This is a genomic window from Eubacterium sp. AM05-23 (genome assembly GCF_003477535.1).
In the GTDB taxonomy this organism is placed as follows: Bacteria; Bacillota; Clostridia; order Eubacteriales; family Eubacteriaceae; genus Eubacterium; species Eubacterium maltosivorans.
Map to the genome: position 1 here is coordinate 1 of NZ_QUDF01000020.1, position 52,899 is coordinate 52,899.

Genomic DNA, 52,899 nt, shown 5'->3' on the forward strand with positions numbered 1-52,899 from the left:
AAGTCCTTAGCAGGCTGCTAAGCTACTTGCCGCAAATTTATTGTAACAGGAGAAAAAATAATGGCCAAAATACCTTACCGTTTCTATTTAAGTGAAGAGGATCTGCCGAAGCAGTGGTATAATCTGCGGGCAGATATGAAGGAGCAGCCAGATCCTCTGATTAACCCAGGCACCATGCAGCCAGCGGTGGAGTCCGACCTGTATCCTGTATTTTGTGAAAAGCTGGCGCACCAGGAAATGGATGGTGAGACCCGGTATTTCGACATTCCAGAACCTGTTCAGGAAATGTATCGAATCTATCGCCCATCTCCGCTGATCCGGGCCTACAATCTGGAGAAAGCTCTGGATACCCCGGCCAAAATCTACTACAAATTTGAAGGCAACAATACCTCTGGCAGCCACAAGCTCAATTCGGCCATTGCCCAGGTGTATTACGCCAAAGAACAGGGCCTGACCAGTCTGACAACAGAGACTGGAGCTGGCCAGTGGGGAACAGCTCTCTCAGAGGCATGCTCTTATTTCGATATCCCGCTGACCGTGTATATGGTGAAGGTTTCCTATGAACAGAAGCCCTTCAGGAAGGCTGTGATGCAGGTGTTTGACGGAAAGGTAGTGCCGAGCCCCAGTGAAACCACAGACATTGGCCGAAAGATTTTAGCAGAAAACCCGGGAACGACCGGGAGTCTTGGCTGCGCCATTTCCGAAGCCGTAGAAACCGCAGTCAAAACCGAAGGCTGCCGCTACGTTCTGGGCTCTGTTCTCAATCAGGTGCTGCTGCATCAGTCTATTATCGGTCTCGAAAGCAAAAAGGCAATGGAGATCCTGGGAGAATATCCCGATATTGTCATTGGCTGCGCTGGCGGCGGTTCGAACCTCGGCGGTCTCATAGCGCCGTTTATGCAGGACAAGCTCACTGGAAAAGCAGACCCGAGAATCATGGCTGTCGAGCCGGCCTCCTGCCCGTCGCTGACCCGTGGCCGTTACGCCTACGATTTCTGCGACACCGGCAAGATCACCCCGATGGCCAAAATGTACACTCTGGGCAGCGGCTTTATCCCATCTGCCAACCACGCAGGCGGCCTGCGCTACCACGGGATGTCCCCGATTTTATCCAAGCTGTACCACGACGGCTATATGGAAGCCACCTCTGTAGAGCAGACCCGAGTGTTTGAAGCAGCGGTTTATTTTGCAAAAAAAGAAACCATTCTGCCAGCGCCCGAATCTGCCCACGCCATCCGTGCCGCCATGGATGAAGCCCTGCGCTGCAAGGAAACCGGCGAAGCCAAGACCATTCTCTTCGGCCTGACCGGCACCGGCTATTTTGATATGACCGCCTACTCAGCCTACCTTGAAGGCAGAATGAACGACTATATCCCAAGCGATGAGGACCTGCAGAAAGGCTTTGACAGCCTGCCGAAAATCCCGGGGATTGAAGAGTAAAGCAAGAAAAAAACAGAGACTGAAATCAGCCTCTGTTTTTTCTTATTCTGCTTCGCGCAGACGTTCCACAATACTCTGTTTGATGGTGCTCCGGTAAGAAATAACCGGAATCAGCACAGATAAGGCTAAAAGGATGGGGTAGGTGATGAGCAGCGGTGTAATGATAAAGTGGTAGGAGAAAAACCACAGGGACGCAGTAACTCCACGAAGGATAATGGCAGAGAAGAAAATGCCAAGAACCAGAGAGAACAGAATGGTTCCAAGGGCATAGTAAAGCCCCTCCAGACAGAGCATTTTCGTCAGCTGCCTTCCAGTCATACCAATGCTCTGAAGCATGGCGAACTCCCGCCGTCTGGTAATAATACTGGTCAGAATGGAATTGACAAAGTTCAGGATACCAATGAGACCAATGATAAAAGTCAGAATACCGCCGATGACCAGAATCATCTGCCGCATACTCTCAAATTCGTTGATAATGAGCTCGCGGGATTCGTAGTCCATTGTGGGCTCGCTCTTTTCAGTATAATTTTTCAGGAAGGCTTCCATTTCACCCTCCAGGCTGTCAGACACGTCAAAGGTGTACTCCATCAGAGGCTGGTCGGGGTCAAGACTGCTGTACACCTCGGATGGGAGATAAAAGTTGTAGCCCCAGCTGCTTCGGTCCGATGCCACGTTCAGGTTTACTTTGGATTTTGCCAGCACCTCGTAAGTATGCGGCGTACCATTCTTGTCATACAGGGTAACGGACTGGCCAAGGCTGAAAGGAGCACTGTAAGGATAGGGATTGCCGTAATCGTCACACTCATAAGCGGCAATGATGTAGTTTCCGCTAGCAAGCTTTTCAGCGTCTGCAGTTCCCTCTAAGACCGTGAGTTTATCCAGCACGAAAGGGTCCACACCGTATACAGAGGCGAAGACCTGCTCACCATTTTTGCTGTATTCGGTTTCTCCGGGAGGATTGTCCATTTTGATGTTCTGACTTTTTCCGCCAAAGACCCGCCCGCCCGCTTCAAAGCCTGGCTGAGATTCGACCAATTGGATAAAGCTGTCAGACAGAGTGTTCTCAGGGCCTGTATAGTCATAATTAAAATAATCAGCGTGGGCAATAACAAAGTCTGTGTTGGCCCATCGGCTTACGTATTTTTCCATGTCCAGCCCTCTGGACAGCGTGAACACCGTGTTCAGGAGCACGAGGCTCAGAGACAGTGAAATGATTACAAGGATCGTTCTACCCCGGCTGCGGCCGAGATTGGACAAGGCCATGCGGTAAAGCCTGCCGCCGTCTGTTGATTTTTTCTGTTTTTTTCGTTCTTTTCCACCTTCGGTATAACGAACCGCCTCAATGGGGGATACTCTGGAGGCAACACGCCCAGGCTTGCGCGTGCTGATGAAAACTGTCACAATGGCAAACAGGGCAGAGCCGACAAAAATCAGCGGGTTCAGTGAGACATAAACACCGTTATCCGCGCTGTAGTTACTGGCCGATAAAAGAATGGGAATCAGTGCTTTCCCGGTGAAAAAGCCAATAATCAGACCAATGGGAATACCGATGGCTGAAAGCAGAACAGCCTGCCGGTTAAGGATATGCCGAATCTGCCGCCCAGTCGTTCCAATGGTTTTTAACAGGCCATAAAAACGAATATCCTGGATAACGGATATCTGAAAAATATTGTAAATAATCAGATAGCCTGTGAACACAATGAGGATAATGGCAGATGAAGCTGCCAGAACAGTGGCAGGGCTTAATGAGAAGTTTGAGGACAGGTAAGCCCAGTTGACATTGGAGGCAATGTAGTCAGGCGCTTCGGAATCCGAAGCGTTGAAGCCACTCTCGGTGATCACCTGATGAAGCTTGGCATCGAGATTAAAGCTGTTTCTAAACAGGATATAGGCATTTACCACTCCGGCCATCTGGCCGTCTCCCGGGTCAGCCTGGCTGAGAATATCAGCATTTTCAGAGACAAAAGCCTGAGAGACATAAATCTGCCCGACATTAAAAACCGGGTCGCTTTCCCAGTAGCCAGAAAGAATAAAGTTATGGGTAAAAATCTGGTCCTGGATGGTGTAAGTCAGGGGAACAGTGGCGCCAATCTCGTGAGGCAGGCCCAGCATGTCGAGGGTTTTAGTATCAGTGATGATCTCGTTGGCAGACTGGGGCTTCTGTCCTTCTGTCAGGCGGATACCTGCGAATTTTAAGCCTGTATCGTCTTTATACCATATCTCAGACCGACGTTTCAGCAGTTCTGGGTTGTCTACTGAGTCTGCCATCAGGCGGTCGTAGCTGATCTCCTTAATCAGAGGATGTTTTTTGATTTTGTCAAATTCTTCATCGTTCAGGTACTTTAAAACCGCGTGCCCGTCCCCGCCGGCCTGGCGGATGGTCTGTTGCTGAAAGGTTTCCACTACACCGGTGCCCATGGTGAAAAGCGTGGTGAACAGAATGGTGGTCAGGGCAATAGCCACAATGGCGATGAGGTTGCGGAGCTTATTGGCTTTAAAGCTCTTGAGGGCAATCCTGCCCACGGCTTTTTTATTTTTGACCTTAAGCATAGCGGCCACCACCTGTGATCTGACCATCCTCGATGTGGATGATCCGGTCTGCCATCTGAGCGATTTCCTCATTGTGGGTGATCATCACAATGGTCTGATGAAAGTGCTCGCTGGTGATTTTTAAAAGACCCAGAACATCCAGACTGGTTTTGGAATCCAGATTACCGGTGGGTTCGTCGGCCAGGATAATGGCCGGCTTAGAGGCAAGGGCCCGGGCAATGGCGACGCGCTGCTGCTGGCCGCCGGAAAGATGGCTCGGAAGGCTGTAAAGCTTGCTTTTAAGCCCGAGGATATCAATGATTCTGCTTACGTATTTTTTGTCAACTGCATGGCCGTCCAGCTCGATGGGCAGGACGATATTTTCATAAACATTGAGGACTGGCACCAGGTTGTAGTTTTGAAACACAAATCCAATTTTGCGGCGTCTGAAAATGGTCAGGGCGTCATCCTTCAAATCAAAGATGTTTTTGCCATCCACCATTACGGAGCCTGATGTAGGGCGGTCCAGTCCGCCGAGCATATGTAAAAGTGTGGATTTTCCACTGCCTGAGGTGCCCACAATGGCTGAAAATGAGCCTTCTTCTATCTCAAGGGACACATTGTCAAGAGCCTTTACAGTGGTTTCACCTGTACCGTAATATTTTTTTAGCTGTTTTGTCTGTAGAATGATCATAATGACCTCCATAATTGATAGTCTGTACGGAGTAAGAACTCCATAAACAAACTATAACAAAAACTTCTTTCCATGTTCTTTCCGGAATCTTACAGTTTTGACAGATTTCATTTAAAAGGCAGAAGTTTCTTCCTTTTTTTGAAAAGAGCGTGGCAGAAAAACAGAGAAGCAGGAGCCTTTACCGGGTTCGGAGGAAACCTTGATATAACCGCCCTGCAAGGTGATAATCTCCCGGGAGAGGTAAAGGCCAATGCCAACGCCTTCTTCCTGGCTGACTGCGAAGGAACGGTAGAAGCGGCTGAAAATCTTGGGTATTTCGTCTTCAGAAATACCAATTCCAGTGTCTGAGACATCGATTCGGCAGAATAATTCATAGGCCTGCGCGGTGACGTGGATTTCTCCGCCCGGCGGGGTGTATTTGAGTGCGTTGTCCAGAATATTATAAAGAGCCTCCGCTGTCCATTTGAGATCAAAACAGGCGGACAGGTTTTGCGGAACATCCATAATAAGCGTGACAGAACGATTTTGAGCTTTTTTTAATACGCCCAGCGCGGCGCTTTCTAAAAGCACATCCATGGCGGAAGTCTCGGGTGAAACCTGAACAATGCCGTTTTCAAGCCGGGAGGCCTTGATCAGTGACTGGATCAGAAAATCAAGCTTTACGCTTTGCCGGCCAATCTCATCTGCCAGCATCTGAGCAGATTCTGGCAGGCCTGACTGTTCTGCCAGCAAGTCAGAATAAATCCTCAGGTTGGCAATGGGCGTTTTGGTCTGGTGGGAAATATCGCCGATAAGGGTCTGGACCTGATCCCGCTCAGATACAGTGCGGCTGCTGCGGGCACGGCTGGCGCTCAAAAAATGATGAAGCTTGGTTTCAAGGGCTGAGAGGCGGCTTTCGTCAAAAGCATTTTCTTCAAAGGTGTTCTCAAGAGCGTTGTCAAGCATTTGGTCCAGACGGGTAAGCGTCCGGCTTAAGCGGAACAGGCAAAGGATAAAGAAGCCACCGAGAAGAATGACCGATATTGAAATAAGGATAACGGCTGCGTTCATTTTACTTCACCGCCCAGGTATACCCCAGGCCATAGACTGTCTGAATATACACAGGCTTTGAGGAATTGTCCTCGAGCTTGCTGCGTAGACGGCGTATGGTCACAGAGAGGGCGTTTTCATCCACAAAGTCCATGCTGTCTCCCCAGACCTTTTCCAGCAGCAGCTCTCTGGTGACTGTGCTGCCGCGGTTTGCCAGTAGCAGCTTTAACAGCTTCTGCTCCGTTTTGCTGAGCGTCAGCTCATCTTCGCCTTTTAAAAAAACCATTTGGTCAAAATCAAAAGTAAAGGCGTCGATTTTTATGCAGTTTTGCCGTTCCTTCTGGCTTCGGCGAAGCAGCGCGGCGATGCGGGCACGCAGAATCGCCAGGCTGAAGGGCTTCGTGATATAGTCGTCTCCGCCGCTTTCAAGGCCGATGACCACGTCCATTTCTATATCGTTGGCGGTCAGAAAAATAATGGGAACAGCGGAACGGCGCCGTATCTCCTGGCACAGCTCCAGCCCATTGCCGTCAGGCAGATTTACATCCAGAACGATCAGGTCAAAGGTATTGTCTGTCAGTTTTTCTCTGGCCTCCTTAATGGAAAAGGCGGAAAGTGTGGTATAAGAATCGTTTTTTAAGGACAGTACAAGCCCCTGGTTCAGGGCGCGATCATCCTCAACGATGAGTATTTTTGATGGTTCGTCAGTCATAGGTACCTCCTTGTACGCAGTTCAGTATAACCAGAAAAGCAGCAAAATGCAAGAAGAAGCGCTGCTGTTCAAATATGACACGACCTGTCAGATTCTGTCTGGTATAATAGAGACAGAAAGAAAAAGGAGATATCAATGGAAACAATACCGGCCAAAATACTGGTCACCAAGAATAAAAATACCGCGTGGTTTGGAACAGAATACAGCATGAATATTTACAGGGGCTGCTGCCACGGCTGCATTTATTGTGACAGCCGCAGCGAATGCTACCAGAATACAGATTTTGACACGGTAAAGAAAAAGCAGGACGCCCTCAGGCTCATCGCCCGTGACCTTAAAAGTAAAAAGAAAAAAGGTGTAGTAGGAACTGGCGCCATGAGCGATCCCTACAATCCCTTTGAGAGAAAAGAGCGCCTGACCAGGGAAGCGCTCAAGCTCATTGACCATTATGGCTTTGGCGTGGCCATCGCGACCAAGGGGAGCCTGGTCACACGGGATATTGATCTGCTGTCGCGTATACAGAGCCACTCCCCGGTTATCTGTAAGGTCACGATCACAGCGGCGGACGATGCATTGAGCGGTATTGTCGAGCCTGGGGCCCCGCCAAGCAGCAAACGGTTTGAGGCAGTAAAAGCCCTCTCAGATGCGGGCATCTATACCGGCATTTTGCTGATGCCGATTCTTCCCTTTATTGAGGACAACACAGACAATATCCAGTCGATTGTGGAGCAGGGGGCAAAGTGCGGCGCACATTTCATTTATCCCGGTTTTGGTGTTACCCTTAGAGATGTCCAGAGAGATTATTATTTTAGTCAGCTGGACCAGCATTTTCCAGGACTCCGGCAAAAGTATATGCGGCGATACGGCAATGATTATAGCTGCGGAGCTTCCAGAGCACATGAACTTTACACGTTTTTAGAAAATGTCTGCGGTCAGGCGGGCCTCAATTTCAGGATGAAAGATATTATCAAAGATTACAAAGGCCGGTATCAATGTGAACAGCTGTCATTTCTGAGATGACACGGCGTTTCGCGGCCTTCCCTTTTTTATTTTTTGTTCTTTTTTTCAGCGGAAGATGTTAGAATGAAAAGATAATCATGGACAAAAGGAGAACAAAATGAAAAATAGAATTATAATCATTGACGATGATCCTAAGCTGTGCGCCTTACTCGAAAAATGTGTCACCTGCGATGGCTTTGAAGCGGCCTGCGCCAGTGACGGCCGTGAAGGGCTTGAAAAGTTGGAGGAGGGCAGCCCGGTGCTCGTGGTGTTGGATGTAATGATGCCCGGTCTGGACGGCTTTGAAGTGCTCAGGAAAATCCGTGAAACCAGTGCGGTACCAGTATTGATGCTGACAGCCCGGGACGATAATATCGACAAGGTATACGGGCTCCGGCTCGGGGCGGATGATTATCTCACAAAGCCCTTTGATATTAATGAGTTCAGCGCCAGGGTTCATTCGTTGGTGAGGCGCTACACCATTCTCAACGGAAGCGGGGAGGAAATCTTTGGCAGGCTGAGCTTTAAAAATCTTGAAATCGACCCGGACAGGCGGCTGGTTACAGTTTGCGGCAGAGGGATTGAGCTTCAGGCAAAGGAGTTTGATATTTTGTATTATCTGGCCAAAAACAAAGGGCGCGCCCTAACAAAGAAGCAGATCTATGAGGAGGTCTGGAAGGAAGAATACCTGTATGATGACAGCAATATCATGGCGCATATCAGCAAAATACGCAGACTTATTGAGCCGGATTCCAAAAAACCGACCTATATTCAGACCATCAAGAGTGTAGGTTACCGTTTTAACTCGGAGGTGTGATCATGGAAGGATTGGAAATACTGCTGTCAGCGTTTTTGTTCCTTGCCGGCAGCGCGGTTCTTGTTTTGGCAGGGAAACTCTATCAGGCACGCAAAAGCGTCCGGGATATGAATGAGGCACTTGAAGATATCCGAAACGGCAATCTGAACCGCCGTATGCTTGCAGTGCCGGATAATATTGTGGCGCCCTTTTTTTATAAAATCAACGCTATTATGGAGGGGTATCGCGATACAATCGCGGAGCTCAATGAGCGCGATCGGGCCAACCGGCAGATGATGACCAGCCTTTCCCACGACGTCCGGACGCCGCTCACCACCCTGATCGGCTATCTGGACGCTGTCCACAGCCATCTGGTTGAGGGAGCGGAGCGGGAAGAATACATCGAGACAGCCCGGGAAAAGGCCCACAGCCTCCAGATGTATGTGGATGATCTTTTTGAATGGTTTAAGCTGAATTCCAACGAGCGGGTGCTGGAAATCGCTCCGGTGAATGTGACGGAAATGACCCAGACCGTTCTGAGTGACTGGCTTCCGGTTTTTGAGCAAAATGAAATGAATTATGCTTTTTTTATCCCGGAAAAACGCATGACTGTCTCTCTGGACACAGCGGCTTACAGAAGGATTTTAAATAATCTGATACAAAACGCAGTGAGCCACAGCGGCGCTTCTGCGATTTCTGTTGGTGTAGAGGAAAAGAAAGACAGTGTGGAGATATGGGTAAAGGATAATGGAAGGGGGATACCAGCGGAGGAGCTGGACCATATTTTTGATCGTCTTTATAAATGTGACCCTGCCAGAATGGGCAAGGGCAGCGGCCTTGGGCTCTCCATTGTGGAGCAGCTGGTCCGGCTGCAGAACGGCGATATCCGTGTAATGAGCGAAGTGGGAAAGGGGACGCGTTTTCTCCTGGATTTTAAGCTGGTTTGATGAAAGACAAGGTTAAAGCAAGGTTGAGGCAAGGTTGGGGCAGGACACAGGTGGTATCATGGCAGTATCAACAGAGGAGGAACTGAACTATGAAGGAAAAATATGTTATCGCTACAAAAAATCTGACAAAGGTTTATGGCGATCAGGTCAGCGTTTCGTCTCTTGATCTGCATGTGCGCAGGGGAAAGATATATGGCCTGCTGGGCCGCAACGGCGCAGGAAAAACCACCACCATGCGAATGCTCCTGGGATTAACTGAGCCCACTCAGGGCACTATCCGTATTTTTGGGAAAGACCCGCTTAAGGACGGTAAGGCCCTGTACCCGAGAATTGGAAGCCTGATCGAGTCGCCGGGCTTTTATCCCAACCTGACGGGAACAGAGAATTTGAGTGTTTTTGCCACGCTTCGTGGCATTCCGAGGAAGGATGCAGTCAAAGAATCCCTTGAGCTTGTGGGGCTTCCATACAAGGATAAAAAGCTTTTTTCCAAGTATTCGCTGGGTATGAAACAGCGCCTGGCCATTGCCTTGGCTGTCATGCACGACCCCGAGCTTTTAATTCTGGATGAGCCCATCAATGGCCTGGACCCCATCGGCATCGCAGAGATCCGTGATCTGCTCAAAGCCTTTGCGAAAAAGGGAAAAACCATTCTGGTATCCAGCCACATTCTTTCAGAAATTGAGCTTTTGGCCGATGATGTGGGCATTATTAATAACGGCGCGCTCTTGGAGGAGGAGCGTATGTCTGTGCTCAGGGATAAAAATCAGATGTATATTCGTTTTGTTTTATCCGATACGGCTAAAGCAGCGCGGATTCTGGAAAAGGTCTTTAAAACCAATGATTTCAGTATTGACGACGGACACACGCTGCGGCTCTTTGACACCAGCCTGCGGGTCGGTACGCTGACCAAGTGCTTTGTGGAGAATGAGCTGGTGGTAGACGACGCCCACACCTGTGAGGATACCCTGGAGGATTATTTCAAAAAGGTTACGGGGGGTGTCGGCATTGCTTAAGCTTGTGCGCTGTGAGTTCTTAAAGCTGAAACGCAAAAAATTTGTGATTTTTATCGTTTTGGCGGCCTGTATCATGCCTATTCCGCTTACGGCCATTGTCCTGAAAACCGGCATCGGGCAGAGCGCGGACAATGTGATGCCGCCCGCGGAAATGTACGACGGCCTGTTTGGTATGATTGTGGGCTTTGGAAATTTTATCTCCATGCCCTGCATTATCGGGGTCGTGGCAACCATGCTGTTTTACATGGAAAGGGATAACGACACGCTAAAAAATCTGCGAACTATTCCCTTAAGCAGTAATCAGATTATCGCGGCCAAGATCATTACATTGTTCATATTAGGCATTTTTTATTCCGTTGCGCTCATGGCCTCATCCATGGTGGGCGGACTGATCGGCGGCGGTATCAATGGGGTGGGCTATAAGCTGTGGATCAGCATTATGACAGGTATTCTCCTGACCGCCGGAACCCTGCCGGTGGTCATTGCCATTGTCTTTTTCAATCGGAGCTATATTTTTTCGATTCTTCTGTCCCTGGTTTATGCGGTGAGGGGCTTTGGTGTCGCGAGTACCAGCTTTACAAGCGGCAACTTCACCAATCCGCTGCTCACCATTCTGCCTGTACCGCTCATCTGGCGCTGGCAGGTGCTGGCCATCCAGGGCGACGCGGCCGCGGCGGCGGTCAAAGAAACGGCGGTTTCCCTGCCTTTGGCGGCCGGGGTTGTCGGTCTGATCGCGGTGCTGTCCATCGTGGGTATTCTGTTTATCTACGGAAAACGTGAAAGCTGAGGTGCGCTGTGAGAAAACTAAAGTGGATTTTGTGTGTTGCGGCGGTTTTTATTTTTATTTATTTGACCGGCGGGAGGGAGAAGAAAAATGCTGAAATTGATTAAGACAGAATTACTGAAGCTCAAGCGCTACCCCATTGTCTGGGTGGCGGCAGCCGCCATGCTCTGCGGCCCGCTGCTTTCCTGGTTTACCATCTCCATGGATACCAGCGGAACCTATGCCTTTCCGGATTTCTCAGACAATGTTATCTGGACAAATTTTGACGCGGTCAATCCTCTGGTTTTTACGCTGTTGGCAGGTTATATCATCTCCAGAGAGTGGGCAGATGATACCCTTAAAAACCTACTGACCATACCCGTTCCCTTCAGTAAGCTGCTGACCGCTAAGCTTTTGGTTATCGCGGCTCTGGTGGCGCTGTCGGGAATCGGCAGCTTCCTGGCAACCGTACTGTTTGCCGGAATATCTGAGCTGGAAGGCTTTACGGCAAATCTGGCAGTGCAGTCGCTTGTGCAGATGGTGGTCATGAACCTGTGCGTGTATATTGCGGTACTGCCCATCATTGTTTTTACCAGTAAAAAGCCGGGCGGCTTTGTCGCGGGCGTGGGCTTTGCCTTCTTTTACGGGGTTTGCGGGGGTCTTGTGGCAGGCCACGGACTTGGAAATGTGTATCCGCTCACAGCGGGCTTTGCCCTTATCAATTACAGAATTGATCCAGGCGCCTTTTCAGAAGGCTTTGCCTATAACCTGCCCCTGTGCTGTACGGTGCTGGCGCTGACACTGGTTCTATCCATTGTGCTGGTGCTGAGAACTGATAAGTATGTGCAGAAAAACGGTCATCGGCAGAGGGCTGCTGCTGCGGCAGCCGGTTCAAAAAGCAAAAAGAGATGACACGGCGTTTTGCCGCATCATCTCTTTTATTATTTTCTGGTGATCTTTGTGCGGGACAGATTTTCACGAATGGTGCTGCGGGTTATTTCAAACTGCTCTTTTGGTAGAATATCCTCAATATAGGGGAGGGAAGGGGCGTAAATAAAGGAGCCGCCCTTTTTAAGTGCTGTCAGAATAGATTTATAGCATTTTACCCATTCCAGGTCACTGCCGTCCTGTGCGGACATGGCCGCAGACATTTCTTTAATAAAGGCAAGAGGGGAGAGAATACTGCCCCAGTAGTCCTTACCGTAATCGACGTGTAAAAAATCGGATGCGCGCGTAACATCTGTATCCTCGGCGCTGGGGTCAATGCCGCAGGCGCGGTGGCCCTGTGCGTTTAAAAAGAAGACGAGATTCCCTGTAGCGCCGGAACCCACAACTAAAATTGGGTCTTCCAGCTTATCCATATCTAAATCCAGGAGTTCAATCTGAAAGCCTGCGGAGTATTCAGAGTTTAAATTGATGGTATTGTTATCCATGATCTTTCCTTTCTGAAATTGATGATGTAAAGCTTATACCCATTATAACGAATTTAGGACGGAATGCCCAGATAAAAATTAAATTTACCATTTGCGGTACAGTTGGTGTATAATAAAGCCATTATCAAAAAATAAAAGGATAAAAAATGAAAACTTTATTTGAAAACACAACCATTTACAGCAAAAAAATTTATCTTGAGGCACAGGGAAAATGGTATCAGAAAAACGCTCTGAAAAAACGCTGGTTCTATTTACTCATGGCTGCTTTTTGTTTTGTTTGCGCCTACTATTATCTGTCGAGAGCGTCCTGGCCGGCAGGCGTGATATTTATAGTGATGGGAATACTGCTGGTGCTTGTCTATTTTCAGGGATACCGCTTTTCGGCAGAGAGAGCCTACAATGAGCAAAAAGATATTTTTCCGGCCAGTGGCTTTAAATGGATTATTACCAAGGATAAGATGGTTTGGAAAACGGATGAGGCAGAACGGCCTGTTTTTTACAAACAGATTGAAAAAATCTATGAAACAGGGCATGCTTTTGTGATCGTGGCTGGCGGAAAAATGCATATTCTTGATAAGGATGGCTTTATGGCCGGCAGTGCCGCTGATTTCAAAAGCTTTTTAATGAAAAAATGTCCTCAGGCTTTTAAATAAAGCTTGACCCTTACGTGGCGTTATCCCTTAAACTGAGATTAAGACACGAAAGGAGATGACGTTTTATGAAAATCAATGCCATTTATTCTGGAAAAATTTATGAAAAGATGATGAACGCTTCTGCCGGAAAAAGAGATGACCTTTACCGTTATGAGATGATGAAGCCTTTTGAGTACAAATGGGCATGTATCAATGTGCCAATTAAGGCTGCCCGGAAAGGCGGCTACGATGTGGTGATGGCCTCTGAAATGATGGGGCTTTTCCCACCAGAAATGGTGGATCATTCACAGAAAGAAGCGGTGGAGTGGCTTAAAGAAGAAAGTCTTTGGTCTGCCAGTGAGGCAGCAATAAAGAAATCGCTGGATTGTTTTGTAAAGGCGGGTATCGAACTGCCGGTTCAGGAATACTTTTTTACCCTTCTTCTGGCCAATCCGGATAATCCATATACACAGATGAGTGAGGGGTACTGCGGGGACGGTGGCATTCCAGGCTATATTTTGGGCTCATTGGTGCCGAGTGAAACGACGGTCGCCAGGATGCCTGCGGCCCTGGCCCATGAGTGCAACCACAATGTGCGGTTTCAATTCCAGAAATGGCGGCCGGATATTACGCTGGCCGAAATGATGGTAAGTGAGGGACTGGCCGAAAATTTTGCCGCGGCTCTCTACGGCGAAAAAGCTGTTGGTCCATGGGTAACTAAAACAGATGCGTCAGTTTTGGAAGAGGTTATAAAACCAAAGATTGTTGAAGCCTTTGATGTAACCGGCTTTGACGGTATTACACCCTGGCTTTACGGTGACGAGATAGCAGAGATACAGCATTTTTTTCCGGTGGGGATGCCCTATTGCGCGGGGTATGCCTGCGGTTATCATATGATCCGCCATTATCTCAAAAAAACGGGCGTCTCTATTGTAGAAGGAACCCTGAAGCCAGCCGCTGAGATTATGGCAGAGTGTTCAGAATTTTGGGGGGCATTGACAAGGGAGCTTGGCCTTGTTACAATAAGAGCAGAAAAAGGGAAGGAATTTGTACAATGTTAGAAACACTATATGGCAGGAATTGTATTGCAGAAGGCTCCAAGCAAGCTGATTTTCAGAACATTGTGCGGAGCCTGGCCAAATGACTGTATCGAAAGGGTAAAAAAGCCTTTAAGGCTGTATTTGTATACCTTTGTACAGATTGAGGCCAAAATAAAAGTGTTATAAGGCTACGGACATTGTCTGTCCGGGGCCTTTTTTAAACAGTTTAAAACAGAGGCCGTAAATTGATCAGCCCCTTGTCAAGTAGACAAGTAAAATATCTAAAATAAGACGATAGGTATCCGCCATATCAGAACACAGATATGGCGGATATTTATGTTATGCACACCATTTGGCTTTGTAGGCTTCTAGCCGTTTGTTTTCAGAAATCGGGTACTGAATAGCTGCTTCTGAAGCCAGTGCCTCCCGCCTTACCTCAGATGGTGTTTTACAATGAAATCTGTCCTGTGGTCTTTCATTGGCATAAAATTTCATATATCCATGGATGGCAGAATACAGGGAGCCTTCGTCGGTGATCTTATACATACAGTACATTTCAGACTTGATAATTCCCCACAAGCCTTCTGTGGGTCCATTATCAATACAGTGTCCGACACGTGACATGGATTGAGCCATTCCCTGTTCTTGAAGCTTTGTCTGGAATACCTTGCTCGTATACTGATAGCCTCTGTCGCTGTGAAAGAGTGGTCTAGCTTCCGGATTCTGTTCCACTGCTTTGTCATATGTATCAAATACAAGCTTGTTGTCATTTCTCCGGCTGATAACATAAGCTACTGGATAACGGTCATAAAGGTCAAATATGGCGCTGAGATACAACTTCTTTCCGGTTTCGGGAATTTTAAATTCTGTTATATCCCTAGCCCATTTTTCATTAGGTTTTCCTGCATTGAAATCTCTTTTGAGCTTATTTTCAGCAGTAGCTTCCGGCTTGGAAGAATGGTATGTTTTCTTCTTTTTTCTAATAACAGAATGTATTCCAAGTTTCTTCATAATCCTATGAATCCGGTTCTTGCTATAGTTCGTATGATTGAAATGGTTTATCCAACTTGTCATTCTCCGGTAGCCTAAGATGCGGCAAAAACGTTCATCGTACTCTTTTATCAATTCTGTCAGCTTTAAATTCTCTGCCTCCCGTCCAGGAACTGAGCGGTGCAGCCATTTGTAATAAGCTGCGCGTGAAATTTCCAACTGTCTGCACATCCAGTTGATGCTCCATTGTTTTTTTTCAATAAAATATTGAATCGCCATCTATTTCGATTCGAAGCGTTGTTTTCCAAATCTCACATCCTTTCGAATTCTTTCGCTTTTTTTAACAGTTCCACTGCCATATCCTTTTCTTCAAGCTGGCTTTTGAGCCGTATATTTTCTCGGCGCAGCCGTTCCAGTTCATCCACTTCGTCATCTGCTTTATGGTGCCCGCGCCGATTAACCAAACCAGTTTCACCATTAGCATCATATTTTTTCACCCAGGAGTAAACCTGGCTGTATGAAACATCAAACAAAGAAGCGGTTTCTTTGTAATCTCTATCATGGACAATGCAGTATTTAACAATTGCTTCTCGTTCTTCCAAAGTTGTTTTTCTCCGTGCTTCTGCCATATAGACCTCCCTCTTAGGATTATAATCCTTAAGCTTTCTATTGGCATTATACAACGAAACCCAATGCAACAAAACATCTGCTGTACTAATTTTGTGTTTTGCGGCAAGTTCAACTGCGGAGCCTTTTCCAGAAAGATACTCTTCAACCACCATTGTTTTGAATTCTGCTGTATAAGATTTATTACCTGCCGAACACAAGAGTCCCTCTGCTCCTTGCTCTTGATACTGCCGTACCCATCGTTTAAAGCACCCCGGTGCTGACTTATATCCTAACTCATGGGCTTTTTCTTCCAAGGAAAAAAGCCCATTCAGATATCCCTCCACAATATTCAATTTTTCTTCAGATGTATATTTTCTATACATAAAATCCCCCCTAAGTAGATTTTGGTTATTTACCTTGTCTACTTAAGGGGGATCATATCAAATGTTGGTGCTCTGTTTTTTTATTTTGAACAGGAGGTGGATGCAGTGGTCATTGGAATTGTAAAAATCGGTGCAGAATCTGGATCAGGTAGTGGTTTGCATCGATTATAAAACTGCCGCAGGCTTTGCAGACTTAAGATCAAAAAAATAATAAGGGGCAAAGTCAAAATGAAATTAAATAATTTAACAAGTGGAAATATTACAAGACAGTTGGTGGGGTTCAGCTTTCTTCTATTTCTGGCAAACCCGCTGCAGTCTGTCTATGAAATGGTTGATATGGTTTTTGTTGGCCAGTTCACCGGCAGCGCGGCCTTAGCGGCGATCAGCAGCTCTGCCATGATCTGTTTTGTTTTAAAAGCGGTTTGTATGGGAGTGACCATGGGGGGGGAAGTGTGGTTGCGGCTCAGTTTAAAGGAGCGGGAGATGAAGAAGGGCAGAAACGTGCTATTGGAACCTTATTCAGCTTTTCAGCTTTGGCGGCGGCCCTTACGATGATCAGCCTCTGCCTGTACCGCCCGATTTTATACATGATGCGGGTTCCGCCAGAAGCGATGCGTTACGCCTGCGAATATATGAGCATTATGAGCATTGGGGTATTCTTTGTTTTTGGGTACAATGCGGTTTGTGCAATAGTCCGGGGATTGGGTGATGCCAAAAGTCCGTTACTGTTTGTAGCGTCTGCCAGTATAATCAATATTATTCTGGATGCTTTACTTGTAGGTGGTTTTAAGCTGGCGACACAGGGCGCTGTGTCGGCGACAGTTATAGCCCAGGGAAGTGCATTTATCATTGCGGTCATTTATCTCAGAAAACGTGATTTTGTTTTCGATTTCAAGCCCAGGCATTTCAGGATATCCTCTGAGATGTTGATTCCTATTTTAAAAATAGGACTGCCATCAGCACTTCAGCTAGCGGTTGTAAATCTTTCATACCTTATGGTGACCTCAATGCTTAATGTTTATGGTGTTGCCATTGCGGCTGCTGCAGGAATTGGTTTGAAGATCAATACTTTTTTAGCTATGCCATGCTGGGCCATTGGAACGGGGGTAACCACTATGGTCGGGCAAAATATGGGGGCACAGAAGCCGGACAGGGCCAGAAAGATATTAAAATACGGGCTTCAATTAAATTTGATCATTGTAATGCTGGAAACACTTTTTATTCAGTGTACGGCGCCTTACGTTGTGGGCATATTCAATACAGATCCCGAAGTGCTGAGTGAAGGCGTGCTTTACCTAAGAATCTGTGCTTCGATTAATGGCTTATTTTACACGGTTATGTACACCTGCAATGCTTTTGCCACTGGAACGGGCCACGCCACCTTTGCCATGGCTAATTCACTGTTGGATTCTGTGGTGATGCGGCTGGGGGTTAGTGCCTTTCTGGGGTTTAGCTTAAGCCTTGGCTTTGTGGGAATTTATATGGGAGAGGCTCTGTCGCCGTTAATTTCAGCAGTTTTAGGGATTGTTTACTGCAAAAAAAGCAAGTGGCAGTAAAATATGACAAAACCTGTCAGTGTTTATAGGGTATAATACGGGAAAAGAGGAGGTGCAACATGCTGGAATTACCAGAAAGCTATACCATAGCTGGACAATTAGATGAGATCATTAGAGGGAAACAGATCGAACAGGTGGTTGCGGGAGCGTCGCCACATAAATTTGCTTTTTTCAATGGCGAGCCGGAGGCCTGCCGCGAGCTGCTTTTAGGAATGCGTGTAGACAAAGCCATATCGTATGGCGGCTATGTGGAAATTGAATTTGGAGATAAGCGTCTATTGCTGGGGGACGGTGTCAATATACGTTACCTAGAGGCAAAGGAAAAGCAGCCCAAGAAGCATCAACTCCTGCTGACCTTTGAGGATGAGACCGCCTTAGTATTTTCAGTAGCTATGTACGGCGCGATCTGGGCATATGTAGAAGGTGAAAATGATAATTATTACCATCAGGTTGCCAGAGAAAAGCCATCGCCCTTAAGTGGAAAATTTGACCGGGAATGGTTCGACGCTATTGTAGCTGCGGCTAAACAAAATACAAGTGCTAAGGCCCTTCTGGCGACGGAGCAGCGAATTCCAGGCCTGGGCAATGGCTGCCTGCAGGATATTCTTTTTAACGCTCGAGTCAACCCCAGAACAAAGCTGGAATATCTGACGGCGGAGGAACTTAGACACCTGTTTGGCTCCGTTAAAGCCACCTTACATCAGATGACTATAAAAGGAGGGCGGGATACCGAGAAGGATATTTTTGGTATGAAGGGCGGATATAAAAGTATATTATCTAAAAATACCTATAAAGTGCCCTGTCCGGTTTGCGGCGGCGCCATTGCCAAGGAAAACTATCTTGGCGGCAGCATTTATTACTGTCCAAATTGCCAGCCTATTAAAAATAGTTAAAGCAAAAGACCGGTTGTTCCGGTCTTTTTTATGCTATAATATTTTTACCAGATCAGGAAGACTGAACTTCGGGAGGTAAAATGGAACTCATACCGAAAAGCAAAAATTTGGAAGATTATTTAAAGGAGAGCCCATATGTTGATTACAGTGACCATACCGTTGTGGATAAGTCAGAAAGCCTGTATAGGCTTTCTGAAAACAAACTGGATTATATAGAACAGACGTTTTTTTGTGCGGAATACCATCGATCATTTCTGGGATAAACAGAGCCACAGGGTGATACGAACGGCTTCTGAGGTGCTAAAGGCCGGCGAGGGTATCTGTTATGCTAAAGCTATGTTGCTGGCGGCCCTGCTGAGACGAAAAGGGATACCGGCAGGCTTTTGTTATCAGCGCCTGACCATTGGGGATACACCGGATACAGGTTATTGTATACACTGTCTGAACGGTGTTTACCTGGAAACAGAAAAGCTGTGGATACGTATTGACGCACGGGGAAATACCCTTGGAAAGAACGCTCAGTTTAATAAAGTGCATCCAGAACGAGAGCATCTGGCTTTTCCGGTCCGTCCAGAGTATGACGAGAAGGACTATCCGGAAATTTATGTAAGCCCGGTGCCTGCTACAATAAAGGCTCTGGTAAGAAATCAGGACGCTCTCGATATGATTTTACATGGCCTGCCAGAGTCTTTATAAGGGAGGAATAAAAATGAAATCAGAAAAAATGATGAAAGGGCTTGTCTGCCATAAGGACGGCACCATCGAGCTTTTGAATGTGCCGGTTCCGGGGCTTGTGGAAGATACAGACGCCATTGTCCGCGTATCACTCTCAACAATTTGTACCAGCGATCTTCATATCATGCATGGAGCAGTTCCGAGAGCCATACCAGAAAAAGTGCTCGGCCACGAATTTGTAGGTGAAGTCATCGAAGTGGGAAAGGGCGTTAAAAAGCTAAAGTCGGGAGTGCGCGTTGCCGCCAATTGTATTACCTTTTGTGGCGAATGTGGGTACTGCCGGCGGGGCTTTATCAATAACTGTGAAAAAGGAGGCTGGGAGCTTGGATGTCGGATTGATGGCTGCCAGGCAGAATATGTAAGAGTCCCCTTTGCGGATATGGGACTGACTAAAATACCAGATTCTGTCACTGACAAAGAGGCACTGCTGTTGGGGGATATTTTATCAAGCGGCTACTTTGGCGCAGAGCTCTGCGAGATTAAACCTGGTGATACCATTGCTGTTATCGGAGCCGGACCAGTGGGGCTCTGTGCTATGAGCTGCGCGCGCCTGTTTGGCGCGGCCCGGATTATCGCATTGGATATTCAGGATGAACGTCTGAAATTAGCGGTAGAGCAGGGATTAGCAGACGAAACAGTCAACCCATCAGCAGAAGATGCCGAGATGGCGGTCAAGGGCTTAACGGATGGCCGTGGTGCAGACGGCGTGGTTGAGGCGGCTGGCGGTGAGAACACCTTTGAGCTGGCCTGGAAACTCGCGAGACCTAACGGTGTTGTCGCCCTGGTTGCCATGTACGGAAAGGCCCAGACACTTCCACTTGAAAAAATGTATGGAAAGAATCTGATTTTTAAAACCGGCGGTGTGGACGCTGTCCACTGTGAGCGCATTATGAAGCTTATTGAGGCGGGGCGCATCAATACAGAATTTCTCATAACGCACGAGGCTCCTCTTAATGATATTTTAGAGGGCTACCGTATATTTGAGAATAAGCTGGATCACTGCATTAAATGGGCAGTAACACCTTATCAACGATAGCTTTGGGTATTAAAGGTATTCGAGTATACCATAGGGAGTAACAACGATGGCGCCGGCAGCGATAAGCTGTTTGGTTCCCTTTTGTAAAGCGCTGAGAGAGTCACAGCCGCCGTCTTCCTCCAGCATCAGGGCGTAGCCTTCTTTTTTCATGTCAGGATAGAGCATAAAATCAACACCTTCCTGTTGCAGTGTAAGCTTGGGATCAACCGCGACGATGATTTTTTCTTTAAGTGCATTTTGGTCATTAGGAGATAAAATAGAAGTTTTCATTAAAGGACTCCTTTCGCAATGAGAAGACAGTGTGTCGTTACGCCGTCTCATCTTCTGTAACTATAACATCTGTGGAACAAAAATACAAGAAAGCACGGACCGCTTATTGCAATATCCGTGCCCTCTTTTTAGCACACAGAGGAGTAGACCACAGCTGAACGCTTTGGAATATACAGGGTGGTAAGCATACCGGGGCAATCGGATTTTGAAGCAATTGGGGCAGGCTCTGTGTCTATCCATCCTCCAAAATGATGGGACTCTGTGTTAAGAACGGGTTGATAACCACTGTTGCCAGGAAGCGGGATAAATCCGTTGAAGTCTCTTGTCGGATGAAAATTAAAGGCAAAGAGGTAAGGGCCTTTTGAATAAAGTAGCAGTTTTGCCCAGGTATCGATGAGTAAAAGCTCTGAAGGATATTCAAGCAGCTTTGTATCTCTTACAAAATGGATCATGGCGCTGTCGAAATCCTGAAGATAGCGGTATCGAAGATTGGTGTCCTCTGCCAGATGCCACTGTCGGCGGGCGTACTGGTAGCTCCAGCCGTTATCCTCACGGGGGAAATCGATCCATTCGGGATGACCAAACTCGTTACCCATAAAATTCATATAGCCTTCGCCGGCGCAGGTACAGGTGATCAGCCGGATCATTTTATGTAAAGCCATGGCGCGCTCAATGACAGGGTTTTGGTTAAAGACATTCATATCGTTATACATATCCTGACCGGCCAGCCAGAACATGATAGTTTTATCGCCGACAATCGCCTGATCATGGGATTCGGCATAACCAATGACTTTTTCGCCTGGCCGGCGCTGTGTAAGCTCATGCCAGAGAGTTTTTAGGTCCCAGTCCTCATCGCTTACATCTCTTAAAGTGTGGATCCAGAAATCGGGAAGACCCATGCCCAGCCGGTAATCAAAGCCAAGACCGCCCAAAGAGACTGGAAGCGCCATCCCAGGAAAGCCACTCATATCCTCAGCAATTAGAAAACAATCAGGCTTTATTTCTTTTGCAAGGCTGGAAGCCATCTGGAGATAGGTGAGGCCTGCCATGTCCGTGTTGGGTGAAAAATACTGATCGTATGAATCAAAGTTTATGCCAAGCCCATGGTTATGGTATAGCATAGAGGTAACACCATCAAAACGGAAGCCGTCAAAATGGTATTCGTCCAGCCAGAATTTTATATTGGATAAAAGAAAGTGGAGAACCTCGGGCTTATCATAATTAAAAACCTTAGAACCCCAAGCGGGGTGATCACCCTCCAAACCAGCGTGAAAAAACTGATAGTCTGTTCCGTCAAATTCTCCGATACCGTCCAGAACATTGCGGGAGGCATGAGAGTGTACCAAATCGAGGATGACTGCGATGCCCAGACGGTGTGCTGTGTCGATGAGCGCCTTTAAATCCTCAGGAGTACCAAAACGGGAGGAAACCGCAAAGAAATTAGAAACCTGGTAGCCAAAGGAAGCATAGTAAGGGTGCTCCATAATCGCCATGAGCTGGATGGCATTGTAGCCAAGTCCGGCAATGTGCGGCAGTATATTCTGTGTGAATTCATTGAAGGTTGAAACCTCTGGGGCTTCTCCGGCGATGCCGATGTGAGCTTCGTAGATGAGCGGAGGTACGGACTGGTCGGGATGAAAGGTTTTTTCACGCCATCTGTAGGGCTGCGCAGGATTCCAAACCTGTCCGTCAAATGCAAAGGTATTCTTATCCTGAACCACACGTTTACAATAAAGCGGTACGCGGTCAAAGGACCGTCCCTCAGTCTTAATATGCACCTTAACACGTGAGCCGTGTGTCAGGGATTTTTCGCCAGGGAGAAAAACTTCCCAATTGCCGCTGCCCAAAGGCTTCAAGGGGGTAGCGGTTTTATCCCATCCGTTAAAATCACCAATGAGAAAAACAGACTGGGCGTTCGGAGCCCACTCACGGTAAACCCATCCGTCAGCCTTTTTGTGAAAGCCAAAATAAAGGTAACCGTCCGCAAAATCAGAAAGGCCCTTTTTATTTTTTAAAAGAGCCTTTTTTTTCATGTTAAATCGCTTTACCTGCCATTCGATCGCGGATGTGTAAGATTTTAAATAAGGATCTATTTTTAAAATTTCTAAATTAACTGAAGACATTTAATCAACTCCTTAACTTGTTTTATAAATACCCTTTTAAGTAAAAGATAAAACAACTGGGAGAAGAATTATAGTTTGAAATTATGGTATAATAGGGAGAAGCCAGCCATAACCTTCTGCTTCCATTTGCTCTTTTGGGATAAACCTCAGAGCTGCACTGTTAATGCAGTAGCGTTCTCCGCCAAAGGCAGCAGGTCCGTCATCAAAGACATGGCCGAGATGTGCGTCGCCGCTCCGGCTGCGTACCTCTGTCCGGACCATGCCGTAGCTGGTATCTTTGTGTTCCCGGATCGTATACGGATCAATGGGTTTCGAAAAGGAAGGCCATCCGCATCCGGCATCAAATTTATCAGATGAGGAAAAAAGAGGTTCACCGGTAGTGATATCCACATAGATCCCCGGCTCAAATTGATCCCAGTATTCACCGGTAAAGGCGCACTCAGTCATACTATTTTGTGTTACCTCGTAGGCTTCTGGCGATAGTGTCTTTTTTAAGGATTGGCCGTCAGGCTTTTTGTACGTATCTGGTACCTTGGTTGATTTTGGGGTATATTGTTTCATAATGAAACCTCCTTCATAAGATGGTTTGATTATACCCAATTCAACACAAAGCATGCTTAAATAAACCAATAGATGTATCGGAGGGGAATTTCTGGTTATAAGCTTAAGAAATTAGTAAGTGGCTTGACAAATTGAAACAAAGGAAGTAAAATAGCAAAGAAATAAATATTTCGGTAGGTGAGGCTACCACAGGGATATGGATTACTGCCGCGAACTAGTGGAGACACTACAAGTTGGTCAACAGTTTATGTCGAATACAAGGCATTGACTAATGTAATTTCACCGCCCTGTGAAGCTAAAGCTTGAACGGTGAACTGATAAAAGACGATTTTTTTGATATGTTGTCCTCTGTCATTGCTTGAGCTTTGGCAGAGGTTTTTTATTTCAGCAAACAGAGAGGCAGGTGAGAAAAATGGACGTTGGACGAGAGAAAGGCATAAGCCCCAAAAGGGTGGAGGAACCACAGGAAGAAGGATACAGACAGGCGAAGCACGCCCGTTTTTCCCCTTCCGGTAACAGCCTTTACTGAGGCTTGTGTCTTAACAGAAAGGATTAAATAAAATTCAGGAGGTTAAGACAATGAAAGTGATTTCAAATAATGCAAAAGACAGACTGCTGGAAGCTGCTGTTACAGAAGAAAAGGCTTTAATTAAAGTCTATGGCGCCGGCAGCTACAATGAAGAAAAGGCTTCAGAAATGCGAGAAGCTTATGGCGAAAATAAATTAAGCCGTCATCAGAATGATTCCGTCCTGAAACGGATTTTTGACGCTTTTGTCAATCCCTTTACGATTATTTTGATCGTGCTTGCACTGGTTTCGTTTGTTACAGATGTAGCGATGGCACCGCCGGGAGAAAAGGATCCTGTATTCGTAATAATTGTCGGAGTCATGGTACTGATCAGTGGATCACTGCGCTTTTTTCAGGAACAGAAATCTGACCGTGCCGCTGAGAGGCTTGGCGAGATGGTCGAAACAACCGCTGCGGTCGACAGGAGCCCTGCTGGAAAAGCAGAGATTCCTCTGGATGAAATTGTGGTGGGGGATATTATCTACCTGGCGGCTGGCGATATGGTCCCAGCAGATGTGAGAATCCTGAACGCGCGTGATCTTTTTATCAGCCAGTCTTCACTGACCGGAGAAAGTGAAGCGGTTGAAAAGTATGGAAGCCCGGTAGAAAATGCGGAGGATGATCCGTTGTCCTGCAACAATCTGGCTTTTATGGGAACGAATGTGGTCAGCGGATCAGCCAAAGCGCTGGTGCTGGCAGTGGGCGATGATACTATTTTTGGTTCTATAGCCAGCCAGCTGAGCCCAAAGCAGCAGAATACAAGCTTTGATAAAGGGGTCAATTCTGTTTCATGGGTTTTGATCCGTTTTATGCTGGTTATGGTACCTTTGGTATTTTTTGCCAATGGATTAACAAAAGGCGACTGGCCTGAAGCCTTTTTATTCGCAATTTCAGTGGCTGTTGGGTTGACTCCTGAAATGCTGCCGATGATCGTCTCGGCGAATCTCGCGAAAAGCGCTGTGGCCATGTCAAAGAAAAAGGTCATTGTCAAAAATCTGAGCGCCATTCAGAATTTTGGTGCTATGGATGTCTTGTGCACGGATAAAACCGGGACTCTTACGCAGGATAAGGTGGTTCTGGAATACCCGCTGGACATTCACGGCAATGAGGACGACCGCGTTATGCGCCACGCTTTTCTGAACAGCTGGCATCAGACAGGCCTTAAAAATTTAATGGATCAGGCTGTTATCAATCATGTGAATATGGGAACAGCCACTGTTTTAAAAGAAGAATACCGGAAAGTGGATGAAATCCCCTTTGATTTTAACCGCCGCCGTATGAGTGTAGTGGTAACTGACCGCACCGGTAAAACTCAGATGATCACAAAAGGTGCCATTGAAGAAATGCTGAGTGTATGCAGCTTTGCAGAATATAAGGGAAAAGTTGAGCCCATCACCGAGGAGGTTCAGAAAGAAATCTTAGAGCAGGTACGGCGTTATAATGATTCCGGTATGCGGGTTTTGGGTGTGGCGCAGAAGACAAATCCAGCGCCGGTCGGCGTGTTCTCGGTAGCGGATGAATCCGATATGGTACTTATCGGGTACCTGGCTTTTCTGGATCCGCCGAAAGAAAGCACTGCAGCAGCTTTGAAGGTTCTCAAAGAATATGGCGTGGGTGTTAAGGTGCTGACAGGTGACAATGAAGTGGTGACAAAAGCGATCTGCCGCCAGGTAGGTATGCCCGCCCAGAAGATACTGTTAGGCTCAGATATTGAAAAAATGGATGATAACACACTGGAAAAAGCTGTGGAGAAGACAGACATCTTTGCCAAACTTTCTCCGCTGCAAAAAGTGCGGATTGTAAAGGCCTTAAAGAGTAACGGGCACACCACAGGATTTCTGGGAGACGGGATCAATGACGCTGGCGCCATGAAGGCATCTGACGTAGGGATTTCGGTTGATACAGCTGTGGATATTGCGAGGGAATCTGCGGATATCATTCTGCTGGAAAAAGATCTGATGGTGCTGGAAGAAGGTGTGGTAGAGGGCCGCAAGACCTATGCCAACATTATAAAATATATTAAAATGACCGCAAGCTCTAATTTTGGCAATATGTTTTCTGTTTTGGCCGCCAGTATTTTTCTGCCTATGTTGCCCATGTTGCCCATGCAGCTTTTGGTGCTCAATCTGATTTATGATATTTCCTGCACGGCCATCCCGTGGGATAATGTCGATCCAGAATACTTGAAAACGCCAAGAAAATGGGACGCTTCCTCCATTGTCAAGTTTATGCTGTGGATGGGGCCTGCGAGCTCAGTATTTGATATTACTACCTATTTATTCCTGTTTTTCTACCTCTGTCCTATGGTTTTTGGCGGTGCGTTCCATACCCTCGGTCAAACGGCTCAAATAGGATTTATTGCACTGTTCCACGCAGGATGGTTTATAGAGTCACTCTGGACTCAAACACTGGTCATTCATATGATCCGTTCGCCAAAGCTGCCTTTTATCGGAAGTCATGCTTCATGGCAGCTGACAGGGTTAACCACTCTGGGGATTGCAGTCGGTACGATTTTGCCCTTTACCTTCATCGGGGCGGCGCTCGATATGGTACCGCTTCCGGGAATGTATTTTCCATTTCTCGTTATCACGGTGCTGTTGTATATGGCTCTGGTAACAATGTTGAAAAAAATATTTATACGTCGTTATGGCGAACTGCTTTGACCATATTGGGAACCTGTGTATGTGAAATAGCCTGCACAGGTTCTTTTTTATATCTGGAAGACAGCCATTGTCTCCAGGCATATTAAATGATAAAATGTCCAGAAACAGGCCGAAAATAGAGAATGCAACCATTGGTTGACAAAATGTAAAGAAAGGTTGGTAGTCTGATAAACCATGCGTTTTCTAAAAGAAACAATGGAGGTGGAAAAATGACATTTCAAGAAAGGCTACTTCAGCTTAGAAGGCAAAAAGGGTTTTCTCAGGAGGCACTCGCGGAGCGTATGGGGGTTTCCAGACAGGCCGTTTCTAAATGGGAATCAGGATTAGCCAATCCAGATATCAATAATCTCGTTCTTTTAAGTGAAATTTTTGAAGTTTCTTTAGATGAACTCATAAAAGGTGAGGTGCCGCGCGCTTTCGAGAAAGAGGCGACGATAAAAACAGTGAAAGTTCCCTGGAGCCGCCATTATGAATACAAAAGCAAGAGTCATATTGGAGGACTTCCTTTGATTCATATAAATATTGGATGGTATGACAGACGGTTCAAGACGAACTTCAAGGCGAGGGGAATCATTGCTGTTGGTAACATTGCGACAGGTCTTATTTCAATTGGTTTGATTTCAGTGGGGATTTTTTCTTTTGGCGCGCTGAGCTTTGGTCTGCTGGCGCTTGGAGGATTAGCCCTGGGACTGGCTCTCGCCTGTGGCGGTGTGGCCGCAGGAGGAATCGCAATCGGCGGTGTGGCTCTGGGGATTTTTGCGCTCGGCGGATTGGCGGTGGGGATGTTTGCCAGCGGAGGCTGTGCCATCGCTTCCCATATAGCAGTGGGGGGGTATGCAAGAGGACATATTGCCTGTGGAGAGATAACCAGCGGCGCGCGGATTGCGGAGCGGTATATCGGCGGCAGCGGCAAAGTTATTGACAGTGAGATGATGGTACTGGCCATCAAGCAGGAATTTACAGAAATGTGGTTGCCGTTCCGGGAGCTTTTGATAAAGCTTTATGGCGGGTGGTAAGGAGTTAAAAATGAAAATATACATTGTTGATTCATTCACAGAAAAGCGTTTTTGTGGTAATCAGGCAGGAGTTGTTCTTCTCGAAAGCGGAGAGGATTTTCCCGAGCCGGACTATATGCGGCAGTTGGCCGCAGAGTTACGTTATTCTGAAACAGCCTTTATAAAGAAACTGGAAAAAGAAGTTTTTAAGCTGAGGTATTTTACACCGATGCAGGAGGTAGAACTTTGTGGACATGCAACAATCGCGGCCTTTACTGTTTTGCATAAGGAGGGAGTCATTAAAGCCGGAAGCTGCAGAGCAGAGACAATGGCCGGCGACCTTGAGGTTAAAGTGTCTGAAAAAGATATCTGGATGGAAATGGCGGTGCCGAGAATCATTAAAATTTTTGATCAGGAAGAGAGTGAGGCCCTTTATACCTCACTGTCACTCGATAAATACGACGCGCCAGAAGCGATGCTCCCTCAGATTATAAACACTGGCCTCAGTGATATTATGCTCCCAGTCAAAAATCAAAAGGCATTGGAAGCAGCGGTTTTAAAGGCTCAGGAAGTTTCACTGTTATCCGCAGCCTATAGCGTGACGGGGATACATCTTTTCTGTCTGGAAAAGGATATCGAAATCACTGCCCGGTGCCGCAATTTTGCCCCCGTCTGCGGAATTGATGAAGAATCTGCTACAGGCACCTCCAATGGCGCGCTGACCTGGTATCTCAGGCAATATGGCATTGTAAAGCCCAATGAGATCAATCGTTTTGTTCAGGGAGAAGCTATGGGAAAGCCTTCGGTTATTAAAACAATTTTTGATGAAAAAGAAGGAAAACCACGCATTCGGGTTGGCGGCGCAGCGGTCATTGTATTTAAAGGAGCGCTTGTTTAGATTAATAATAAAGAAAAAAAGAGATGATGTGCTGTTTTGCCACATCATCTCTTTTTTAATCTGCCGGAATCAGTTCAATACTTTGAAAAATTTTACGCGAAGCCAGCGTGATGGCAATGGCAATAAGACCGGTACCAAAAATAACAGTCCAGGGAGCGGTGCCGAATATTTTAAACAGAAAACCGTAGAGAGCCTGCCCGATTGGTTGTGAACAGACTGAAATTGCCATGATAAAAGACATTACCTTTCCAATTAAGTTTTCCGGTGTAATGATCTGCACATAAGACATCATCATCACCGTAAAAATGGAGGCCAGAGCCATGAGTGACATTCCAAAAAAGGTGATGACCACGTAGCTGACCATCGACGGCAATCCGAGCAGAAGTACCAGACCCATCGGGAGAACACAAAGCGCAGAACCGGCTAGAATGAGGTGGGCCTTGTCCTGGGTGAGTTTATCCGAGAGAAGACTGACAAGAATACCGCCGAGCAGCGCTCCGGCCATCATGATTCCTTGAGCGATACCGTAAAGCTGGCTGGAGAGGCCAAGATTAATGGTGATGACTGTGGGCATCCCGATTATGAACATGGAGGTGATAAAAAGGTTAAAAGCACAGACGACAAGCAGAGCTTTAAAAATAACAGGCTGTCGATACAGAATAAAGTTTAGACTATCTCGCATATCGCCTTTGACAATCGACAAAACAGAGCTTTCGGCCGGACGCTTCTTATAGGGCATATGAATAAAAACTTCCATAACCGCAGAGAGGAAGAAGCTGATGCCACCGATAAAAATAATAGGTGTCAGACCAAAAAAACCATAGAGCATACCGCCAAAGACAGGGCCCAGAAGCGAAGAGAGAGACTGCACCTGATTGACAACAGCATTGGATTTCATAAGGTTTTCTGAGGAAGAAAGCAGAGGAATGCTGGACTGGACGGAGGGGCTGTAAAACGACTGAATAATGGAGAGCAGTACCATCATAACGCCAATCAAAACCACCGCTTGATCAGGAATAAAAACAAGGCCAAAGATAATGACAATTCCTGAGGTGATAAAATCTAAAACGACCATAATATTCCGGCGGTTTACACGGTCTGCGATAATACCGCCGATGGGGGACAGCAGGGCCATCGGGATCATTGATATGGCCATGATCGAGCCGAAAACAGCCGATGAGCCTGTAAGGTTAAGCAGATAAAGCGGCAGGGCAAAGCGCAAAATTGCGTTTCCGAACAGTGAAATAATCTGTCCGATAACAACCAAGGTAAAATCCCGGTTAAAAAGTTTTGATTTAGTATTCAAGGTAATGACCTCCAAAATAATTTTAATACCGACCGATGGTATGTAAATGGGATTAAAAAATGGCTCCTCTTGAGGAGCGGTATCAATGCCGCATATCCAATGCATTAACCGGGCACTGGGTATGCGGTGATGTTTAAATTTATTTTTCTGAATAAACAGCGTCTGCAAATACGTCGATGGCTTTTTTAACAGCCTCATTAATAAGGTTCAATCCCTGGGAAGAAAGAAGGGCGTCAAGAAATTTGATTTTTTCATAAAATTCTTCCCGCGTTTTGGTAAACAGAGCAGGCGTAATCCAGAGATTCGACAGTAAAATCAGGGTCTCTGCTAGTTCTTTAGGATATTTGGTATGGATTGACCCATCTGCTACTCCCTGTTCAATCAGGACCTGAATGGAAGGCGCAGTATCCTCCATCGATGTTTTAATCTGCATGACCAGCATCCGCGCGTTTTTTAACAAGTCGGGGACCATATGATAAACAGCGTGGTTAAAGGGGCTTTCCAGTGATATGATCATACACTGCTGCAGGCGTTCTAACCCGGTTTTATTTTTCGGATTCTGAGTCAGCACATCCAAAAGCCCTTGTTCTTTATAAAACCTGTCGGTGACGGCGTCGAGAATTTCTTCTTTGCTTTTGAAATGGTGGTAGATCGCGCCCTTGCTCAGGTCGCCGAGCGCATTGACAATGTCTTGAATTGTGGTGGCTTCATAGCCCTTTTCCATAAATAATTCCCATGAGGTATCCAGAATACGGTTAATTGTTACCTCGGGATGTTTGTTTCTTGCCATAGGTACTTCCTTCTTTAAATACATTCGGTTGGTATGTAAAAATAATACCACTGTGTTTTTTTATTGTCAAGTCAAGAGCTGTAATTTAAGCATTCTTCATAAGGGCATCAATATTTCCAGATGTAATATCTTCCAGGTGTTTCTGAACTTTTTCGGCAGGCCAATCCCACCAACTTATTTCAAGCAGTTTATCAATGGTCTTTTCATCAAAACGTTTTTTTATCGGTTTAGCTGCAATACCGCCAACAATAGTGAAGGGCTCTATATCTTTCGAAACCAAGGCTCCGGAAGCCACAATGGCGCCGTGGCGGATCTGGACACCTGGAAGAATGACAGCCTCATAGCCAATCCATACGTCACTTCCGATAACTGTGTCTCCTTTGTTTTCCCAGCTATCCTGCATTTGAAGCTGAGTGCTCCAATCATCAGCAAAGAGAGGAAAAACAAAGGTAGACAGTGAGCTCATTGCGTGGTTGGCTCCGTTCATAATAAACCTGGCACCACAGGCGATCGACCCGTATTTCCCGATAATTAAGCGGTCATGGTTAATGGGATAGTGATAAAGGATATTATTCTTTTCAAAATCACGGGGATCATTGACAAAATCATTATAAACAGTAAAATCACCTACTTCAATTGCAGGGTCTGTTATGGCGTTTTTGAGATAAATACTATTGGTACCGCCGTTTCTGGGATACATTCTATTCGCGTTTGGCATTTTAGTTCCTTCTTGAAGTCTTTTAATGATTATACCATAGCGAAGAAGATTTAACTGGGGGTGGAGTATAAAAAAGCTTTTCTTTTTTTGAAAAAGGTGGTAATATTAAAGACCTCTTTTATGGGATTGGAGGATAGGTATGATTGAAAAAATGCTTTTTACTAACAGATTAGTGCTCAGGCGGTCAGAGACAGCACTCTCGGAACTGGTGACCGATTATTTTATACGAAACGCCGATTTTTTGAAAGCCTGGGATGCAGCGCATGATTCAGCGTTTTATACAGAGGCTTATCAGCAAAAAGCTTTGAAGCAGGATGAAAGAGATTTTTTACAGGGGCATGGCTTAAGATATTGGCTGATGCCAGAAAATGAAAGGAGGATTATCGGTAACATTTCTTTTAATAATATCGTTATGGGGCCATTTTGCTCGTGTTTTCTGGGTTACCGGCTGGATGAAAAGAGGCAGGGCAGAGGGCTCATGACAGAAGCGCTGAAGAAGGGAATTGAAACGGCCTTTGGACCGCTAGGGCTTCATCGAATTGAAGCCAATATTATGCCCAAAAACAAGGCGTCTTTGCGGGTGGCCGAAAAGCTTGATTTTAAGAATGAGGGCTTATCCACTAAATATTTAAAGATTAACGGTGTATGGGAGGACCACATCCATATGGTTTTATTGAATGAGGAGATAGAATAAATATGATTTTAAAAACAAAAAGATTATCCCTTAGAGAAATGAGCGATTATGATTTTAAAGATCTCTGCGAGATGCTTCAGGATCCTGTTGTTATGACAGCTTATGAGCATGCTTTTGAGGATGAGGAAGTAAGACAGTGGCTGGAGAATCAGAAAAGACGCTACAGCGAAGACGGCTTTGGCTTATGGGCAGTGCTTCTTAAAGAAACAGGAGAAATGATCGGACAGTGCGGCCTGACCTGGCAAAATGTGGGGGAAGAGAAAGTTTTAGAGGTGGGCTATTTGTTTAAGAAGGCTTTCTGGCATAAAGGATACGCAATTGAGGCGGCCAAAGCTTGTAAGCAGTACGCCTTTGAGATTTTAGGCGCTAAGGAGGTCTACTCCATTATCCGTGATACAAACATCGCCTCACAGGCTGTTGCAAAACGTAATGGGATGACATTGAAAGGCGAAATCGTCAAGCACTACTACGAAATGGATATGCCGCATTTGCTTTATTCAGCTGTTAGAAAATAAAAAACTCCCCTTTTGGGGAGAGGTCAGCATTTAAGTTTCTTTATTAAGGGCAATCCGGTGCTTTTCATAGGTCTTTATCATGTCCAGCACATAGATTTGTTCTTCAGGGCGGAGATCAACCAGAATTTCATGAATCTGTGTTAAAATCTCATTGGCGTTCCATTCAGGAAGCGGATAGGCCATTGGACCCTCATCCCGGAGCAGCCACTCTTTGCTGATTTCCAGTGTTTTACAGATGGTATCGACATAAGAGACACGCGGGTGCTCTGTTTTGTCGCGCTCGATATCTGTAATGACCGTACGTGAGGTTCCTATTGCTTCAGCCAGTTTATCCTGAGAAAATCCTTTCGCTTTGCGCGCTTCTTTCAACCGTTCTCCGATACTCAATAGTCAACCCCCTTTTATCGTATTTGTTTTTTAATTTACCATACTTGAGACCCGCTGTCAATCAGGGAATTGGAAGATATAAACTCCTCTGTTACCATTGTTTTAAATACTTAGTTGACATTCAGAGTGAATTAATATAAAATGAATTTAATAAACGAAAAAGAATATAAAATACATATACTTAGACCTGATGAATGGAGGAGATTCCAGTGAGTAAAGAAAATGCAGTTGTTGAGGAAATTCTCGAGCATTTAAGTCAGGCCACACCTGAATTTCAAAAGGAAATTCTTTCGGTGGTAACAGCGCTAAAGGCGACCTCGGATCCCGATGATACAGCTTCTAAGGAAAGAAAGGAGCCCAGAAATGAAGGAACTTGATCACAAAGCCATTGGTTTAAGAATCCGAAAGCAGCGGATACTTCTAAAATTGAGCCGTGAAGAGCTGGCGCAGAAAATAGGAGTTTCCACCACATTTTTGACAGATATCGAATTGGGAACGAAAGGATTTTCACTTAAGAGTCTAAACCGTTTTTCGCAGGTGCTTAAAATGTCCGCGGAGACCATTTTATACGGATCGGAAGGTGCCGGTAAAAAAACAAGTCTGCTGGATGTATTGGCTCAATGCCCCAAAGAGAAGATCAACTACGCTGAAGAGATCATCCATCTCTTTCTTGTAAGTCACCAACATGAACAATAAATAAAACAGCACGATAACAAAAGCAAATAGGGGGTCCCCAGTAAGGGCCTTCATTTGCTTTTTTATTTTATGTCAGTATTCTATTTTGTGAGGCGCAATGGCGGACAGGTCATATTCATCTAAATAAATTGAGACTTCGCCACATTTTGGACAGACCGCAACCTTTGGCTTTCCGATCACTTCACCAAATGTGCCCTCTTTTGTAACTTTTAGGCCATTTCCTGTGCTGTCAATTTTAATGTCAAAGCTTTCGCGCATTTCATATTGACAATGTGGACAGATCCGCATTTGCTACACCTCCGATTACATTTTATGGTCTTATTATAACACAATGTATGAAATTGGTGAAGCTATTTAAGTATATTTGTAAAAGGCCGCGTTCTGAATCAGGTATTGACTTTTGTAAAGGGATCATGGGAATTTCGGCAACGGGCATTACGATTATTCCCATGATGCTGACACTGTTGATTGCCAGTAACTTTACAGGTAGAATGATTTTGAAATACGGAAAAGCGCCAAGACTTTCGGTCGTGTCTTTTATCATTCCCTTGCGCAGATGCAGTCGATCAAATTCGCGCCGTCATGCCGGCATCCCTTGTTGACAGTTTCAGCACACTGTTGGCGCAAAGCAGTCGTTGCATTATCGATAGATCATGTTTTTCTGATCTGTACAGCAGTGGGTGTTCCTGGGATTATATCCTCTTTCCTTAGGAAGGAAGCCCTCCCTGATTTGGAAAATAAGGACGTAAAAAAATATGCCGCCTTTGTTGCGTTATTAATCTTTTATAAAAGGTTAATGATAAAAATGAAGAGCCGAATGTGATTTTAGTGGATGCTTTGGGACATATTCACTCAATATTCATGATTTTTGGGAAAAGCAGCTTAAATATTGTTTAATCTTTACATATTTATACAGTTTTTCGCTTGTGATAAAGAAAGGAAAATGATATAATCTTATACAGGTGGTGCAGTATTCTAGTCGGCACTGTTGATCACCAGGGCGGGCCTAAAAATCCGTCGAAGGGCATATCGATGAAGTCCCTTGTGAATGCTTTTGACGCCCAGTTGGGGGTGTTCACTGGGGGTTAAGGAAGATGGGGCAACCTGCAATGGCATGCGGGCTTCTGACCCTGCTTCCGTGGAGACCTGTCTAATGATAGGGAAAACCTGTGAATGTGTTTCATTCTGTAGTGGAATGGAGTGCTGAAACAGTGTAGCCTGCCTTGAGTGGCTTAGGTGGATGGGCTGACAGTTTTATAATTTCCAGGGCCCGGAGAGTATAAAATATTGCGTTCGAAACCTAATCTGCAAAAGAGGCTAAGGATCAATGGGTGTTGTCGAGGAAAACTCCTAGACTGCTCGCAAGAGGTATAGTGGGGATTATAGTGCACACTTAGTGGTAATTCAGTCCTGCATTCGGTGACGCTGCAGACTACATGTAAAGGGAAACCGCTTTGACGGCGACGTCTTAGTCATGTTTTGGGAAATCCTACTGAACCTATGTCGCAAAGTTTACTCATTATGCTACCACCCCATGAAAGAATGTGAAGGAATTATGCGTCGCATAATTCCTTTCTTTTTAGTTTAAAATGGAGAATTGATGAAAACAAACAAGAAAAATTTGTCTAAAAAGGAATTAAAAGAGCGCAAGCACCGCCATTGGGTGATTGGAGTTTCCATTGGAACCTTCTTTTCGACCATGCTGGTCACTTATATTTCAGATACGCTTTTAGCTCATACGGGCCTTCTGATTTCTTTTCTTATTTTATTTGCCATTATTGCCTTTGGGATACTGGCGGACATTGTGGGCGTGGCTGTGACTGCAGTCAATATTGAGCCATTTAACGCCATGGCAGCTAAGAAGTTAAAGGGCGCTAAGACCGCGGTCTCGCTGGTCAGGAATGCCCCAAGGGTATCCAATGTCTGCAACGATGTTATCGGAGATATCTGCGGTATTGTCAGTGGCGCTACTGGTGTCAGCATTGCCACACAGCTTCTGCGGTTTTATCCGCTCTTTAACGCGGTTATTTTGAGCCTGGTAATGAGCGGCTGTATCGCCTGCCTGACGGTCGGGGGTAAGGCCCTTGGAAAGGACCTTGCAATGAAAAACAGTACATCCATTATCCACGGCTTTTCGCTGCCTGTGGCAACCGTTAAAATTTTATTCAAGGGCTGCGAATAGCAGCCTGGCTTTGCTGGGCTTATTATGTCGGAAGACCGGTATCATCTTATAAAGAGAAAGTAGAATGTATGAAAAAAGAACGATTTGATAAATATCTCGTTGATCATGGCTTTTTTGATTCTCGGGAAAGGGCTAAGAAAGCCATTATGGCCGGGTTGGTCATGGTAGGCGGTCAGGTCAAGGATAAAGCGGGGGATCAGCTGGCGGTGGATTTGAACCCATCCGTTATCGAGATCAAGGGCAATCCTATCCCTTATGTAAGCCGGGGAGGGCTCAAGCTGGAAAAAGGGCTTGAGGTTTTTCCGTTTCCAGTGCAGGGTGGTATTTTCCTTGATATTGGTGCGTCGACTGGTGGTTTTACAGACTGCCTGCTACAAAACGGGGCCGCAAAAGTATACTCGGTGGATGTGGGATATGGGCAGCTTGACTGGCGTCTCCGCGGAGATGAACGGGTAGTGTCCATGGAACGGACTAATTTCAGAAATCTGGAAAAGGGCGCTATCCCGGATATTGTAGACGGAACAGTTATGGATGTTTCCTTTATTTCGATCACAAAACTGCTGGACGCGATTCGCTTGTTTTTAAAGGATGGGGGAAAAGGAATCTGGCTCATCAAACCCCAGTTTGAGGCGGGACGTGATAAGGTGGGCAAGAATGGCGTTGTTCGGGATAAAAAAACTCACAGAGAGGTATTGGACCAGACACTTTCGCAGATTATGGAAAAGCATTTTAAAGTTTTTGGCTTGGATTATTCACCCATACAGGGCCCCAAGGGAAATATAGAGTTTCTTTGCTTTGTTGAGAAGCTGCCAGAGTGTGAGACAGCAAGGTTTGAAAACCGGGAACAAATGATTGAACAGGTGGTTAATGCAGCCCATAGCGCCTACAGTAAAAAGGATGGGGAAAACAATGATGAATGAAGTCGGCATCTATCTCAACTGCGATAAAAGCGACAGTGTGGAAATGGCCGCGAAGTGCATCCGCTATCTAAGAGGGCGGGGAATACAGGTCGCTTTGCTCAATAATCAGATGGAGCCGGATGGGGACCCTGGGGTGCATATATACCCTAAGGATGAATTTTATAAAAAGCCGAACTGCATTGTGGTATTGGGCGGAGACGGAACACTGCTGTCTGTTGCCAGGGCTTCTTGCATTTACGATATGCCCCTTTTTGGCATTAACCTTGGAAAGCTGGGCTTTCTGACAGAAGGTGAAGCCTCTAACTATGAGCACCTGTTAAAGGCGCTGTGCAACGGGGAGTTCTTCCTCGAGAAACGGATGATGCTGTCCTCCTGCATTAACCGGCCGAATGGCGAGAGCGAGACCTTTCTGGCTCTTAATGACGTTCTGGTAAAAAATACCGGATTCCGCATGATGGATATTAAAGCTTACGCGGGTAAAGAAGGGGAGAACATGATCGATTTTTTCAGAGCGGACGGGCTGATCATTGCCAGTCCGACGGGATCGACGGCTTATTCGCTGGCGGCTGGTGGTCCGGTGGTGGCGCCAGGAACAGATGTTATGATTGTCAATCCCATCTGCCCGCATCGGCTTCATGACCGTGCCTATGTAATTGCCGCAGAGGAAAATATCACCATTCGTTTTGATGAGCGCGAACGGGACATTATCGTGAGCTTTGATGGACAAAACATTATCCCCATTGGGGCGAGGGATGAGGTCGTGGTGAAAAAAGCACCCTATACTGCCAATTTAGTTCGGCTCAATAATGTGAATTTCTACGATCGTCTGAGGAAAAAGCTTTCTGACGATGTGCTCAGCAATATCAGCAATAAAGACAGGAGGTAGCTGCCGTGAAAGTAGCGAGACAGACTAAAATCATTGAAATTATTGAAAATAATCAGATTGAAACCCAGGAAGAACTAGCCGAGCACCTAAAGCAGAGTGGCTACAAGGTGACACAGGCCACGATTTCAAGGGATATTAAGGAGCTTAAGCTCATTAAGGTTATGGGGCAGGACGGACGTCAGTATTATTCTTCCTTAAAGGATATGGGCACCATATACGATGAGCGAGTGGTGGCTGTTTTCAGAGAATCCGTTTTAACGGTAGATACTGCTACCTTTTTGGTAGTGCTCCATACACTGCCAGCCATGGCTCAGGCGGCGGCTCTGGCTATTGACTCTATGGAGTGGAATGAGGTGGTTGGTACTGTGGCAGGCGACGACACTATTTTTGTCGCTGTCCGGGAACAAGATGACGTCAACGAAATCGTAAGCCGCTTTAAAAAATTGATGAAGCCCTGACGGCGTCGGGTAAAAATAGCCGACAGATTAAAGCACAGGAGAGGTTTTTATGCTGTTAAATATCGTCATTAAAAATTACGCCCTGATCGAGGCCTTAAATATCGACCTGGATCCAGGACTCAACGTGATTACTGGGGAAACTGGAGCCGGTAAGTCCATTGTCATCGATGCGCTTACATTGCTGCTGGGACAGCGGGGCAATAAGTCTAATATTCGCCACGGAGCGGATAAAATGGTGGTGCAGGGGTTGTTTGATATTGACGGAAATCAGGCAGTATCCGCTAAACTGGCCGAATTTGGTATTGAGCCAGAGGATGGGCGCCTCATACTAACCCGTGAGATTGATACCAAGGGGAAAAATGTGTGTCGGGCAGATGGGATTATCATTACCGTAACACAGCTCCGGGCCATCGGTGATAACCTGATTGATATTCACGGGCAGCATGAGCACCAGTCGCTGTTTCAGCGGGAGAACCACCGTCATCTTTTGGATGATTTTGGAGGTGACCCGGCCAGGGAGCTGCTGAACGATGTGGCGGGAGACGCTGCGAGGCTCAAAGAGCTTAGTCAGAAAATCCGCGGTCTTGAAAAGGACGAGCGGGAAATGGAACGCCAGAAGGAAATGTTCTTGTATGAGCTCAAGGAGATCCGGGCAGCCAAGCTGATCGACGGTGAGGAAGAGAGTCTGGAGAGCGACAAAAAGATTCTCGTCAACAGTGAGCAGCTTTTCAGAAGTGCTAATGAGGCCTACCAGGTCTTGAACGGGGACGAAAATGCTTACCAGACCGCCCTCCTGGCATTGCTGACCGAGCTGGGCGACCGCATAAGGGATATTTCGGAGATCGACAGCGGTTTTAAAGCCTATGATGCCGTAGTGGAATCGGCCTATCAGGAGCTTGAGAATTTGTCCTTTGAAATTCGCAGCTATATAGACGGCATTGACTTTGACATGAATAATCTAGATGAAGTGGAAAAACGCCTGGGCGTGATCACTGGGCTCAAACGAAAATATGGAAGCTCGATCAGTGAAATTCTGGAATATGGCGCGCTTTTGGAAGAACGGCTTTCAGGGCTCATGAACCGCGATGAACAGATCGAGAAATTTCAGAAACAGTATAAAAAGATTCTGAGAGACTATGAAAGCCGGGCAAATGCACTGCATGAAATGCGCAAAAAATCCGGTCAAGTCTTTAAGGAAGCCCTTGAACGTGAACTGAAAGACCTGGCTATGGAAAAAACTGTGGTGCAGGTACAAATCAGCCAGGAAAAGAAGCTGATCTCCCCGAAGGGGCAGGATCAGGTTGAATTTTTGATCTCGGTCAACCCCGGGGTGCCGCCGAAGCCGTTGCGCAAAATTGCTTCGGGAGGGGAGATTTCCCGCATCATGCTCAGCATCAAAAGTATATTCGGCGACCGCGACCGGATCCAGACAATGATTTTTGACGAAATTGACACCGGTATCAGTGGGAGGACAGCTCAGGCAGTGGCTGAGAAGGTTTTTGAGCTTAGCAAGACCCACCAGATTATCTGTATTACCCATCTGCCACAGATTGCCTCGATGGCGGATAAGCATTTTCTGGTCGAGAAAAAATCGGACGACGACAGTGTGGAGGTGAATTTTGGGCCGCTTGGAGAGCGGGAACGTCAGAACGAGCTGGCCCGGATGCTCAGCGGTGCAGAGGTGACTCAAACGACCCTTGACCATGCTGCCGAAATGCTGGAAATGACCAAAAAATTAAAAAAGACAAAATAGTAGCAGTCCTCAAAATGCGAAATGCGCAAAATGAACAAAATAGTGCATTAACAAGTGAATAATTTTTAGGTAGAATAAAGCAAGGTAGAGAAACTTAAAATTAATGGTTAATGAAAAGGAGATTAGTAATTATGGAACGCAGAGTACCATTGGGATTATCAAACAAACACATTCATCTGTCCCAGGAGGATTTAGAAGCTTTATTCGGTGAAGGCTATGAATTGACACCGAAAAAATTTCTGGTTCAGCCTGGACAGTTTGCAGCGGTTGAAAAGGTCGATATTGTAGGACCAAAGAACACATTGGCAGGGGTACGTGTTTTAGGTCCGGTTCGTCCAGAAACACAGCTGGAATTAAACATCGCAGACGGCGTTAAGTTAGGTATCCATCAGGTTCCGATTCGTTTATCAGGTGACCTGGAGGGTACACCGGGCTTTACCATTATCGGGCCAAAGGGGAAAGTAGTTAAGGAAAAAGGGATGATCGTCGCTGAAAGACATATCCACTTATCCACCGAAGAAGGCGCTAACTATAATCTGAAGGACGGCGATATTGTTTCGGTTCGTCTGAAGGGACCTCGCGGCCTGATTTTCAATAATGTGCTGGTGCGTGTTGGGGATAAACACAAAATGGAAATGCACATTGATATTGAAGAAGGCAACGCAGCCGGTGCGCGCAACGGACAGCTGGCCTGTATCGTTGATAAGGAAACCGCTACGATTGATTACCTGACCATCTGCGACGATGGAAGTCCGCTTCCGATGGTTGGAGACCTGCCGGAAAAAGAATAAATTAAAATAATTGGAGGAATACCATGCCAACACCGAACCCTACAGCGTTTACGATTTTCAATATTGAGGTGAAATGGTACGGAATCCTCATTGCCGCTGCCTTGGTAATCGGGATGCTGATTGCGGTCAAGCGTAGTGCGAAATACGGGATTAAGAGCGATGATATCATGGATTTTTTTCTGTTTCTGGTTCCGTCCATTATTGTAGGCGCGCGGCTTTATTACGTTATTTTTGAATGGGGCTACTATTCAAAACACCTTAATGAGATTATTATGACGCGCTCCGGCGGTCTGGCCATACACGGCGGGATTATTGCCGGAGTGATTGTCGGGATTATCCTGTGCCGGGTAAAGAAGATCAATTTCTTTGCCTTGGCAGATACGGTGATCCCGGCATTGCCGCTGGGGCAGGCCATTGGGCGCTGGGGGAATTACTTTAATCAGGAAGCTCATGGTACCATTACGGATCTGCCTTGGGCCATTACAGTAAGCGATCCGATTCTGGGGATGATACGTGTTCATCCTACATTTTTATATGAAGCTATCTGGGATTTGCTCGTTTTTGGTTTCCTGTTCTTTTATGAAAAAAAATTCAAAAAAGTTAACGGTGAGCTGCTGTTTTTGTACCTCGCATTGTATTCTGTAGGCCGCTTCTTTATTGAAGGGCTGCGGACGGACAGCCTGATGTTTATGAATATTCGGGTGGCCCAGCTCATCAGTCTGGCTCTTGTGATCGTCGGATTTGGCGGTATCATTGTCCTGAGGAAAAAATTTGGCGGCGAGCATTTAAATGGTGGCGAATAGGACTTTAAAACACTCCTGATCTGGAGTGTTTTTTTGTTTAAAATACAAAAAATAGCTTTATCAAACAAGTATTTCCATGTTTTGCTTAAAGATTAAATGTTACAATACACAGTAATACAATAATAAAGAATGAAAAGTTATGGGGATTTTTAGGAGGGACTTCAATGGATGTGAACAATATATTGGGATCAAACGAAGGCAAGCTTCGTATCATACAGGAAACCGTACCGGGCAAACAGGTTACATTGGCCCATATTATCGCTGGTCCGGACCCGATCGTTTACCAGAAGCTGGGCTTAAACCCAAGCGTGGATTATAATAAGGCGGCCATTGGTATTTTGAGCATGACGCCAGCGGAAATTGCTGTTATCGCAGGGGATATGGCCATCAAGACTGCCCCGATCGATATGGGCTTTATTGACCGTTTCAGCGGCACCTTAATTTTTACAGGTCGTATTTCCGATGTTAAGTCAGCGGTCAATGCAATTTTGAGCTACCTTCAGGGGACATTGGGCTTTACCATCTGCGAAATTACAACAACATAGGATGAAGGCGACTTTATGAAAAAGATGATTTTGGTTGGCAGGAGTGAATGCGGAAAAACTACGCTGCGTCAGGCGCTGAAGGGTGATACCATTCAGTATGAAAAAACGCAGTATGTCAATCACTTCGATGTAATTATTGATACACCGGGCGAATACGCCGAAACCAATACACTGGCGCGGGCGCTGGCCCTCTATTCTTACGAGGCGGACGTGGTGGCACTTTTGATTAATGCGACTGAGCCCTATTCCTTATATCCGCCAAACGTTGCTCCTGTGGCAAACAGGCCGGTGATTGGGATTGTTACGCAGATCGACCATCCCTGTGCCAATACAGAGCAGGCCATCGAATGGCTTAAACTGACTGGTGCTGATCCGATCTTTCCGGTGAGCTCTTATACCGGAGAAGGGATCTGGCAGCTTTTAGAATACCTGAAGGAGCCAGGAGATGTTCTTCCCTGGGAGAGCCAGGAGGAGGCCGAACAGGAAAGAAACGTAAAATCCACAAAATACGAGATCCAGGAATTTGGACAAAAGGATTTTGAATTTATTTAAAACAAACCCCTCCGCATAAATTGCGGAGGGGTTTGTATCTAAAAAAGATGGGATGCCTAAACGGTACCCCATCTTTTTTTAGAGATCCTTTAAAATTTCATCCCACACATCACCGATCCGGGTCGTGCCGAAATAGTTGAGACAGGTTGAAACTGTTGGAAGATTTTTGTTTGCATCTATTTCCTTACGGGTTGGCTTTTTGCCAAGGCGTTTAAACTCATCCAGCAGCATCTGAGTGATGATGCTCTTGGAGTAACGGCGGCGTCCCTGGGGAGCAGTTTCTTCGACGGGTTCAGGATCATTGGCGACTGCTTCGGCAGGTTCAGCAATTTCGGAAACAACAGGAGCGTCCTCCCTGACCAGTGTCAGATTAAGGGCAGAAGCGCTGATGCCGGCAGCTTTGACCGCCTTTTCCCATTTCTTGAAAAAGCCAAGATAAGCCTTTGCCGGTGGATCGATCATATCTTCAGGACCTGGTATGCGTCCTAATTCAACGGCTTTCTTTTGTAATTGCTCAATGAGCATCTTTTTTTCGTAGTATTTTCCCATGGTTACCTTCCCTTGATTAACAATAATTTCAAAATTTTAAACGGTTATTATTATAGCATAAAACAGTGTAAATACAAGTAAAAATAGACCTGCAAAGTAATAAAAAATGAAACTACCGGCAATAAAAAACAGGCGGGATAAATCCAAAGCCTGTTTGGTGCCGATTTAGCTATATTACAGCAAATTTCATACAATAATTTACCATAGCGATTATACCATAACACCATGCAGATGTAAATTGAAGTTTTCAAATTCATTACGCCAAAAGGATCATTTTTAAAAACAGCAGGAAGAAGAGTCCGGCTTAAAGATTCGGAAAAGAATCGTAGCAATCCAGAAGGATTGATTGATTTTAGAAATCTATTAAGATATAATATGAACAAGTAATAAGATTATGATTGAAAGCGATCATAAAGGAGTGAATGGTTTTTAATGAAAGATAAAAAAGAAACAAAGCTAGAATCAGCCAAGGCGAAGATAGAGTTTGGCAGCATGGGGCTTGTAATATGCCAGCTTCTTTTAAATGAAGATCTGCCAGTGCTTTGGGCAAGCATGGATTTTTACAGGGCTACCGGCTATACCGAAGAGGAATATCAGAAGCGGTTTTCAAGTCTCAGGCACTATTATCAGGCATATCCGAAAGCGTTTCAAATTTTTAAGAATACACTGCTTCATGCTTTTGACGCGGGGGAGACCCGCGTGCGGACAAACTGCCAGATGCCTGTCTCAAATGGGATGGCCTGGTTTCAGGTGACTGCGACCATGGCAGAGCCTCCACAGTCAGACAGCTCAGTAATCAACGTTGTATTTGTTGACGTTACAGATATGGTCTTTTTGCAGGAGCAACGAATGCATTATTTTGAATTAATGCTGGATGAATATGTCGGCAACATCTATATCAGCGATATGTCTACCTATGAGCTTCTGTATGTGAACAAAGTATCTTGCGAAACACTGCAGCGGCCAATGGAGAATATTATTGGGAAAAAATGCTATGAGGTGATACAGGGACGGTCAACACCCTGCCCTTTCTGCACTAATGACCGGTTGAGCGAGGATTCCTTTTATGAATGGGAATTTTTTAACCCGGTTTTAGATCGAACTTTTATGATTAAGAACCGGATTGTGAACTGGTATGGGCATAAAGCCCGGATTGAGTTGTCCCACGATATGTATAGCGCAGAGTATAAACTTGCGAAAAAGGATCGTGAGCGGGAGGCCCTGCTCAGGACCATTCCCGGAGGTTTTGCGCGCCTGGACGCCCGAGACTTTAAGACGGTTCTCTGGTATGGGGCGGATTTTTTAGACATGATCGGCTACACTAAAGAGCAGTTCGAAAAAGAGCTGCATTCCCAGTGCACTTATATACATCCCGATGACCACGCCCGGGTGAAAAAAGCAATCATCGAGCCGCAAGCTACAGGACAGAACACAGTGTTTGAGGTGCGAATCAAAAAACGGTCGGGAGAACAGCGTATTTTAACCATTACCATGTGCTATGTGGATGGTTTGGACAGCTGGGACGGCATTCCCTCCTTTTACAGTATCGGACTGGATATCACGGAGGAAAGGGAGGAACAGCAGCGGCAGCGCATAGCACTGGAGGACGCGTATCAGGCGGTTCGTGTCGCCAACTCGGCCAAAACTGACTTTTTATCGTCAATGTCCCACGATATTCGGACGCCCATGAACGCGATCATGGGCATGACGGCCATTGCCAGGGCAAACATGGAAAGCCCGGAAAGGGTGGGGGACTGCCTGAACAAGATTAATGTCTCCAGCCGCCATCTGCTCAGCTTGATTAATGAAGTTCTGGATATGTCAAAGATTGAGAGCGGAAAGCTTGATCTGGTGCTTGAAGCCGTTGACCTCCCCGAGCTTATTCAGGGTGCTTCGGATATGTGTAAAGCGCTTCTGACTGAGAAAAAGCATGATTTCAAGGTGATTGTCGGACAAGTACAGCACGAAAAGGTCATCACTGACGGGGACCGCCTGCAACAGGTTTTTCTGAATCTGCTGTCCAATGCCATTAAGTATACGCCGGAGGGAGGAAAGATCACCCTGCTGATTAATGAGAGGCCTTCGATCATTTCTAAAAAGGCTCAGTATGAATTTGTTTTTACAGACAATGGCATTGGTATGGAACAGGAATTTCTTGTGAAAATTTTTGAGCCCTTCTCCCGTGCAGAAGATTCGCGTATCAGCAAAATCCAGGGAACCGGCCTTGGAATGGCCATTACGGATAACATAGTCCATATGATGAACGGAACCATTGATGTAAAGAGCGAGCCGGGAAAGGGAAGCCAGTTTATTGTAACGGTACCGTTGGAACTGCAAATCGAGGAAGTGCAAAGTGATGATGCGCTAGCAGGCCTGCCGGTACTGGTGGTGGACGATGACCAGATCGTGTGTGAAAACGCTGCGCTGCTACTGAATGAGCTGGGGATGCGCGGATGTTGGGTTTTATCCGGTGCCGAGGCAGTTGAAAGCGTTCAGAAGGCCCATCACCAGGGTGAGGATTATTTTGCAGTCATTCTAGATTGGAAAATGCCTGAAATAGATGGTCTTGAGACTGTCCGGTTGATCCGGAGGCAGATGGGAGAGGAGATGCCTATCATTATAATATCCGCATATGATTTTTCGGATATTGAGGAGGAATTTTTGAGCGCGGGGGCAGACGCCTTTATTACCAAACCTCTATTTAAATCGAAAATGCTGCATGTGCTTCAGCTGTTCTGTTATACAGATAAGACAGAGACTGAGGAGACCGGAGAGGAAGAATTCCACGCCCGGCTTTTGGGTAAACGTGTTTTGCTGGCTGAGGACAATGACCTCAACCGTGAGATTGCCGTCGAGCTTCTCAAAATGCAGGAAATTCTGGTGGAGACTGCGGAAAACGGAAAGCAGGCCATAGAGATGTTCGAAGCATCGAAGCCGGGATATTATCAGGCGATCTTGATGGATATTCAAATGCCGGTCATGGATGGCTACGAGGCAACGGCCAAAATACGGGCGATGTGCCGGGCAGATTCGAACTTACCGATTTTTGCCCTCACGGCTAACGCCTTTGTAAGCGATATGGTCAGGGCCCAGAGTGTGGGTATGAACGATCATGTCTCAAAGCCTATTGATATAGAAAAGCTTGTCGGCATTTTGGAGCAGTGGGTCAGGTAATCAAAAAAGATGTGCAGATAAATTCTTCTGCACAACTCCTGCGTTTTTTTGAACTTGAATACGCAATCTAAGTACAACGAATAAATAATGATCCATAGATTCTGGTAAATAAGATTGATCTGGATCTAATTAAGGAAGTACATTTTTGTTAACACAGGTTTTTCAGACATGAAACAGTAAAAACCTGGGAAAGAAAGCATAAAAACGAACGGCCTAAAAAAATAAATGATTTTCTGAATTAGACACAAAAAAATTGCAAAGAGATATTAAAAGTGGATCAAATGCAAACCAAAAAAACAGCTTGAAGAAAAAATTTTTCCAAGCTGTTTTTTTATAGCTGTGGATATTTTTATTTTAAATAGACTTTTGGTGATAATTTTTACCCTTGAAAAGACAATGAAAACGCATTCTTATAATATTAGAAGTGTTATGCAATATAAAACATATAAAATATTCAGCATAAACTAAAATGATTAATTCAGCTATCTGAACAGCAGGGCAAAGACCTATCTCTTATACAGTATTCGGTTTGATTATTGGGTTTGTCTTGTTAATCCTACCGTAGTTGTTCGATATAATATATTATTTTTAGGAATTATCTCATTTTATTTTGCTTTGTACAATCCAGTTGTAGATATTTTTATAGCAAACGATTAAGACCAGAGTAAAAACAAGGAGAATGAGCCATGAAAAAACAAATAAATAAAAGAAGCTGGCTTTTAATCTGTATTTTAATCAGCTTGGCAACGGTGTTTTCATCCGGATGCAAAAAACAGAAGGAAGTAGAGCCTGCCAGTGTCGAGGGCGCCTTAGCCTATCTGGAGAGTAACTACGGTAAGGATTATTACGAAATAAAACTTTTAAAAGAGAACCATGTTGAACCTTATAGAGAGGCACTGTTCTGCATTGATGGATCCTGTATCTACGGGAACGCTCCAGCAAGGACAGAGACCTGTTATCTGGGCTATTCGCCAAAATTTGACCTGAATTTTTATGTATTTCACAGTACCGACAGCAAGGCCTCAGGCACCTATAGCACAACCTTAGGAGAAGAAGTAGAAGAAATTGGAAAATTTGAAAAAGTCAAGACATATGCGAAAAATGTTTTTGGAGAGCGCTATAAGGGAACAAACGTCCATCGCTATTTAGGAGAAAATTTACCGCTTTATGGCGTGAAAGAACTCAAGCCAGTTTATAGTAAACCCAACATTGATGACAGAAGTACCTACAATCGGTTGTTTTTGGAGACAGGGAATCCCTTTTCATCAAACATAATGTATATCAGTAGAAAGTCTTCTAGATTTGCTACCTTTCCTTATTTAAATGTTTATGTTGATTGCTCTTTGAAAGAACTGAACCAACATATGAAGGAGGAACGGCTGATTTTGAAAGCATTAGTACACACATACTCTTTATCGCAAATGACGGCATCTACAACAGACCTTATCTCACACTCGAGATGTTTAATGCGTTAAAGTAAGATCTAAACCTAAAGTAAAAAGGGAGGAGTTAATGGACAGGGGGGAAATCAGAGTAATTGTAACGATTATTGGCACGTAAGGGAGTGTATCAGCGAAGGAACGTCATAAATTTAACACTGACTCAAAGTATTAGGAGGAGTAAGTAATAAAAAGTTAGTATCTTTATAAAAATTTAATTATTTTTTTCTGTTTTGAATGAAATGTCAAAACTATAAGACTTTAGAAAACCCTTTTGCTTTCAAAGTGAAAAAATTTTTGTTTATTTATCAATGGCAGATTTCAAGCGGGATGTTATAGTGTTATACCTGGCTGCTATTTGGCATGAAAGTCAGATATTTTATCGAATTTATGTTGGATACAGTTTGATTTTAAAACAGATAAAATTCTAATGGGGCAATTTATGATGAAATAATTATAAAATTTGGTGATATATAGATATAATCCAACTTATTTTTTTGAGTGTAGAAGATTATAAAATCGCATAATATCAATGTTTTGTGCTAATCAAAAACGGCAAGAATTTTTCCTGCTGTTTTTTTGAAATAAATCAGGCTAAAAGTTGTGATTTTTTCCCTTATATAGGTAGCGGAAGATTTAAGTTGTTTTTATCCAAATTCCCCAACTTGAACGCAATTATTTTCACGGTCTTTGAAAACTGAATGAAGATTATCTGGATAAAAACCCTTGCTCCGGTATGGAGCGACGTTAGGATGGGCGCTTTACGATGAACCATATTTATAAAAAATCGTGGTAGATTTTTCGCGATGACGATGGAGGGAGGGCAATGCGACGGTTATGATCAATGCAAGAAACAGAGATGGTAGTCCTGCCTTTTCACCAAAAGAAATCATGGAGTATATGGGGCATAGCAGTATCAAGACAACAATAAAAGTCTATGCGCATGTTGAAGAAAAAATTCAAAACAAATAAACAAGCAAGTTAGGATTTTTGTTAGAATAAAAACAGCATGAGTGAATGATTTTGAAATTGACAAAATGTATCAAAAGCGAGTGATACACTCAATATTTGATGGCTGTAACATGAACGTTTTCTTATATATAAACAAGCTCGTGAGACAGGTTTGTTAGAGTTTTGTTAGAGAAGTTAAAAAAAACAGTTTAAACCATCCGAAAATGGCTTAAACTGGCGGTTCCTGATTTGGTGGAGACGGTGGGAGTCGAACCCACGTCCGAAAATGCATTCACAGGAGCTTCTCCGAGCGCAGTCATTGATTAACATTCGCCCTGCAGGATCTCCAATGACAAAGGTTCTGCAGAACTAGCCTCTTATGCGTTTGCGGACCGAGGCCCTTCCCCAAACGGTTCCCTACTGTTATGAACGCTGATCTCCAAATCGCAGGTTAAATGGAGGAGCGTGCAGCAATTATTATGCTGCGGTAAGTCTTAATACGGGTTTAGACTGCAATTAAGCAGCTAAAGCCATACCGTAACTTCTGTTTTCTTTTGCGTTTATATTTAAGTGCCACTTTTAACGATGATCAGCGCATCGGCTCGCTACTCAAGCTTCAACATCCCCGTCGAAACCTTTACGTCCCCATTTGGGTATCTCTGAAAGCTAAACGCTGTGCCGCAGGTTTTTCTGGATACGCCGGTTAGCGTCCCGCTCTGCGATGGTGTGCCGTTTATCATAGAGTTTTTTACCCTTTGCCAGTGCCAGCTCAAGCTTAACCCGTCCGTTTTTAAAATACAGGGACAGAGGCACCAAGGTATAGCCCTCGCGCTGCTTAAGCCCAATAAGCTTGCGGATCTGCTGTTTATGCAGGAGCAGCTTTCTCGGGCGCAGGGGGTCTTTGTTATAGATATTCCCGTGCTCGTAAGGGGTAATGTTCATCTGATAAACATAAACTTCGCCGTCTTTGATGTCGGCATGGCTTTCCTTCAGGCTGGCCTTGCCCTGGCGGAGGGATTTGACCTCGGTTCCGGCAAGGACGATTCCACATTCATAGGTTTCTTCGATGAAGTAATCGTGCCGGGCTTTTTTGTTCTTGGCAATGACTTTGACTGAATCGGCCATAGCACCCATTTCCTTTCTTTCAGATAGTATTTTATTATACCAGAATCAAAGCGATTAATCAAGGGGTAAATTTTGGGGACAGGGGCGGCTTATGGCCGTCCCTGCTTTGGAATCTGGGCAATTTCAAAATCAATCTGCCGGTTGTTGATGTCGGCGTGAGTAAGCTTGACGGTGACGTCCTGCCCCAGTTTGTAGATTTTGCCAAAGCGTTCGCCTACCTGCTGGTGCATTTCCTCATCGTAATAGTAGTAATCGTCCTTAAGGCTCTGGAGACGAACCAGGCCCTCGATGGTGTTGGGCAGCTCGACAAAAAAGCCAAAAGAGGTCACACCGCTGATCTGGGCAGAGAATGTTTCGCCGATATGCCTTGACATATACTCGACCATTTTAATCTTGTCGACCTCACGCTCAATATCATCTGCCCGGCGTTCCCGTTCGGAGCAATGCTTAGCCATTTCATCAATATGGCCCTTCAGGTATTTTATCTCCTTGGGGTTGAGCGCGTGGTCCATAACCCTGGACAGGGTTCGATGGACAGCCAGATCAGGATAACGGCGGATGGGCGAAGTGAAGTGGGTATAATAGTTGGCGCCCAAGGCATAGTGTCCCTTACAATTGCCTTCGTAGATGGCCTGCTGCATGGTCCGCAGCATCAGACGGGTAATGACATTTTCCTCGGAGGAATCTTCAATATCCTTTTGTAGTTTCTGAAAATCTTTCCCCGTCACTGGGGTGTCCTCCTCGCCAAGGCTGAAGCCAAAGCGTCCGATAAAGGTGCGGAAGGCTGTCAGTTTTTCGGGATCGGGCTCCGGATGGTTGCGGAAGATAAAAGGCAGGCCGGTTTTTTCGATATGGGCGGCGACTGTTTCATTGGCGGCCAGCATAAATTCCTCGATAATTCGTTCGGAGATTCCGCGTTCCAAGGCAACAATCTCACAGGGATAACCCTTTTTGTCCAGCGTGATTTTGGGCTCTGGAAAATCAAAGTCGACCGCGCCCCGCTGAATCCGGCGTTCATTATAAAGAATGGACATCAGCTCCTCCATTTGAAAGAGGATGCTCTCAAATGGCTCGAGGGCTGCTGTGCCCCCATCATGGACACCGTCCAACAGCCGGTTTACCTGGCCATAGGTCATGCGGGCAGCCGAGTGAATCACGGATTTGAAAATATCGTAGCTTAAGATATTGCCTTTGCCATCAATTTCCATGATACAGCTCATAGTCAGACGATCCACGTCTGGCTTGAGGCTGCATACGTTGTTGGAAAGATTGAAGGGGAGCATTGGGATGACTTGGTCGATGGCATAAATGCTGGTCCCCCGTTCGTAAGCCTCCTGGTCAATGGCGCCCCGTTCGGTGATATAGTGGCTGACATCTGCGATGTGAACGCCCAGCACATAATGGCCCTTTTCATTCATATTCAGAGAGACGGCGTCATCAAAATCCTTGGCGTCGTCACCGTCAATGGTAAAGATCGTCTCGCCTCTCAGGTCAACGCGGTTTTTTAACATTTCGGGTGTGATTGTATCACTCAGCATATTGGCATCCCGGAGAGTCTCCTCGGAAAATTCCATGGGCACATCAAATTCTCTGAAAATGGACAGAACGTCAATCCTCGGGTCGTCAGCGCTTCCGAGAACCTCCACGATACGGCCCTCAGGATTTTGGCCGCCGTCAGGCCAGACCGTTACGCTTACAACAACCTTGTCATTGGTGTGGGCACCGTACATATAGCGTTCGGGGATAAAGATATCTTTATTCAGCTTATCGTTGTCTGGGATGACAAAACCAAAATTTTTGTGCAGCTCGAAACGGCCCACCAGTTTGCTGCGCCCGCGTTCGAGCACTTTGACAATTTCTCCCTCTGCCCGGCGGTCTTTGGCAGTTGTGAGGAGGCGCACCTCCACCCGGTCCATGTCCAGGGCACCGTTCAAGGAGCTGGGGGCAATAAAAATATCCTGATCTATGCTCTCATCGTCCGGGGTCACAAAACCAAAGCCTCTGGAGTGTCCCTGAAGGATTCCGGTAATTCTTTTTTCGTCTTTGATGTTGACATAGCGCTCCTGATGGTCGCAGGCAATTTTGCCCTTCCGCACCATCTCGGTCAGCAGGTTGTTCAGCATCTGTTTATCTTTTTTATTGTGAAGATCCAAAAGGTATGCCAGATCCTTAAAGCGCATCGGCCTGTATCTGGAGTTTTCGATTACGGACTTCACCATCTTTTTTAAGTCTTTTGTTTTCATAATGCCTCATTTTCTGTATAATATATAACCTTTATAGGTTCATTCTAACAGAGTAAAGTCTTAAACTCAATCAATTACATAAAATTAACCGCTGCTCTCAGAAGAAAACAGCGGTTAGAGGGTTAATCCTTTAACGCAGAAATGGACGCAGCGATCTGGGTGGCCTTTTCAAAAACCTCGGGCTGCCTGGATAAATCAGGCTTCATATCTGGCGTGTAGATAATGCCATCCTGGGCCATCAACGCCAGACCGCTCATTTCACAGACGTCGCCCACACCGCAGGTCATACAGGCGATGGGCGTTTGAATATTTAGAAATTCCGGAGCTGGCAGACGATGGTAGTTCACGAAAAAGTCGGTCAGACCTTTCTGAGCGACCTCAGGGCTGGTGCCGGAGGACACCACACAGACAATTTTTTTGAGATTAAGCTTGACGCCCAGGTGACGCAGAGCAAACCAGCGCTCCAGAAAAACATGGGTCATAGCGTTAAAGCCCAGAGAAAACGCGTAGTAGGTGGGAAACCCAAGAATCAGGACATCAGCCTCCATGAGACTGGTCTGAATAGAGTCCCAGCCGTCCTCCTGTACACAGCGGTTGGTATGGACACAGAGCATACAGCCTAAACAGGGGTGTAGCTTATAGTCGCTCAAATAAACAAGCTCCTTCTCGATACCCTCCAGATTATTTGTGAGGTACTCGACGACCTGGGCGGTGCTTCCGTCCCTACGAGGAGAACCAACAACTGATAGAACCTTCATAACAATACTCCCTCTCCCTTATATAATGTAGATATTCTTTAAAAACAATATAGCAGAGAAACCGCTTAAAAACAATGATAAAAAAATGCGAAAAAAGTTTAGAAAAGGTATTGACATTCCTAAAGCATCGTCGTATAATAATGAAGCTGTCGCAAGTGAGACAGCAAGTGAGTGAGAAATCACCACTTCGCATAAAAGTTTTTTTAAAAAAGTTCAAAAAGAGCTTGACATTGAAAAAACAAGATGCTAAAATATAGAGGTTCTCTCCGCAAGAGGGAACAACGATTACAGCGAAAAGCTGTAAGGGTCATAGAAAAGAGAATAGTACCATAAAACCTGAAATTCCAGCTGATGGAA

The 52,899-nt window shown here is 45.6% G+C and carries 51 protein-coding genes, 1 other RNA gene, 1 pseudogene and 1 riboswitch; of the genes and pseudogenes, 33 read left to right on the plus strand and 20 right to left on the minus strand.

Annotated features, from left to right (window positions below; translation table 11 throughout):
• Positions 1-60 precede the first annotated feature (60 nt).
• Positions 61-1,440: a TrpB-like pyridoxal phosphate-dependent enzyme gene (locus DW091_RS18980; RefSeq protein WP_118518993.1), complete on the plus strand. Its 1,380-nt coding sequence runs from the start codon at positions 61-63 to the stop codon at positions 1,438-1,440.
• Positions 1,441-1,482: 42 nt separating this feature from the next.
• On the opposite strand, the gene DW091_RS18985 is transcribed toward DW091_RS18980, so the two are convergent.
• The 4 genes from DW091_RS18985 to DW091_RS19000 form a co-directional block, all read right to left on the minus strand.
• The gene (locus DW091_RS18985) at positions 1,483-3,990 is read right to left on the minus strand and encodes an ABC transporter permease (protein ID WP_118518994.1); all 2,508 of its coding nucleotides are present in this window, start codon (positions 3,988-3,990) and stop codon (positions 1,483-1,485) included.
• On the minus strand, positions 3,983-4,663 hold the full coding sequence (locus DW091_RS18990; RefSeq protein WP_118518995.1) for an ABC transporter ATP-binding protein: 681 nt from the start codon (positions 4,661-4,663) through the stop codon (positions 3,983-3,985). Before DW091_RS18990 ends, DW091_RS18985 begins: the two co-directional genes overlap by 8 nt.
• A 111-nt stretch (positions 4,664-4,774) precedes the next feature.
• Complete coding sequence (locus DW091_RS18995) at positions 4,775-5,713, minus strand: HAMP domain-containing sensor histidine kinase (RefSeq protein WP_118518996.1); 939 nt, start codon at positions 5,711-5,713, stop codon at positions 4,775-4,777.
• A 1-nt stretch (position 5,714) separates the two neighbouring features.
• Entirely contained in the window at positions 5,715-6,404 is a 690-nt protein-coding gene (locus DW091_RS19000) for a response regulator transcription factor (RefSeq protein ID WP_118518997.1), read from the minus strand.
• 135 nt (positions 6,405-6,539) lie between these two features.
• Here DW091_RS19000 and DW091_RS19005 point away from each other — a divergent pair, with 135 nt between their 5' ends.
• From DW091_RS19005 to DW091_RS19030, 6 genes are all read left to right on the plus strand, one after another.
• Complete coding sequence (locus tag DW091_RS19005) at positions 6,540-7,424, plus strand: radical SAM protein (RefSeq protein WP_118518998.1); 885 nt, start codon at positions 6,540-6,542, stop codon at positions 7,422-7,424.
• 97 nt (positions 7,425-7,521) lie between these two features.
• Entirely contained in the window at positions 7,522-8,220 is a 699-nt protein-coding gene (locus DW091_RS19010) for a response regulator transcription factor (RefSeq protein ID WP_118518999.1), read from the plus strand.
• Positions 8,221-8,222: 2 nt separating this feature from the next.
• Positions 8,223-9,146: a HAMP domain-containing sensor histidine kinase gene (locus DW091_RS19015; RefSeq protein ID WP_224168849.1), complete on the plus strand. Its 924-nt coding sequence runs from the start codon at positions 8,223-8,225 to the stop codon at positions 9,144-9,146.
• Between the two features lie 89 nt (positions 9,147-9,235).
• On the plus strand, positions 9,236-10,159 hold the full coding sequence (locus tag DW091_RS19020; RefSeq protein ID WP_118519000.1) for an ABC transporter ATP-binding protein: 924 nt from the start codon (positions 9,236-9,238) through the stop codon (positions 10,157-10,159).
• Entirely contained in the window at positions 10,152-10,946 is a 795-nt protein-coding gene (locus DW091_RS19025) for an ABC transporter permease (protein WP_158577948.1), read from the plus strand. The genes DW091_RS19020 and DW091_RS19025 overlap by 8 nt, the downstream gene beginning before the upstream one ends.
• 87 nt (positions 10,947-11,033) lie before the next feature.
• On the plus strand, positions 11,034-11,834 hold the full coding sequence (locus DW091_RS19030) for an ABC transporter permease (protein ID WP_058695282.1): 801 nt from the start codon (positions 11,034-11,036) through the stop codon (positions 11,832-11,834).
• Between the two features lie 29 nt (positions 11,835-11,863).
• Here the strand turns inward: DW091_RS19030 and DW091_RS19035 are convergent, their stop codons facing one another.
• Complete coding sequence (locus DW091_RS19035; RefSeq protein ID WP_058695281.1) at positions 11,864-12,355, minus strand: class I SAM-dependent methyltransferase; 492 nt, start codon at positions 12,353-12,355, stop codon at positions 11,864-11,866.
• 146 nt (positions 12,356-12,501) lie between these two features.
• Between DW091_RS19035 and DW091_RS19040 the strand changes: the two genes are divergently transcribed.
• Complete coding sequence (locus DW091_RS19040; RefSeq protein WP_118519002.1) at positions 12,502-13,008, plus strand: YcxB family protein; 507 nt, start codon at positions 12,502-12,504, stop codon at positions 13,006-13,008.
• Positions 13,009-13,073: 65 nt separating this feature from the next.
• Positions 13,074-14,048, plus strand: coding sequence for a DUF2268 domain-containing protein (locus DW091_RS19045; RefSeq protein ID WP_224168850.1), 975 nt, complete (start codon positions 13,074-13,076; stop codon positions 14,046-14,048).
• Positions 14,049-14,366: 318 nt separating this feature from the next.
• On the opposite strand, the gene DW091_RS19050 is transcribed toward DW091_RS19045, so the two are convergent.
• Positions 14,367-15,296, minus strand: coding sequence for an IS3 family transposase (locus DW091_RS19050; RefSeq protein WP_118519003.1), 930 nt, complete (start codon positions 15,294-15,296; stop codon positions 14,367-14,369).
• Positions 15,297-15,328: 32 nt separating this feature from the next.
• Positions 15,329-16,009, minus strand: a complete 681-nt coding sequence (locus tag DW091_RS19055; protein ID WP_118519004.1) for a helix-turn-helix domain-containing protein — start codon at positions 16,007-16,009, stop codon at positions 15,329-15,331.
• A 228-nt stretch (positions 16,010-16,237) separates the two neighbouring features.
• Here DW091_RS19055 and DW091_RS20760 point away from each other — a divergent pair, with 228 nt between their 5' ends.
• The 5 genes from DW091_RS20760 to DW091_RS19075 all read left to right on the plus strand — a co-directional run bounded on the left by DW091_RS20760 (position 16,238) and on the right by DW091_RS19075 (position 20,229).
• Positions 16,238-16,564, plus strand: coding sequence for an MATE family efflux transporter (locus DW091_RS20760; protein ID WP_263422123.1), 327 nt, complete (start codon positions 16,238-16,240; stop codon positions 16,562-16,564).
• Positions 16,462-17,565, plus strand: coding sequence for an MATE family efflux transporter (locus DW091_RS19060; RefSeq protein WP_263422124.1), 1,104 nt, complete (start codon positions 16,462-16,464; stop codon positions 17,563-17,565). Before DW091_RS20760 ends, DW091_RS19060 begins: the two co-directional genes overlap by 103 nt.
• Before the next feature lie 59 nt (positions 17,566-17,624).
• Complete coding sequence (locus DW091_RS19065; RefSeq protein WP_118519005.1) at positions 17,625-18,458, plus strand: DNA-formamidopyrimidine glycosylase family protein; 834 nt, start codon at positions 17,625-17,627, stop codon at positions 18,456-18,458.
• Positions 18,459-18,689: 231 nt separating this feature from the next.
• Positions 18,690-19,154, plus strand: coding sequence for a transglutaminase domain-containing protein (locus DW091_RS19070; RefSeq protein WP_199678192.1), 465 nt, complete (start codon positions 18,690-18,692; stop codon positions 19,152-19,154).
• A gap of 13 nt (positions 19,155-19,167) precedes the next feature.
• Positions 19,168-20,229, plus strand: a complete 1,062-nt coding sequence (locus DW091_RS19075) for an alcohol dehydrogenase (RefSeq protein ID WP_199678194.1) — start codon at positions 19,168-19,170, stop codon at positions 20,227-20,229.
• Between the two features lie 9 nt (positions 20,230-20,238).
• Here the strand turns inward: DW091_RS19075 and DW091_RS19080 are convergent, their stop codons facing one another.
• The 3 genes and pseudogenes from DW091_RS19080 to msrB all read right to left on the minus strand — a co-directional run.
• A complete protein-coding gene (locus DW091_RS19080; RefSeq protein WP_118519006.1) occupies positions 20,239-20,499 on the minus strand; it encodes a hypothetical protein in 261 nt (86 codons plus the stop codon).
• 128 nt (positions 20,500-20,627) lie between these two features.
• Entirely contained in the window at positions 20,628-22,532 is a 1,905-nt protein-coding gene (locus tag DW091_RS19085; RefSeq protein WP_224168851.1) for an alpha-amylase family glycosyl hydrolase, read from the minus strand.
• 171 nt (positions 22,533-22,703) lie between these two features.
• A pseudogene (gene msrB, locus DW091_RS19090) lies at positions 22,704-23,132 on the minus strand (peptide-methionine (R)-S-oxide reductase MsrB); the annotation flags it as partial.
• Positions 23,133-23,345: 213 nt separating this feature from the next.
• A riboswitch (M-box (ykoK) riboswitch) is annotated at positions 23,346-23,504 on the plus strand.
• A gap of 258 nt (positions 23,505-23,762) precedes the next feature.
• Here msrB and mgtA point away from each other — a divergent pair.
• From mgtA to DW091_RS19105, 3 genes are all read left to right on the plus strand, one after another.
• A complete protein-coding gene (mgtA, locus tag DW091_RS19095) occupies positions 23,763-26,414 on the plus strand; it encodes a magnesium-translocating P-type ATPase (RefSeq protein WP_118519008.1) in 2,652 nt (883 codons plus the stop codon).
• Between the two features lie 209 nt (positions 26,415-26,623).
• Positions 26,624-27,430 (plus strand): helix-turn-helix transcriptional regulator, encoded by an 807-nt coding sequence (locus DW091_RS19100; RefSeq protein WP_074617733.1) that lies wholly within the window; start codon positions 26,624-26,626, stop codon positions 27,428-27,430.
• A 10-nt stretch (positions 27,431-27,440) separates the two neighbouring features.
• Entirely contained in the window at positions 27,441-28,307 is an 867-nt protein-coding gene (locus DW091_RS19105; RefSeq protein ID WP_058695272.1) for a PhzF family phenazine biosynthesis protein, read from the plus strand.
• Positions 28,308-28,362: 55 nt separating this feature from the next.
• On the opposite strand, the gene DW091_RS19110 is transcribed toward DW091_RS19105, so the two are convergent.
• The 3 genes from DW091_RS19110 to DW091_RS19120 all read right to left on the minus strand — a co-directional run bounded on the left by DW091_RS19110 (position 28,363) and on the right by DW091_RS19120 (position 31,121).
• Entirely contained in the window at positions 28,363-29,613 is a 1,251-nt protein-coding gene (locus tag DW091_RS19110) for an MFS transporter (RefSeq protein WP_118519018.1), read from the minus strand.
• 139 nt (positions 29,614-29,752) lie between these two features.
• The gene (locus tag DW091_RS19115; protein ID WP_118519009.1) at positions 29,753-30,403 is read right to left on the minus strand and encodes a TetR/AcrR family transcriptional regulator; all 651 of its coding nucleotides are present in this window, start codon (positions 30,401-30,403) and stop codon (positions 29,753-29,755) included.
• 85 nt (positions 30,404-30,488) lie between these two features.
• Positions 30,489-31,121, minus strand: coding sequence for a CatB-related O-acetyltransferase (locus DW091_RS19120; RefSeq protein ID WP_118519010.1), 633 nt, complete (start codon positions 31,119-31,121; stop codon positions 30,489-30,491).
• 139 nt (positions 31,122-31,260) lie between these two features.
• Between DW091_RS19120 and DW091_RS19125 the strand changes: the two genes are divergently transcribed.
• Complete coding sequence (locus DW091_RS19125; protein WP_187368487.1) at positions 31,261-31,815, plus strand: GNAT family N-acetyltransferase; 555 nt, start codon at positions 31,261-31,263, stop codon at positions 31,813-31,815.
• 2 nt (positions 31,816-31,817) lie between these two features.
• Positions 31,818-32,330, plus strand: a complete 513-nt coding sequence (locus DW091_RS19130) for a GNAT family N-acetyltransferase (RefSeq protein ID WP_058695269.1) — start codon at positions 31,818-31,820, stop codon at positions 32,328-32,330.
• A gap of 30 nt (positions 32,331-32,360) precedes the next feature.
• On the opposite strand, the gene DW091_RS19135 is transcribed toward DW091_RS19130, so the two are convergent.
• A complete protein-coding gene (locus DW091_RS19135; protein WP_058695268.1) occupies positions 32,361-32,717 on the minus strand; it encodes a helix-turn-helix transcriptional regulator in 357 nt (118 codons plus the stop codon).
• A gap of 209 nt (positions 32,718-32,926) precedes the next feature.
• Between DW091_RS19135 and DW091_RS20225 the strand changes: the two genes are divergently transcribed.
• Both DW091_RS20225 and DW091_RS19140 read left to right on the plus strand, forming a co-directional pair.
• Positions 32,927-33,094 (plus strand): hypothetical protein, encoded by a 168-nt coding sequence (locus tag DW091_RS20225; protein ID WP_158501365.1) that lies wholly within the window; start codon positions 32,927-32,929, stop codon positions 33,092-33,094.
• Positions 33,081-33,413 carry a helix-turn-helix transcriptional regulator gene (locus DW091_RS19140; RefSeq protein WP_118519011.1) on the plus strand — a complete coding sequence of 111 codons (333 nt, stop codon included), beginning with the start codon at positions 33,081-33,083 and terminating at the stop codon, positions 33,411-33,413. The genes DW091_RS20225 and DW091_RS19140 overlap by 14 nt, the downstream gene beginning before the upstream one ends.
• Positions 33,414-33,485: 72 nt before the next feature.
• Here DW091_RS19140 and DW091_RS19145 read toward each other — a convergent pair whose 3' ends face one another.
• Positions 33,486-33,701: a hypothetical protein gene (locus DW091_RS19145; RefSeq protein WP_058695266.1), complete on the minus strand. Its 216-nt coding sequence runs from the start codon at positions 33,699-33,701 to the stop codon at positions 33,486-33,488.
• A 1,312-nt stretch (positions 33,702-35,013) separates the two neighbouring features.
• On the opposite strand from DW091_RS19145, the gene DW091_RS19150 reads away from it, so the two are divergent.
• The 9 genes from DW091_RS19150 to DW091_RS19190 all read left to right on the plus strand — a co-directional run bounded on the left by DW091_RS19150 (position 35,014) and on the right by DW091_RS19190 (position 42,303).
• A complete protein-coding gene (locus tag DW091_RS19150; protein WP_058695265.1) occupies positions 35,014-35,595 on the plus strand; it encodes a hypothetical protein in 582 nt (193 codons plus the stop codon).
• A gap of 68 nt (positions 35,596-35,663) precedes the next feature.
• Positions 35,664-36,515, plus strand: a complete 852-nt coding sequence (locus DW091_RS19155) for a TlyA family RNA methyltransferase (RefSeq protein ID WP_058695264.1) — start codon at positions 35,664-35,666, stop codon at positions 36,513-36,515.
• Positions 36,505-37,401 (plus strand): NAD(+)/NADH kinase, encoded by an 897-nt coding sequence (locus DW091_RS19160; protein WP_058695263.1) that lies wholly within the window; start codon positions 36,505-36,507, stop codon positions 37,399-37,401. The genes DW091_RS19155 and DW091_RS19160 overlap by 11 nt, the downstream gene beginning before the upstream one ends.
• A gap of 5 nt (positions 37,402-37,406) precedes the next feature.
• A complete protein-coding gene (locus DW091_RS19165; protein ID WP_058695262.1) occupies positions 37,407-37,859 on the plus strand; it encodes an arginine repressor in 453 nt (150 codons plus the stop codon).
• 49 nt (positions 37,860-37,908) lie between these two features.
• Positions 37,909-39,612: a DNA repair protein RecN gene (gene recN / locus DW091_RS19170; protein WP_058695261.1), complete on the plus strand. Its 1,704-nt coding sequence runs from the start codon at positions 37,909-37,911 to the stop codon at positions 39,610-39,612.
• A 131-nt stretch (positions 39,613-39,743) separates the two neighbouring features.
• A complete protein-coding gene (locus DW091_RS19175) occupies positions 39,744-40,403 on the plus strand; it encodes a phosphate propanoyltransferase (RefSeq protein ID WP_038352709.1) in 660 nt (219 codons plus the stop codon).
• Positions 40,404-40,426: 23 nt separating this feature from the next.
• Positions 40,427-41,206 carry a prolipoprotein diacylglyceryl transferase gene (lgt, locus tag DW091_RS19180; RefSeq protein WP_058695260.1) on the plus strand — a complete coding sequence of 260 codons (780 nt, stop codon included), beginning with the start codon at positions 40,427-40,429 and terminating at the stop codon, positions 41,204-41,206.
• A 164-nt stretch (positions 41,207-41,370) separates the two neighbouring features.
• Positions 41,371-41,751: a BMC domain-containing protein gene (locus tag DW091_RS19185; protein ID WP_013381240.1), complete on the plus strand. Its 381-nt coding sequence runs from the start codon at positions 41,371-41,373 to the stop codon at positions 41,749-41,751.
• Between the two features lie 15 nt (positions 41,752-41,766).
• Positions 41,767-42,303: a EutP/PduV family microcompartment system protein gene (locus DW091_RS19190; RefSeq protein ID WP_058695258.1), complete on the plus strand. Its 537-nt coding sequence runs from the start codon at positions 41,767-41,769 to the stop codon at positions 42,301-42,303.
• 78 nt (positions 42,304-42,381) lie between these two features.
• Here DW091_RS19190 and DW091_RS19195 read toward each other — a convergent pair whose 3' ends face one another.
• Positions 42,382-42,852, minus strand: coding sequence for a hypothetical protein (locus DW091_RS19195; RefSeq protein WP_096920871.1), 471 nt, complete (start codon positions 42,850-42,852; stop codon positions 42,382-42,384).
• Positions 42,853-43,284: 432 nt separating this feature from the next.
• Between DW091_RS19195 and DW091_RS19200 the strand changes: the two genes are divergently transcribed.
• The 3 genes from DW091_RS19200 to DW091_RS20765 all read left to right on the plus strand — a co-directional run bounded on the left by DW091_RS19200 (position 43,285) and on the right by DW091_RS20765 (position 48,437).
• The gene (locus DW091_RS19200; RefSeq protein WP_096920872.1) at positions 43,285-46,026 is read left to right on the plus strand and encodes a response regulator; all 2,742 of its coding nucleotides are present in this window, start codon (positions 43,285-43,287) and stop codon (positions 46,024-46,026) included.
• Between the two features lie 686 nt (positions 46,027-46,712).
• A complete protein-coding gene (locus tag DW091_RS19205; protein WP_118519012.1) occupies positions 46,713-47,501 on the plus strand; it encodes a hypothetical protein in 789 nt (262 codons plus the stop codon).
• Positions 47,502-48,302: 801 nt separating this feature from the next.
• Positions 48,303-48,437, plus strand: coding sequence for a hypothetical protein (locus tag DW091_RS20765; protein ID WP_263422125.1), 135 nt, complete (start codon positions 48,303-48,305; stop codon positions 48,435-48,437).
• Positions 48,438-48,666: 229 nt separating this feature from the next.
• Here DW091_RS20765 and ssrA read toward each other — a convergent pair.
• From ssrA to DW091_RS19225, 4 genes are all read right to left on the minus strand, one after another.
• Positions 48,667-49,063, minus strand: a transfer-messenger RNA (tmRNA) gene (gene ssrA, locus DW091_RS19210).
• 19 nt (positions 49,064-49,082) lie between these two features.
• Entirely contained in the window at positions 49,083-49,541 is a 459-nt protein-coding gene (gene smpB / locus DW091_RS19215) for an SsrA-binding protein SmpB (protein WP_013381200.1), read from the minus strand.
• An 89-nt stretch (positions 49,542-49,630) separates the two neighbouring features.
• Positions 49,631-51,784 carry a ribonuclease R gene (rnr, locus tag DW091_RS19220; RefSeq protein WP_118519013.1) on the minus strand — a complete coding sequence of 718 codons (2,154 nt, stop codon included), beginning with the start codon at positions 51,782-51,784 and terminating at the stop codon, positions 49,631-49,633.
• Positions 51,785-51,906: 122 nt separating this feature from the next.
• Positions 51,907-52,542 carry a flavodoxin family protein gene (locus tag DW091_RS19225; RefSeq protein WP_074617750.1) on the minus strand — a complete coding sequence of 212 codons (636 nt, stop codon included), beginning with the start codon at positions 52,540-52,542 and terminating at the stop codon, positions 51,907-51,909.
• Between the last annotated feature and the right edge of the window lie 357 nt (positions 52,543-52,899).

Bases quoted from the DNA above. Each gene is read 5' to 3' on its own strand.
- DW091_RS19105 (WP_058695272.1), top strand. From the start codon at position 27,441: ATGAAAATATACATTGTTGATTCATTCACAGAAAAGCGTTTTTGTGGT.
- DW091_RS19065 (WP_118519005.1), top strand. From the start codon at position 17,625: ATGCTGGAATTACCAGAAAGCTATACCATAGCTGGACAATTAGATGAG.
- DW091_RS19020 (WP_118519000.1), top strand. From the start codon at position 9,236: ATGAAGGAAAAATATGTTATCGCTACAAAAAATCTGACAAAGGTTTAT.
- DW091_RS19015 (WP_224168849.1), top strand. From the start codon at position 8,223: ATGGAAGGATTGGAAATACTGCTGTCAGCGTTTTTGTTCCTTGCCGGC.
- DW091_RS20765 (WP_263422125.1), top strand. From the start codon at position 48,303: ATGATCAATGCAAGAAACAGAGATGGTAGTCCTGCCTTTTCACCAAAA.
- DW091_RS19160 (WP_058695263.1), top strand. From the start codon at position 36,505: ATGATGAATGAAGTCGGCATCTATCTCAACTGCGATAAAAGCGACAGT.
- DW091_RS19000 (WP_118518997.1), bottom strand. From the start codon at position 6,404: ATGACTGACGAACCATCAAAAATACTCATCGTTGAGGATGATCGCGCC.
- DW091_RS19120 (WP_118519010.1), bottom strand. From the start codon at position 31,121: ATGCCAAACGCGAATAGAATGTATCCCAGAAACGGCGGTACCAATAGT.
- rnr (WP_118519013.1), bottom strand. From the start codon at position 51,784: ATGAAAACAAAAGACTTAAAAAAGATGGTGAAGTCCGTAATCGAAAAC.
- DW091_RS19075 (WP_199678194.1), top strand. From the start codon at position 19,168: ATGAAATCAGAAAAAATGATGAAAGGGCTTGTCTGCCATAAGGACGGC.
- DW091_RS19055 (WP_118519004.1), bottom strand. From the start codon at position 16,009: ATGTATAGAAAATATACATCTGAAGAAAAATTGAATATTGTGGAGGGA.
- DW091_RS19010 (WP_118518999.1), top strand. From the start codon at position 7,522: ATGAAAAATAGAATTATAATCATTGACGATGATCCTAAGCTGTGCGCC.
- DW091_RS19130 (WP_058695269.1), top strand. From the start codon at position 31,818: ATGATTTTAAAAACAAAAAGATTATCCCTTAGAGAAATGAGCGATTAT.
- smpB (WP_013381200.1), bottom strand. From the start codon at position 49,541: ATGGCCGATTCAGTCAAAGTCATTGCCAAGAACAAAAAAGCCCGGCAC.
- DW091_RS18990 (WP_118518995.1), bottom strand. From the start codon at position 4,663: ATGATCATTCTACAGACAAAACAGCTAAAAAAATATTACGGTACAGGT.
- DW091_RS19145 (WP_058695266.1), bottom strand. From the start codon at position 33,701: ATGCGGATCTGTCCACATTGTCAATATGAAATGCGCGAAAGCTTTGAC.
- DW091_RS19030 (WP_058695282.1), top strand. From the start codon at position 11,034: ATGCTGAAATTGATTAAGACAGAATTACTGAAGCTCAAGCGCTACCCC.
- DW091_RS19190 (WP_058695258.1), top strand. From the start codon at position 41,767: ATGAAAAAGATGATTTTGGTTGGCAGGAGTGAATGCGGAAAAACTACG.
- DW091_RS20760 (WP_263422123.1), top strand. From the start codon at position 16,238: ATGAAATTAAATAATTTAACAAGTGGAAATATTACAAGACAGTTGGTG.
- DW091_RS19100 (WP_074617733.1), top strand. From the start codon at position 26,624: ATGACATTTCAAGAAAGGCTACTTCAGCTTAGAAGGCAAAAAGGGTTT.
- recN (WP_058695261.1), top strand. From the start codon at position 37,909: ATGCTGTTAAATATCGTCATTAAAAATTACGCCCTGATCGAGGCCTTA.
- DW091_RS18980 (WP_118518993.1), top strand. From the start codon at position 61: ATGGCCAAAATACCTTACCGTTTCTATTTAAGTGAAGAGGATCTGCCG.
- DW091_RS18995 (WP_118518996.1), bottom strand. From the start codon at position 5,713: ATGAACGCAGCCGTTATCCTTATTTCAATATCGGTCATTCTTCTCGGT.
- mgtA (WP_118519008.1), top strand. From the start codon at position 23,763: ATGAAAGTGATTTCAAATAATGCAAAAGACAGACTGCTGGAAGCTGCT.
- lgt (WP_058695260.1), top strand. From the start codon at position 40,427: ATGCCAACACCGAACCCTACAGCGTTTACGATTTTCAATATTGAGGTG.
- DW091_RS19125 (WP_187368487.1), top strand. From the start codon at position 31,261: ATGATTGAAAAAATGCTTTTTACTAACAGATTAGTGCTCAGGCGGTCA.
- DW091_RS19175 (WP_038352709.1), top strand. From the start codon at position 39,744: ATGGAACGCAGAGTACCATTGGGATTATCAAACAAACACATTCATCTG.
- DW091_RS19045 (WP_224168850.1), top strand. From the start codon at position 13,074: ATGAAAATCAATGCCATTTATTCTGGAAAAATTTATGAAAAGATGATG.
- DW091_RS19005 (WP_118518998.1), top strand. From the start codon at position 6,540: ATGGAAACAATACCGGCCAAAATACTGGTCACCAAGAATAAAAATACC.
- DW091_RS19155 (WP_058695264.1), top strand. From the start codon at position 35,664: ATGAAAAAAGAACGATTTGATAAATATCTCGTTGATCATGGCTTTTTT.
- DW091_RS19040 (WP_118519002.1), top strand. From the start codon at position 12,502: ATGAAAACTTTATTTGAAAACACAACCATTTACAGCAAAAAAATTTAT.
- DW091_RS19140 (WP_118519011.1), top strand. From the start codon at position 33,081: ATGAAGGAACTTGATCACAAAGCCATTGGTTTAAGAATCCGAAAGCAG.
- DW091_RS19050 (WP_118519003.1), bottom strand. From the start codon at position 15,296: ATGGCGATTCAATATTTTATTGAAAAAAAACAATGGAGCATCAACTGG.
- DW091_RS19225 (WP_074617750.1), bottom strand. From the start codon at position 52,542: ATGAAGGTTCTATCAGTTGTTGGTTCTCCTCGTAGGGACGGAAGCACC.
- DW091_RS19115 (WP_118519009.1), bottom strand. From the start codon at position 30,403: ATGGCAAGAAACAAACATCCCGAGGTAACAATTAACCGTATTCTGGAT.
- DW091_RS19080 (WP_118519006.1), bottom strand. From the start codon at position 20,499: ATGAAAACTTCTATTTTATCTCCTAATGACCAAAATGCACTTAAAGAA.
- DW091_RS19200 (WP_096920872.1), top strand. From the start codon at position 43,285: ATGAAAGATAAAAAAGAAACAAAGCTAGAATCAGCCAAGGCGAAGATA.
- DW091_RS19185 (WP_013381240.1), top strand. From the start codon at position 41,371: ATGGATGTGAACAATATATTGGGATCAAACGAAGGCAAGCTTCGTATC.
- DW091_RS19035 (WP_058695281.1), bottom strand. From the start codon at position 12,355: ATGGATAACAATACCATCAATTTAAACTCTGAATACTCCGCAGGCTTT.
- DW091_RS18985 (WP_118518994.1), bottom strand. From the start codon at position 3,990: ATGCTTAAGGTCAAAAATAAAAAAGCCGTGGGCAGGATTGCCCTCAAG.
- DW091_RS19195 (WP_096920871.1), bottom strand. From the start codon at position 42,852: ATGGGAAAATACTACGAAAAAAAGATGCTCATTGAGCAATTACAAAAG.
- DW091_RS19205 (WP_118519012.1), top strand. From the start codon at position 46,713: ATGAAAAAACAAATAAATAAAAGAAGCTGGCTTTTAATCTGTATTTTA.
- DW091_RS19085 (WP_224168851.1), bottom strand. From the start codon at position 22,532: ATGAAAAAAAAGGCTCTTTTAAAAAATAAAAAGGGCCTTTCTGATTTT.
- DW091_RS19150 (WP_058695265.1), top strand. From the start codon at position 35,014: ATGAAAACAAACAAGAAAAATTTGTCTAAAAAGGAATTAAAAGAGCGC.